Raw genomic sequence first — 54,883 nt, 5'->3', positions numbered from 1 at the left:
CCGCTCACGCCGAGGCAGAGCTCGAAGCGGAGCGCCGGGTCGTCGCGCAGGGTGCGGGCGACCTGGAGCAGGTGCTCGCGGCGGACGTGGAAGGTCAGCTCGCCGCGGTCGACGACGGTCTTCTCGACCGCCTCGGCGGGGCCGGCGCCGCGGCCCGCCTCCGCCTGCTCCTCCAGCGCGCCCTCCAGCTCGTCGGCGACCTCGTCGAACCAGCCGCCGTACGGGCGCGTGCTCCCGCCCGGGAGCGTGACCGGGGCGACCAGGCCCCCGAAGCCGGAGGTGTCGCCGGTGCCCCGGGTGCCGAACATGCCGCGGCGGACGCCGATGACCTCCTCGCGGCCGCCCTCGCCGCGGGGGGCGGGGAGGGAGCCGTCGGCCTTCCCGTTCGCGCCGTTGTGGCCGTTCGCGCCGTTGTGGCCGTTCGCGCCGTTGTGGCCGTTCGCGCCCCCCGACCCGTTGGCGCCGCCGGCGCCGTTGACGCCGCTCACCGCAGCAGCCCCTTCATCTCGATCGTCGGGACCGCCCGCAGCGCCTCTTCCTCGGCCTGCTCCTCCGCCCTGCGGCGGTTCACGCCCAGCTTCTCGTGCTGGATCTTGTCGTGGAGCTTGAGGATCGCGTCCATCAGCATCTCGGGCCGCGGCGGGCAGCCGGGCAGGTAGATGTCGACGGGCACGATGTGGTCGACGCCCTGGACGATCGCGTAGTTGTTGAACATGCCGCCCGACGAGGCGCACACGCCCATGGAGATGACCCACTTCGGGTTCGCCATCTGGTCGTAGACCTGGCGGAGCACCGGGGCCATCTTCTGGCTCACCCGCCCGGCGACGATCATCAGGTCGGCCTGGCGCGGCGAGCCGCGGAAGACCTCCATGCCGAACCGCGCCAGGTCGTACCGGCCCGCGCCCGTCGTCATCATCTCGATGGCGCAGCAGGCCAGCCCGAAGGTGGCCGGGAAGAGCGACGCCTTCCGCACCCACCCGGCGGCGGTCTCCACGGTGGTGAGCAGGAAGCCGCTCGGCAGTTTCTCCTCGATACCCATGTGTTCGCCTCTCAGCTAGTCCCACTCGAGACCGCCGCGCCGCCACACGTAGGCGTAGGCGACGAAGACGGTGGCGATGAAGAGCAGCATCTCGACCAGCCCGAAGATCCCCAGGGCGTCGAAGCTGACGGCCCACGGGTAGAGGAAGACGATCTCGATGTCGAAGACGATGAAGAGCATCGCCGTGAGGTAGTACTTGATCGGGAAGCGCCCGCCCCCGACCGGCTGCGGGGTGGGCTCGATGCCGCATTCGTAGGCCTCGAGCTTGGCCCGGTTGTAGCGCTTCGGGCCGGTGAGTGAGGCCATCACGATGGATCCCACCGCGAAAGCCGCCGCGATGGCACCGAGTACGAGGATCGGCGCGTAAGCGTTCATACGCCCCCGCTCCCTCCGCAGGTCGTCCTTGACTGCATTCGGACCGTTCGGTTCCGGGCTCGTGATCACCTCATGTGAGGCAGTTCACAAACCCCGATTCGGCTGCATCCTATGCCCGTGCGCATGTGATCTGCGACACGCGGTTGTGGGTGGTCTTTGTGATCTACGCCACCTGACGGTCGATCATGGTCGGTGAAGCGGGCACATTCTGCTCACAAGCGGTCCCGCTGCGTCATCACCGCCGGTGAAACGCCTGCTCGGAGGGGCGCTCCACTATCAGCCCACGCCGTCCCAGTGCAAATTTGTGACCCTCCGGATGGCGTGTTAATCGCCCTCACCCTCCCGGGTGGCCCCGGCCGCGCCCCCGCTTGACCGGTGCGCGCGGCGCCGCGGGACGGCCGCGCTCCCCCGCTCCCCTCCTGCCTCGCCGGCCCCCGGGACCCCGCCGTCCGGCGCGCGGCCGGACCGGATTGCCCCCCGGTTCACAAGCGGCCTGAACCGTCGTGGCCCGGAACGGTCCCGCCCCGGGACGGCCGTCCCCCGGAACGGCCGCGCCCGCCCCCTCGCGGCGGCGAGGGGGCGGGCGCGGGTCACGCGGTCCCGCCGCCGAGGAGCCGCTCGGACTCCTCCGGCGTCAGGGGGACGGGCGGCGGCCCCGGGTCGGTGAGCATCGCGAGGAGCCGGCGGCAGGCCGGCGCCTCGTCCGGGAACCGCTCCAGCACCCGGCGCCGGCCGCGCTCGTGCACGCCGACGGCCCAGCCGCCGGACGCCTCCTCCAGGTAGAGGCGGTCCGCCGGCCAGGGCCCGCCGCCCAGGCCCTGGATCTCGTACGCCGCGTCGGGGACCCCCGCGGCCCGGAGCGCCCTCCGCAGCCCCCGCCGGTCCCGGACGTCCGGGGCGCCGGGGGTCCCCGGGCCGCGCCCGGCGGGGCCGTCCGCCCCGGTCAGTTCGCCCGCTCCAGGTTGCCGCTGCGCAGCAGGCTGTTCACGGAGACCCCGGCCGGCAGCGTCGGGCAGAAGGAGCTGGAGGTCACGAACTGCACCCCCTGGCCGGGCTGCTCGAAGGCCGGGGCGGCCGGGCCGGCGCACACGGTGGTGTCCTTCTTCACCCGGTACAGGTGGTAGTTGTACGGGTACCGGGCGTCCTCGGTGTCGAGGTTGGACGGCGGGATCGACCGCTCCCCGTACTTCGCCCCCGCGGGCGCGAGGAAGCTGCCGAACTCGTTGCCGAACCGGTCCAGCAGCCGTCCCGGGTGGAGCGTCAGGGGGGCCGCGATGACGTGGCCGCCCGCGTCGTGCTCGAAGCCGTCGTCCGGCGGGTACCGCCAGTCGCCCCGGCCCAGGTCGCGGGAGGGGTCCCACCACCGGTTGAGGAACTCCACCGGTGTCAGGCCGCCCAGCCGCCGGTACCCGGCGAGGATGCTCCCGAGGACGCCGGTGCGCGGCAGTTCGGCGGGGCCGAGCCGCCAGTCGCCGCACACGAAGGGCGTACGGACGGCGAAGGCGTACGGCGGCGGCACCAGCCCCAGGCACGGGGACCGGTCCGGCTCCGCCCCGTGGGGCCGCACCCGGCCCGCGGGGACGGCGGCGGGGACGGCCGGGACGCGCACGGCGGCCGCCGCGGGCGTCCGCGCGCTCGCGGGGGCGGTGGCGGAGGGGGCGAGGAACAGGGAGCCGGCGAGTCCGGCCGCGGCGGCCAGGCCCGCGGACCGTCGGAGCGAGCGCAACGGGACCTCCAGGGTGACGAGTGTCCGGAGGGCGTCGACCCGGGGCGGGAGGAGAGGGACCCGTCGGGACTGCACGACGCACCGGACTCATCAGACGGGGGCGGGTGGCGGGCGGCAATCGGGGCAGGGCCGGACGGCCGAACACGGCGTCAGGCGCCCGCGGCAGGACGGCGCGGCCGCCGGTCCCCCTCCCCCGTCGGCCCGAACACGCGTGCGAACGGGGGCCGCGGACGGGGCCCGCGGACGGGGCCCGCGGACGGGGCCCGCGGACGCGGCGGGGCCCGGCCCGCGCGGCGGCGGACCGGGCCCCGGGACGGTCGGGGAGGCGTCAGGCGTTCGGCGCCACCTTCGCGAGGCCGTTGATGATGCGGTCCATCGCGTCGCCGCCCTGCGGGTCGGTCAGGTTGGCGAGGAGCTTGAGGACGAAGCGCATCAGCATCGGGTGGGTCAGGCCGCGCTCGGTGGCCAGGCGCATCACCCTCGGGTTGCCGATGAGCTTCACGAAGGCCCGGCCGAGCGTGTAGTACCCGCCGTAGACGTCCTTGAGGACCCGCGGGTACGCCTCCAGCGCGCGCTCGCGGCCGGCGGGGGTGGTCCGGGCGTGGGCCTGCACGACCACGTCGGCGGCGATCCTCCCCGACTCCATGGCGTAGGCGATGCCCTCGCCGTTGAACGGGTTGACCATGCCGCCCGCGTCGCCGACCAGCAGCATGCCGCGGGTGTAGTGCGGCTGCCGGTTGAAGGCCATCGGGAGGGCCGCGCCGCGGATCGGCTCGGTCATGTTCTCCGGGGTGTAGCCCCACTCGGCCGGCATGTTGGCGCACCACGACCTCAGCAGCTCGCGGTAGTCGATCTCGCCGAAGGAGGAGGTGGTGTTGAGCAGGCCGAGGCCGACGTTGCTGGTGCCGTCGCCCATGCCGAAGACCCAGCCGTAGCCCGGCATGAGGGTGTTCTGCCCCTTGCGGCGGTCCCACAGCTCCAGCCACGACTCCAGGTAGTCGTCGTCGTGCCGGGGGCTGGTGAAGTACGTCCGGTACGCGACGCCCATCGGGCGGTCCTCGCGGCGGTGCAGGCCCATCGCGAGGGACAGCCGGGTGGAGTTGCCGTCGGCGGCGACCACCAGCGGGGCGGTGAAGACCGCCGGCCGCTTCTCCTCGCCCAGCTTCACGGTGACGCCGGTGATCCGGCCGGTGCGGTCGTCCAGCACCGGTGCGCCGACGTTGGCCCGCTCGTACAGCCGCGCGCCGGCCTTCTCCGCCTGGCGGACCAGCAGCTCGTCGAAGTCGGCGCGCTTGCGGACCAGGCCGTAGTCGGGGAAGGAGGCCAGGTCGGGCCAGTCCAGCTCCAGGCGCACGCCGCCGCCGATGATCCGCAGGCCCTTGTTGTGGAGCCAGCCGGCCTCCTCGGAGACGTCGATGCCCATGTCCACGAGCTGCTTGACGGCGCGGGGGGTGAGGCCGTCGCCGCAGACCTTCTCCCGGGGGAAGGCCGACTTCTCCAGCAGCAGGACGTCCAGGCCCGCGCGGGCGAGGTGGTACGCGGTCGTCGCGCCGGCGGGCCCGGCGCCGACCACGATGACGTCGGCGGTGCCCTCGACGGGCCCGTGCGGCTCCGCGGCGGCGGCGTCGGCAGCGGTGGTCCGGTCAGCGGCGGTATCGGTCACGGTCGGCACTCCTGGCTGCTCTCGGCTCGTCCGGTCCGGTCCGGGTCCGGACCGGGTCAGTCTATGGGCCGCCCCCGGCCGCGGACCGGGCCGGGCGCCGGTGCGTCCCGGCGGCGCCCGGCGGCAGGGCGGGGCGGGCCGCAGGACGGGGCGGGCGGCGCGTCGGCCGGGCGGGGCGGCGCGGGCCGGGGCGCGGCCGGTCGGGCGGTGGACGGACCCCGACCGGCGAGCCCCGCCGCCGCCGCGGGCCCCGTGGGTTCTGCTGGTCGGACAGCCGACGCGAGGAGGGACCCGACCGATGAGCACCGCCCTGTCGTCCACCACCCCCGGCGGACCGGGGCGCAGGGGCTTCCTCGCCGAGCTGCGCGACGCGGTGAGCCTGCGCGCCTTCCTGCTGATGACGGGCGTGCTGCTGCTCCAGGTCGGCTTCGTCGTCTCCTACATCGGGGCCTTCCACTCCCCCTCGCCGCACCGGGTGCCCGTCGCGGTGGTGGCCCCGCCGCAGGTGTCGCGGCAGGTGGTCGCCCTGCTGAACCGGCTGCCCGGCGAGCCCGCGCGGGCCACCGCCGCGCCCTCCGCGGCCGCGGCCCGGCGGCAGGTCCTGGACCGGACCGTCGACGCCGCCCTGCTGGTGGACGCCGTCGGCACGCGGGACACCCTGCTGGTCGCCTCGGCCGGCGGCCCGGCGGTCTCCGACACCGCCGCCCAGCTGGGGCGGCGGATCGAGGTCGGCCGGAAGCGGGCGATCACCGTCACCGACATCCGCCCGCCCGCCCCCGCGGACGGGCGCGGGCTCTCCTCCTTCTACCTGGTGGTGGGCTGGATGGTCGGCGGCTACCTCGCCTCCTCGATGCTCGCGGTCAGCGCGGGTGCGCGCCCGGCCAACGCCCACCGGGCGCTGGTCCGCCTCGCCGTGCTGGCGCTGTACGCGGTGCTCTCCGGGCTGGCCGGGGCAGTGGTCGTGGACACCGTCTTCCACGCGCTGCCGGGGCACTTCGCCGCCCTGTGGGGGATCGGCGCGCTGGTGGTGTTCGCGGCGGCGGCGAGCTCCATGGCGCTGCAGACGCTCTTCGGGACGGTCGGGATCGGGCTGGCGGTGCTGCTCTTCGTGGTGCTGGGCAACCCGAGCGCGGGCGGGCCGTACCCGTCCGTCCTGCTGCCGCCGTTCTGGCGGGTGATCGGGCCCGCGCTGCCGCCGGGCGCGGGCACCACGGCGGTCCGCAACACCGTCTACTTCTCCGGGAACGCGACCACCGGCCCGCTCTGGGTCCTGGGGGCCTGGGCCGCGGGCGGCCTGCTGGTCGGCCTGCTCGCCTCCGCCCGCCGGCGCGACGGCGGCGGCGTCCCCGGCTGACGGCCGCGGCCGCCGGCCCCGGGACCGGCGGCCCCCGGACGGCCAGGACCGGGCCGGGGAAGCCGGGCGGCAGTCGACGGGCGGCGGACGGCGGACGGGACGGCGGGGGCCGGACGGCGGGGGCGCGCCGCGGACCGCCGGCGTTCCCGAGATTTAACCTGCGGGGCCCTTCTGCCCGGTCGATCTACGCGCGTATCTTGGGCCGGGCGCTCCTCGGCCCCGGGCCGGGACAGCGGCCGGGAACACGAAGGGCGCCGCCAGGCAAGCACTCTGACGCGCCGTCCGTTCCGAAGGAGACCCCTCCGGTGTCGCACACCCCCGACGCACCCTCCTGCCCCGCGAGACCCCGTCCCGCCCGGATGCGCAGGCGGCTGGTCCCGCTCGCGCTCACCGGCTCGCTGGCGATCGCGGCCATGGGAGTCCACTCGGCGTCCGCCGCTCCCTCGGCCGACGCCGTCATAGCCGAGGTGTACGGGGGCGGCGGCAACTCCGGCGCCACGTACACCAACGACTTCGTCGAGCTGGCCAACGCCGGCTCCGCCGCGCTGGACCTCTCCGGGTACAGCGTGCAGTACCTGTCCGGCAGCCCCACCTCCACCTCGAAGTGGCAGGTCACCGCGCTCACCGGCTCGCTCGGCGCGGGCGGGCGCTACCTCGTCTCCGAGGCCGCGGGCGCTGGCGGGACCACCCCGCTGCCGACGCCGGACGCCTCCGGCTCCACCGCCATGTCCGGCACCAGCGGCACCGTGGCGCTGGTCTCCGGCGCGGACCCGCTGACCTGCCTGACGGCCGCCGACTGCGCCGCCGACGGCCGGGTCAAGGACCTGGTCGGCTACGGCACCGCCCTGGTCCGGGAGGGCTCCGGCCCCGCCGCGGGCGCCTCCAACACCGCCTCGGTGGCCCGGAGGACCCTCACGGACACCGACGACAACGCGGCGGACTTCGCGGCCGGGGCGCCGAGCCCCGCGAACTCCGGCGGCACCGGCCCCACGCCGACCCCGACCCCCACGCCCACGCCCACGCCGACGCCCACGCCGACCCCGACGCCCACGCCGACCGAGACCCCCGTGACGGCCCGGATCCACGACGTCCAGGGCACCACCCGGGTCTCGCCGCTGGCCGGGAGGGCCGTCACCGGCGTGACCGGCGTCGTCACCGGCCTGCGCACCTCAGGGTCCAAGGGCTTCTGGATGCAGGACCCCCAGGCCGACGACGACCCGGCGACCAGCGAGGGCGTCTTCGTCTTCACCGGCTCGGCCCCGGCCGTGGCGGTCGGCGACGCCGTCACCGTCTCCGGCACCGTCTCCGAGTACTACCCGGGCGGCGTCGCCTCCGGGAACCAGTCGGTCACCGAGATCTCCAAGCCGTCCGTGACGGTCCTCTCCTCGGGCAACGCGCTGCCCGCGCCCGTGGTGCTGTCGCGGAAGAACGTGCCGGACGCCTTCGCGCCGGACGCGGGCGGCGGCTCGATCGAGGCCCTGCCGCTGCAGCCCGCCGCCTACGCCCTGGACCTGTACGAGTCGCTGGAGGGCATGGACGTCCGGGTCGACGACACCCGCGTCGTCGGCGCCACCGACGCCTACGGCGAGCTGTGGGTGACGGTGAAGGGCAACCAGAACCGGACGAAGCGCGGCGGCGCCTACTACCCCTCGTACGAGGACCCCAACTCGGGCCGCCTGATGGTGCAGTCGCTCGTGCCGGCGGCGCAGCAGGCGTTCCCGAAGGCCGACGTGGGCGACACCCTCTCCGGCACCACCGAGGGCCCGCTGGACTACAACCAGTTCGCCGGCACCTACACCGTCGCGGCCCGCACCCTGGGCACCCTGGTCCCCGGCGGCCTGCAGCGCGAGGTCACCGACCCCGCCCTGGACCGCGAGGTCACCGTCGCCACCTACAACGTGGAGAACCTCGACCCGGGCGACCCGCAGGCGAAGTTCGACGCGCTGGCCGCCGGCCTGGTCACCAACCTCCGCTCCCCCGACATCGTCGGCCTGGAGGAGATCCAGGACGACAACGGCCCGGCCGACGACGGCACCGTGACGGCCGGCCGGACCCTGCAGAAGCTGGTGGACGCCATCACGGCCGCGGGCGGCCCCCACTACGCGTGGCGCTCGATCGACCCGCAGAACGACAGGGACGGCGGCGAGCCGGGCGGCAACATCCGCACCGCGTTCCTCTTCAACCCCGAGCGGGTCGGCTTCACCGACCGCGCCGGGGGCGACGCCGTCACCGCGGTCGGTGTCACCGGCACCGGCGCGGACACCGCCCTCACCGTCTCGCCCGGCCGCATCGCGCCGGCCGACGACGCCTGGCAGAGCAGCCGCAAGCCGCTGGTGGGCGAGTTCACCTTCCGCGGGCAGACGCTCTTCGTCATCGCCAACCACTTCAACAGCAAGGGCGGCGACCAGGGCCTGACCAGCCGCTTCCAGCAGCCCGCCCGCAGCTCCGAGGTGCAGCGGACCAGGCAGGCGACGCTGGAGCACGCCTTCGTGGAGCAGCTGCTCGCCGCCGACCCGCAGGCCCGGATCGTGGCCCTCGGCGACCTGAACGACTACCAGTTCTCGCCCGCGGTGAAGACCCTGACCGGTGACGGGACCGTGCTTACCGACCTGGTGAACACGCTGCCCGAGCGGGAGCGGTACTCCTACGTCTACCAGGGCAACGCGCAGGTGCTGGACCACATCCTGGTCAGCCCGGCGGTGACCCACGCCCGGTACGACGTGGTGCACATCAACTCGGAGTTCGCCGACCAGGCGAGCGACCACGACCCGCAGGTGGTGCGCATCAAGCCGTAGTCCCGGCCGGCTGGTGCAGGCCCGCCCGCCCCCGGCGCCGAGCGCTGCGGGGTCGGGCGGGCTTCGCCTGCACCGGGAGAACGCACGGGCCGCCCCGAAGGTTCGCGGGGCGGCCCGCCCTCTCCTCCGACGTGCCGTCAGCCCTCCTGCGGGGAGGCGGGCTTGGTGCCCCGGTGCAGCGCCACGACGCCGCCGGTGAGGTTGCGCCAGGCGACCCGGCCCCATCCGGCGGCCTGGAGCCGCGCGGCCAGCGCCGGCTGGTCGGGCCAGGCGCGGATCGACTCCGCCAGGTACACGTAGGCGTCGGGGTTGCTGCTCACGGCGGTGGCCACCGGCGGCAGGGCCCGCATCAGGTACTCGGTGTACAGGGTGCGGAAGGGCCCCCAGACGGGGCTGGAGAACTCGCAGATCACCACGCGGCCGCCGGGCCGGGTGACCCGCAGCATCTCGCGCAGCGCGGCGCCGGTGTCCTGCACGTTGCGCAGCGCGAAGGAGATCGTCACCGCGTCGAAGGAGTCGTCGGCGAAGGGCAGCCGGGTCGCGTCGCCCGCGGTGAGCGGCAGCTGCGGGTGCCGGCGCTTGCCCTCCGCCAGCATGCCCAGCGAGAAGTCGCACGGCACCACCTGCGCGCCGGCCGCCGCGAACGGCAGCGAGGAGGTGCCCGTCCCCGCCCCGAGGTCGAGGACCCGGTCGCCGGGGCGGGCGTCGACGGCGCGGGCCACGGCCCGCCGCCACACGCGCGTCTGCCCGAGGGAGAGCACGTCGTTGGTCAGGTCGTACTTGGCCGCCACGTCGTCGAACATCGCGGCGACTTCGTGCGGCTGCTTGTCCAGGGAAGCTCGGGTCACGGGGCCCATTCTTCACCCGGCGGCGAGACCGGGCCGCAGGCGGGGCTCAGCGGCGCGCGCGGCGCCCGCCGCGGCGGCGGCGCCGCGAGGCCCGGGGGACGGCCGGGGCCACGCCCTCCGCGGCGAAGACGGCGGTGGCGCGGACGGCGGACCGGGCCGGCCCGCGGCGCAGGGCCAGGGCGCGCCGGTGGCGGCGGATCCGCAGCAGGCAGACCACCAGCAGGCCGACTCCCACCGGCACGCTGGTCTGGGCCAGGCCTATGCCGGCCGCCTGGGGGTAGCGCTGCCCGCAGACCCGCACGGCGGCGGGGTCGGCCTTGGCGTACTCCAGGCAGACGGGGTCGCCGACCGCGGCCCCGGCGGGCAGCCGGAGGTCGGCGGCGGCGAGGGTGCGGCCGCCGGCGCGGTAGGACACCTGGCTGTAGGTGCCGGTGCCGGACGCGAGGCGGGTGACGGTGCCCCGGACCTTCACGGGGTCGGCGGCGATGCGGTCGGCCTGGTCGAGCTGGCGCAGGCCCAGCACTCCCATGCCGAGCGCCAGGACGGCGCTGAGCACGGCGGTGGCGTACCAGCCTCGGCCGATCCGGGGGAGGGACTCGGATCGCATCGTTCCTGCTTGCTGCCCCGCGGGGCATGGGGGGACGGACTCGGGCGGCGGACCCGCCGCGGGGGAGCGGCGGACTGATCGGGATCGTAGCGGCAGGACCGCCCCCAGGTCACGGCCGAGGATCGCGGACCGGACGGCCACGGGTGCGGGGCGGACGGTTCCGGAGGTGCGTGTGCGCAGCTCAGGGGCGGTGCCGGGGGAAGACGCCGGGGAGTCGGGACGGGGGCGCCGGGCGGGGGCGCGGGACCCCGGACCGGGGACGGCCCCGCCGGTCCCGGGGGGCGCGCCGGTGCGGGAGGCGGTCAGCGCCGCCGGTGGACCAGCCGCCCGGCGAGCACGGTGGCGGTGCAGCGGGCGGCGCCGCCGCTCCGCAGGGCGGCCTCCGCGTCGCCGTCCGCGGGCACCTCGAAGACCGCCAGGTCGGCGCGGACCCCGGGGGCGAGCGGGCCGTGCGCGGCGGCGCGCAGGCCCCCGCCCAGCACGTCGAAGCCCGGCACGGTGAAGCCCGGCACGGCGGCGTCCGGCACGGCGCCGTCCGGCACGGCGGGGCCGGGGCCGGGGCCGGCCGTGTCCGGCGGTGCCGGGGCCGTCCCGGCGGGCGGCGGGAGCACGGCGAGGCCGGAGCGGGCGACGGCGGTGCGCACGGAGGGCCGTCCGAACGGCCCGGACAGGGCGGTGGTGCCGTGGGCCAGCATCCGCTGCAGGCCGCGCCGGGCGCTCGCGCCCCAGCGGGCCTCGTCCGGCGCCAGGGCCGCGAGGGCGGCGCCGGTGAGCGGCGCGGTGCCGAGCAGGTCCGCCTCGCGCGGGTCGGGGTGGTAGGCGTGCTCCAGCAGCAGCCGCCCGTGCGGGTGGGCCAGCCCCGGGGTGAGCACGCCGCGCCAGGCGCGGACCCGGGCGCCCGGGTGGGCGGCGGCGAGCTCCCCGTACGGGCCGACGGCGGCCACCGTGCCGTCCCGCACCGCCACCGCCCCGTCCGGGAGGGGCGGGGCGGCGAGGGGCAGCACCAGGTCGGCGCGGTGCAGGACGATCACGGGCGGGCCGGGCCGGTGCGGGTCAGTTCGCCGAGAGGATGGTCAGCTCGGGGTGCGCGGTGCCGCCCTCGATCGCCGTGGAGGCGATGTGGGAGGCGACGCGGGCGTCCACCGGGTCGTCCGCCGGGTCGTCGTGGACGACCAGGTGCTCGTAGGTGGTGGCGCGCTGGGCGGGGGTGCGGCCGGCGGCGCGGATGAGGTGGATGAGCTCCAGCAGGTTGGAGCGGTGCTTCGCCCCGGCGGAGGAGACGACGTTCTCCTCCAGCATCACCGAGCCGAGGTCGTCGGCGCCGTAGTGCAGGGTGAGCTGGCCGGTCTCCTTGCCGGTGGTCAGCCAGGAGCCCTGGATGTGGGCGACGTTGTCGAGGAAGAGCCGGGCGACCGCGATGATCCGCAGGTACTCGAAGACGGTGGCCTGGGTGCGGCCCCGCAGGTGGTTGTTCTGCGGCTGGTAGGTGTAGGGGATGAAGGCGCGGAAGCCGCCGGTGCGGTCCTGCACGTCGCGGATCATCCGCAGGTGCTCGATCCGCTCGGCGTTGGTCTCGCCGGTGCCCATGAGCATGGTGGTGGTGGACTCCACGCCCAGGCCGTGGGCGGTCTCCATGATCTCCAGCCAGCGCTCGCCGGACTCCTTGAGCGGCGCGATGGCCCTGCGCGGCCGCTCCGGGAGCAGCTCGGCGCCGGCGCCGGCGAAGGAGTCCAGGCCCGCCTCGTGGATGCGGCGGATCGCCTCCTCCACGGAGACCCCGGAGATGCGGGCCATGTGGTCGACCTCGGAGGCGCCGAGGGAGTGGATGACCAGCTGCGGGAACTCGCGCTTGATCGCGGAGAAGGCCCGCTCGTAGTACTCCACGCCGTAGTCGGGGTGGTGGCCGCCCTGGAACATCACCTGCGTGCCGCCCAGCTCGACGGTCTCGGCGCAGCGGCGCAGGATCTCGTCGAGGTCGCGCGACCAGCCCCGGTCGCTCTTCGGCGGGGCGTAGAAGGCGCAGAACCGGCAGGCGGTCACGCACACGTTGGTGTAGTTGATGTTGCGCTCGATGATGTACGTGGCGATGTGCTCGGTGCCCGCGTACCGGCGGCGGCGTGCGGCGTCCGCAGCGGAGCCGAGCGCGTGCAGGGGGGCGTGCCGGTAGAGGTCGAGCGCCTCCTCCGGGGTGATGCGGCCGCCGGCGGCCGCGCGGTCGAGGACGGCCTGGAGGCCGCTCGCGGAGGGTGCGGCGAGGGGCGCTGCGGGCTCGGACACCTGGCGTCCTTTCCTGGGAACAGGTCGTGGTCGTACGGCCGGCGGACCGCCGGACCAGCCTACGCCCCGCACCTGCGGCTCCCCCGCGGCCCCCGGGGCGGGGGCCGGGCCCGTCAGCCCTGCCGGCGCAGGTCCCCGGAGGGGCGGGTGCCCGCCTGGTCCGCGACCTCGACGTGGAGCGTGCCGCCGGGTCCGAGGGTGTAGGTCTGGATCTCGGGCGTGGCGGTGCAGTCGGTGTTGCCGCCGGAGGGCTCCTCCCGGACCGTGATCCGCCGGGGGCCGGCGGAGAGCAGCGTGCCCCGGCCGAGGCAGTAGGCGCCGCGGGTCAGGTGGGAGTCGTTGCGCGACTCGGTGACCACGTCCCCCGGGCCGCCCGCGCGGACGGTCACCCGGAAGGTGCTGGAGAGCGGGACGAGGGCGGTGGTGATGTCGCCCCGCCAGCTGCCGACGAGCGCTGCCGGCACCGCGCCGCCGCCGGGGCCGGCGGAGGCGCCGGGGCCGGCGGAGGCGCCGTACCCGGCGGTGGGGCGGCCCGTCCCGGCGGTGGGGCGGCCCGTCCCGGCGGCGGCGCCGCCCGCCGTGGCGCCGCCCGCCGCGTCGTCACCGCTCCGCGCGGTGCCCCTGCCCGCCGTCGCTCCCCCGGTCGCGGTACCGGCGGCAGCCCCGCCGCCCCCACCGCCGCCCCCGTGCCGGAGGACCAGCAGGACCCCGCCGCCGGCGAGCAGCAGCGCACCCGCCACCGCGGCGGCCCTGGCGCCCGGTCCGGGGCGCCCGCGCCGCGGCGGCGGGGCCGCGGCGGCGGGGCCGGCCCCGGCCGCCCGGACGGTGGCCGGGGCCGGGCCGGGACCGGCGGAGGCGCCCTCCGCCGCGGGCCCCCAGTCCTGCGGGGGCGGCCCGAAGCTCCCGCCCGCCCACGGCGCGCCGGCCGCGCCGCCGGTCCCTCCCCCGGCCCCGGCGCCGGTCCCGGCGCCGGTCCCGTCCGCCCCGGGGCCCGGCGGGACGGCCGCCGCGTCCGCGTCCTGCGGCCCGTCCTCCAGGTCCAGCAGGACCACCGCCCGCCGCCCCACGGCCGCCGAGAGCGCCGCGGGCAGCCAGCCGTCGCGCAGCAGGGGCCCGGCCGCGCCGCCCCCGGTCAGGGTGTCCCGCAGCTCCTCCGGGCCGGGCCGGGCGGCCGGGTCCTTGGCCAGGCAGGCCGCCACCGCCTCCCGCAGCGGCCCGGCGAGGCCGCCCAGGTCCGGCTCCTCGTGCAGCACCCGGTAGAGGAGGACGGCCGCGCTCACCCCGTCGCCGAACGGCGGGGTGCCGGTCGCCGCGTACGCGAGCACCGCGCCGAGGGAGAAGACGTCGCCCGCCGGGCCCGCCTCGCCGCCGGCGGCCTGCTCGGGCGACATGTAGCCGGGCGAGCCGACGACGTAGCCGGTGCGGGTGAGGGAGGTCGCCGCGTCGAGCGCGCGGGCGATCCCGAAGTCGATCAGCCGGGGCCCGTCCAGGGCCAGCAGCACGTTGGACGGCTTGACGTCGCGGTGCACGAGCCCGGCGGCGTGGACCGCGGCCAGCGCCTCGGCGAGGCCCGCGCCCAGCGCGCGCACCGAGCGCTCCGGCAGCGGTCCGGTGTCGCGGACCGCCGCGTCCAGGGCGGGCCCGGCGACGTAGCCGGTGGCCACCCACGGCCGGGGCCCCTCGGTGTCGGCGTCCAGCACCGGGGCGGTCCACGCGGCGTCGAACCGGCGGGCCGCCGCCACCTCGCGGCGGAACCGGGCCCGGAACTCGGCGTCGTCCGCCAGGTCGGAGCGGACCAGCTTGACCGCGACGGTCCGGCCGCCCGCGGTCCGTCCGAGGTAGACCCGGCCCATGCCGCCCGCGCCCAGCCTCCGCAGCAGGCGGTACGTGCCGACCCGCCGCGGGTCGTCCGGCCCCAGCGGTTCCACGGCCCCGCCCCCCTCGCTGTGCTCGCGTGCCCCTGTCGGACCGGACGGTACCCGCCGGCCGCCCCCGTGACCCGTCGGCGCGGCCCCTGTGCCGCAGATGTGACACGGCGGGTCCCGCCGCGGCGGCGGGGGACGGGCGGCGCGGCCCGCCTACGCCTCCAGCAGCCGCACCCGGACGTCCGGCGGGAAGCCGGTGTCGTGGGCGACCCGGCGGGCGAACTCGGCGATGCCGGCGAGCTGGCCCTCGCCGAGGGAGAAGTCGAGCGCGCCGGTGAAGTACCGCTCCAGCACGTCGGCGTCGAACGCCTCCCAGCGGGCGGCCTGCTCGGCCACCTTGGGGGCCTCGGCCATGGAGAGGTCGCGGGAGGCGAGGAAGGCGCGGTGCACCTCGCGGACCGCCTCCGGCTCGCGCTCGGCGAAGTCGCGCCGGACGGCCCAGAGGGCGAAGACGAACGGCAGGCCCGTCCACTCCTTCCACATGGCGCCCAGGTCGTGGACCTCCAGGCCGAGGCGCGGCGCCTCGTCGAGGTGGGCCCGCAGGGCGGCGTCGCCGATGAGCACGGCCGCGTCGGCCTCGCGCATCATCTCCCCGAGGTCCGGGGGGCAGCGGAAGTAGTCGGGGCGCACGCCCTCGCGCTCCTCCAGCAGCAGCTGCGCCAGCCGGACGGAGGTGCGGCTGGTGGAGCCGAGGGCGACCCGGCGGCCGTCCAGCTCGGCGAGCGGGACCTGGCTGACGATCACGCACGACATGACCGGGCCGTCGCTGCCGACCGCGATGTCGGGCAGCACCAGCAGCTCGTCCGCGTGCCGCAGGTACTCCACGCAGGTGATGGGGCCGATGTCGAGCGCGCCGCGCACCAGCAGGTCGCTGAGCTTCTCGGGGGTGTCCTTGGTGAGGTCCAGGTCGAGGAGGCTTCCGGTCCTGGCGAGCCCCCAGTAGATGGGGAGGCAGTTCAGGAACTGGATGTGACCCACCCGGGGCCGCGTGGGTACGGGGTGGCCGCCGACGGCAGTTGTAGTGTCCACCCTCCGCAGGTTATGCCCGCCCCCGGCGGGGGCCGCCGGGAGGGTCGCGGCGGGGGCCGCCGGGGGCCGCCGGGGGCCTGCGACCGGGCCCGCGACCGGGTCCGTGACCGGGCCGCCGGGGGGCCGTGACGGGGTCGCCGGGGGCTGGCGGCCGGGTCCCGCGGGGTGGCGAGCGACACACCCGGCCATGGTCAAGTCGTCCCTGGCGGGGTGGTGGACAGCATGCTACGGTTACCGCCAGTTGCAGTTTGATTTCCCTTGCAGTACTTGAAGCCTGCGGAGCATGTGACCGCGGGCTTTTCGTAGTTTTTCAGCAATGTGCAGAAACTCCGGGTGAACATTCGGAGGCAGGGCGATCAGCGCAGCGGACCGGGTACCACGAGGTGTGGTTCCCTTCACGTCCCTCGCAAGGAGAAACGGTATGGCGACCGGAACCGTCAAGTGGTTCAACGCCGAGAAGGGCTTCGGCTTCATCGCCCAGGAGGGCGGCGGCCCCGACGTCTTCGTCCACTACTCCGCCATCAACGCGAACGGTTTCCGCTCGCTGGAGGAGAACCAGAACGTTTCGTTCGACGTGACCCAGGGCCCGAAGGGCCCGCAGGCGGAGAACGTCACGGTCATCTGACCGTCCTCCGGTCTGATCGCCCAGGTGGCTTGAGCGGCACCGCTTGAGCGGCACCGCTTGAGCAGCACCGCTTGAGCAGCACCACTTGAGCAGCACCACTTGAGCAGCACCACCCAAGGGGGCCCGCGCGTGTCCGCACGCGACGGGCCCCCTGCCCTGTCCGGGACGTTTGCCTCCGTCTCGTTATACGTATAACTTCACCGGGTGCGCTACCTCTCCCTGCTCCGCGGCCCGTACGTCGCCCGGCTGCTGCTCGGAACCCTCCTCGGCCGCCTCCCGGCCGGGATGACCGCCCTGGTCGTCGCCCTCGCCCTGCGCGGGGCCCACGCCCCCTACAGCCGGATCGGCGCCGTCACCGCCGCCTACGCCGTCGCCGCCGCCCTCGGCGGCCCGGTGCTCGGCCGCCTGGTGGACCGGGCCGGCCAGCCCCGGGTCCTGCTCGCCTCCGCCTGCGCCGCCGGCCTCGGCTACGCCCTGCTCGCGGTGGCGCCCGGCGACGCGGCGGCGGCCTTCGCCGGCGCGGCGCTCGCCGGGGCGGCGATGCCGCCGCTGGAGCCGTGCCTGCGGGCCCTGTGGCCGCACATCGTCGAGGAGCGGGAGCTCGACACCGCGTACGCCTTCGACTCCGCCTCCCAGCAGCTGCTCTACGTCGTCGGCCCGCTCGCCGTCGCCGTCGTCGCCGCCGCGGCCTCCCCCACCGCCGCGCTCTGGATCGCCGCCGGACTCGGCCTGGCCGGCGCCCTGGTCGTCGCCACCGCCGCCCCCGCCCGCGCCTGGACCGCCCCGCCCCGCGAGGCCGGCGCCGGGCTCCTCGGCCCGCTGCGCTCCCCCGGCCTGGTGCTGCTGCTCGTCGGCCTCGCCGGGGCCGGCTGGGCGCTCGGCGCCCAGGCGGTGCTGTACGTCGCGTACGCCGAGGAGCACCGCGGCGGCCTGCCCGGCGGCGCGGGCACCCTGCTCGCCGTCGCGGCCTCCGGCGGCCTGGTCGGCGCCCTCGTGTACGGGGCGGCCCCCTGGCGGGCGGCCCCCGCCACCCGCACCTGGGTGCTGGCGTGGGTGATGGCGGCGGGCTTCGCCTCCCTGGTGCCGCTGCCCTCCCCCGCGGTGATGACCGTGCTCTCCTTCCTCACCGGCCTCGGCCTGGCGCCGCTGCTGGCGGCGTCCTTCGGCCTGATCGGCGAACTGGCGCCGCCCGGCACCGCCACCGAGGCCTTCGCCTGGCTGGTCACCGTGGTCTCCACCGGCAACGCCGCCGGGGCCGCCGTCTCCGGCGTGCTGGTCGACGGCTCGCTGCGGGCGGCCGCCGTGTGCGGCGCGGCCGGCATCGGCGCGGGCGCGCTGGTCCTGTCCGCCGCCCGCCGCCGGCTCGTGCCCCCGGCCGTCCCGGCCCGGCCCCCGGCGCCGCACGGCGCGCCCGGGGAGGCCGCGGGCGCCCCCGCGCACTGACCCGGCCGCACCGCCGGACGTCGTGGCGGCCGGGCCCGCGGGTCGCTAGCGTGGGCGCATGACCGCTCTGCCCGACTGGATGCGCCCGCCCCGCGCCGAGGGCTGGCTCGCGGAGGACCTGGACCACCTTCCGGAGGCCCCGCGCCACACGGAGCTGATCGACGGAGCCCTCGTCTTCATGATGGCGCCGCAGCGCCTCTGGCACAGCCGTGTGGTCACAGCCCTGTGCAACGCCCTGGACTCCCGCGCCCCCGAGGGCGTGCAGGTGGACCGTGAGGTGACCGTCCGCCTCGACAGCCGGAACCGGCCGGAACCGGACATCGTGGCGACCACGGGCGCGGTCCGGCCGGAGCAGACCTGGTTCGAACCCGCGGACGTCCTGCTGGTCGTCGAGGTCGTGTCGCCGGAGTCCGCACACCGCGACAGGACCGTCAAGCTGCGCAAGTACGCCGAGGCGGGCATCCCCCACTACTGGCGGGTCGAGGAGGAGGGCACGGCTCCGGTGGTCCACGTCTACGAGCTGGACCCGCCCACCCGGACCTACGTCCCCACGGGCGTCTTCCGGGACCGGCTGGAACCGAAGGTCCCCTTCCCCGTGGCGGTCGACCTGGGCGCGCTCGTCACCTGGCGGTAGCCGTCGAGCCCCGCACCACCAGCGCCGTCGGCAGCGGCTCGGGCTCCGCCGCCGGCCCTCCGGCCAGCAGGGCGGCCAGCGCGGCGACGCCCCGGCGGCCGAGCAGCTCGCCGGGCAGGTCGACGGTGGTGAGCGGCGGGGTGAGGAGCGCGGCGGCGGCGATGTCGTCCATGCCGACGACGGAGACGTCCTCGGGGATGCGCAGCCCCAGCTCGGCCGCGGCCCGGTACAGCCCGGCGGCCACCACGTCGTCGTCGCACACCACGGCGTGCGGGCGGTCGGGCCGGTCCAGCAGGGTGCGGGCGGCGGCGCGGGCCGCCGGCAGGCCGTCGTTGAGGGCGACACCGGCCTCCACGACCTCCAGGCCGCGCGCCGCCTCCTCGAAGCCCGCCTGGCGGGCGCGGAAGGTGTGGGCGGAGAGGGTCGACCGGAGGTGGCCGATGCGGCGGTGGCCGAGGGAGGCCAGGTGCTCCACGGCGGCGCGCATGCCGCCCGCGACGTCCAGCCCGACGGTGAGGCGCCGGGCGGCGCCGCGGGCGTGCGCGGGGTCGGAGTCGAGGAAGACCACGGGGGTGGACTCGGGAAGCTCGCCGAGCTGGCTGTCGTCCGGCGAGCAGACCAGCAGGCCGTCGAACTGGCTGGTGGTGGTGGCGCGGGCCAGCGTGGCACTGCTCCAGCCGGAGCTGACGACGACGGCCAGCCCGTGCGCCCCGGCCTCCTCGTGGGCGCCGGCGAGCACCCGGGCGAAGAACGGGCCGAGGATGTTGGGCACGGCCAGCAGGACCAGGCCGGTGCGGCCGAGCCGCAGCTGGCGGCCCGCGGCGTGCGGGCGGTACCCGAGGGTGCGGGCGGCGTCCCGGACCCGCTCGCGGGTGGCCTCGGAGACGCGGTGGGCGCCGCCCCCGTCGGAGAAGACGAGGGAGACGGTGGCCTGGGAGACGCCCGCGAGGCGTGCCACGTCGCGCCCCGTGGGGCGGCGGTCCCGGGCCGCCGGGGGCGTCGGGGTCGCGGGGGTCACCGGGGTCGCGGGGGTCACCGGGGCTGCCGGGCCGGGCGCGGCGCGGGTCAGGCGGAGGCGGCGCGGTTGGCGTCGTCGACCGCGTCCTCCTCGGCGTTCTGCCGGGCGATCCGCTCGGCGGTGCGCGAGCGCATGCCCGAGACGCGGCCGACGATCTGCTCCGACATGGCGTCGCGCTGCCGGCTGAGCACCACGTAGCTGATCGGCGCCGACACCAGGGCGGCGAGCAGCAGCAGGAAGACGATGCCGGCCTGCCCGGCCACCGGGATGACCCCGAAGTGGGCCAGCAGCACGCAGGCCAGGAAGCAGAGGACGAAGATGCCCGCCCGCAGGGACGTGTAGCGGAGCGTGGCGTGGGACTTGCTCACCGGTGGCCTTCCTCTCGGTACCGCACGGGGCCGGCCGTGCCGGTCCCTCCTCCAGTCAAGCACGCTTGGGGCGGTGCTCCGGTACGGGCCCGGCCCCCGCGCCGCGCCGCGCGGGTCAGCGCAGGTCGAGCCACATGGTGACGTCGTCCCGGTCGTCGCCGTCGGCGACCCGGATGGCGCCGGGGACCCGGCCGACCTCCCGGTAGCCGCTGCGGCCGTAGAACCCCTCCAGGCCGAGGCCGCCGCGCAGGGTGAGCTTCAGCCCGGCCAGCCCCCACTCCCGGGCGACCCGCTCGGCCTCGGCGAGGAGCATCGCGCCGTACCCGCGGCCCTGGAGGCCGGGGTGGACCATGACCCGCTTGAGCAGCCGCCAGTGCTCCATGAGGTCGAACCGCTGGGACTCGAGGAAGAGCAGGGCCGCGAGCCGCCCGGTGGCGTCGTCGCGGGCGGTGAGGAGGCGGTCGGGGCCGTCGGCGACGCCGTCGAGCTGGCGCTCCGCCACGGGCCGCACCCGCTCGGCGGTGACGGGGGCGACGAAGCCGACGGCGCCGCCCGCGTTGCTGACGTCGGTCCACAGCGCGACGACCTCGTCGCGCAGGGCCGGGGTCACCTCGGGGTCGAGGGCGAAGGTGAGGTCCATGGCCACCGAGCCTAGGGCAGGCGGCGCCGGCGCCGGCGCGGTGCCCGGGGCGGGGTCCGCGCCCGCCCCCCGGACGCGCCGGGGCCCCGGCCGCCCTGCGGGCGGGGCCGGGGCCCGGGTCGCTCCTGCTGCCTGACGAAGCGTCAGAGGCGCATGGCCTGCGGCTGCTCGCGGCGCTGCGGGTCCGGACCCTCGTACTCGCGGATCACCTCGTAGCGGGTGTTGCGCTCCACCGGGCGGAAGCCCGCGTCCCGGATCAGCTCCAGCAGGTCGTCGCGGCCCAGCTTGTTGGGCGTGCCGAAGTTGTCCGCGTCGTGGGTGATCTTGTACTCGACGACCGAGCCGTCCATGTCGTCGGCGCCGTGGCTCAGCGCCAGCTGGGCGGTGGTCAGGCCGTGCATCACCCAGAACACCTTGACGTGCGGCACGTTGTCGAAGAGCAGCCGGGAGACCGCGAAGGTCTTCAGCGCCTCGGCGCCGGTCGCCATCTCGGTGCGGGCCTGCAGCCGGTTGCGGATCTTCCCGTCCTTGGAGTCGTGGAAGTCGTGCTGGTACCGCAGCGGGATGAAGACCTGGAAGCCGCCGGTCTCGTCCTGCAGCTCGCGGAGCCGCAGCACGTGGTCCACCCGGTGGCGGGGCTCCTCGATGTGGCCGTAGAGCATGGTCGAGGGGGTCTTCAGGCCCTTGGAGTGCGCCAGGCGGTGGATGCGCGACCAGTCCTCCCAGTGGGTGTCGTGGTCGACGATGTGCTGCCGCACCTCCCAGTCGAAGATCTCGGCGCCGCCGCCGGTCAGCGACTCCAGGCCGGCGTCGATCAGCTCGTCCAGGATCTCGTCGGCGGGCATGCCGCTGATCCGCTCGAACCAGTGGATCTCGGTGGCGGTGAACGCCTTCAGCGCCACGTTCGGCAGCGCCTTCTTCAGCTCCCGCAGGCTGCGCGGGTAGTAGCGCCAGGGCAGCGTGGGGTGCAGGCCGTTGACGATGTGCAGCTCGGTGAGCTGGTCGTTCTCCATGGCCTTGGCCAGGCGCACGGCCTCCTCGATGCGCATGGTGTACGCGTCCTTCTCCCCCGGCTTGCGCTGGAAGGAGCAGTACGCGCAGGAGGCGCTGCAGACGTTGGTCATGTTGAGGTGGCGGTTGACGTTGAAGTGGACGACGTCGCCGTTCTTCTCGGTCCGCACGTGGTGCGCCAGCCCGCCCAGCCAGGCCAGGTCGTCACTCTCGTAGAGCGCGACGCCGTCCTCCCGGGACAGCCGCTCGCCCGCGAGGACCTTCGCCTCCAGCTCGCGCTTGAGTCCTGCGTCCATGCGCGTCTCCGCCTCCTCGTTCCGTGCCCGGTGGCCGTGCTCCCGTGTCCGGTGCAACCACCTGAGCCTACGCCTGCCCGGTGCTCACGCCGCGAGCAGCTCCGCCAGCAGGCGGGGGTCGACGTTCCCGCCGCTGACCACGGCGACCCGGGTGCCGCCGGGCGGCAGGTCGGCGCCGCGGAAGAGGTGGGCGGCGGCGGCGACCGCGCCGGAGGGCTCGGCGACGGTGCGGGCCCGCCGGGCGAGCACGGCGACGGCCTGCCGGATCTCGTCCTCGGTCACCGTCACGATGTCGTCGACGTACGCCCTGACGTGCTCGAAGGGCAGCCGGCCGAGGGAGGTGGTGCGCAGGCCGTCGGCGAGGGTGCGGTAGGTGCGGTCCACGGGCCAGGCCACCAGGGCGCCGGTGCGCAGCGACTCGCGGGCGTCGGCGGCGAGCTCCGGCTCGACGCCGACGACCTTCACGCCGGGCATGGTGTGCTTCACGGCGGCCGCGACGCCGGAGATGAGGCCTCCCCCGCTGACTGGCACCAGGACGGTGTCCACGGCGGCGCCCAGCGCGGCGGCGTCCTCGGCGATCTCCAGGCCGACGGTGCCCTGCCCGGCGATGACGTACGGGTCGTCGTACGGCGGCACGTGGACGTAGCCGTGCTCCGCGACGAGCCTCGGCGGGAGGGTGTCGCGCTCCTCCGGCGGGACGACCAGCACCTCGGCGCCGTACGCGCGGGTGGCGTCGACCTTGACCGCCGGGGAGGTGTCGGGCATGACGACGACGGCCCTGACGCCGAGCCGCCGGGCCGCGTAGGCGACGGCCTGCGCGTGGTTGCCGCTGGACTGGGCGACCACGCCGCGGGCGGCCTCCTCGGGGGTGAGGGCGGCCAGCCGGTTGAAGGCGCCGCGGAGTTTGAAGGCGCCCGTGGGCTGCAGGTTCTCCGGCTTGAGCAGCAGGGTGTGCTGCCCGTCGTCGGCCCAGGGGCAGGGCAGCAGCGGGGTGCGCACCACCGTGCCCGCGATCCGCTGCCGGGCCTGCTCCAGCTCGGCCGGCCCCACCAGTGCTGTGCGCTCCGGTTCCGTGCGCTGCGGTGCCATGCGCCCGCTCCCGTCCGCGCCCCTCCCCGGGGCGCCTCGTCGTGGTGGGCCGCCGCGGCCCCGTCCGCCGTGCCGGCGGCCGCGCCGCCGCCTACCGCTGCTCGGGCTCCTCCGGCGCGGTGGTCACCCGGTTCTCCCACTTGGTGGAGAGCACCACGGTGGTCCGGGTGCGCGCCACCCCGCGGGTGCCGGACAGCCGCTTGACGACCGACTCCAGGCCGTCGACGTCGGAGACGCGGACCTTGAGCATGTAGGAGTCGTCACCGGCGATGAACCAGCAGTCCTCGACCTCGCCGAGGTCCTTGAGCCTGCGCGCCACGTCCTCGTGGTCGGCGGCGTCGCTGAGCTGGAGGCCGATCAGGGCCGTCACGCCGAAGCCGAGCGCGGCGGGGTTCACCGTCGCCCGGTAGCCGGTGATCACACCCGCCTGCTCCAGGCGGTTGATGCGGTCGGTGACGCTGGGGCCGGAGAGGCCCACCAGGCGGCCCAGCTCCGCGTAGGAGGCCCGGCCGTTCTCCCGCAGCGCCTGGATGAGCTGTCGGTCCACCGCGTCCATGCTGTGCTCTCTCACCTACGCGGACCCTCCGCATCGTTGCCGAACCCGCGCTCCGGCATTCGGAATCCAAGGCTCCGAGGCGTCCCCGTCCCCGAAGTCCCACAGAACATACTCCGTTCCGCGCACCCCGCTCACTCCCCCCGCCCGGGGGCGGCACCGACCCGCTCCCCCGGCCCGCCGCTGCCGCCGTCCGCGGCGTGCCCGGCGGCCTCCGCGCGGGCCCCGCCCAGGGCGCCGCGCCAGCGGCGGTAGAGGGTGTGCGGGACCCCGGCGGCGTCCAGGACCCGGCCGGCGACGAAGTCCACCAGCTGCTGCGCGGTGGATCCGCCCGCGTAGAAGGCGGGCGACGCCGGGAGGACCACCGCGCCCGCCTCGTCCAGCGCCACCAGCTGGCGCAGGGTCTGGCCGTTCAGCGGGGTCTCGCGCACCGCGACCACCAGCGGGCGCCGCTCCTTGAGCGTCACCGAGGCGGCCCGCTGCAGCAGGTCCTTGGAGAGGCCGAGCGCGATCCCGGCGACGGAGGCGGTGCTGGCGGGCACCACGAGCATCCCCTTGGCGGGGTACGAGCCGCTGGACGGCCCCGCCGCCAGGTCGCCCGCGGGCCAGTACCGGACCCGGTCCAGACCGGCGGGGGCCTCCGGGGCCGGGGAGTCGCCGAGGCCCTGCGCCAGCCACGCGCCCAGGTCGTCGCGCCAGTGGCCGTCGCGGAAGGAGATCCCGGTCTCGTCCAGGATGGTGAGGCGGGCCGCCCGGCTCACCACCAGGTCGACGTCCTCGCCCGCGGCCAGCAGCGCCCGGACCACCGAGGCCGCGTAGGGCGTGCCGGACGCCCCGGACACGCCGACCACCCACGGCCGCCGCGGCCGCTCCTGCTGCTGCACTGCCGCCGACTCAGCCACACCCGCACTCTACCTTCGGCACCTTCGATCCGAAGGCGGCGGCCCGTCGGCGGGGCGGCACCCGGGGGCGTCGGAGGCCGTGGCCGGGCTAGACCCCCAGACCGCGCAGGACGAGGTCCAGCAGGGCGAAGCAGAAGAGCGCGATGCCGACGAAGCCGTTGACCGTGAAGAAGGCCCGGTTGAGCCGGGAGAGGTCGTCCGGCCGGACGATGGCGTGCTCGTACAGGAAGGCGCAGGCCACGACGGCGAGGCCGAGCCAGAAGGCCGGTCCGGCGTCGGTGAGGACGGCGTACCAGGCGAGCAGGCCCGTCGTGACCACGTGGGAGGCGCGTGCGCCGTTCAGGGCGGCCGCGATGCCGAAGCGGGCCGGGACGGACCTCACCCCGTGGGCGCGGTCGGCGGCGACGTCCTGGCAGGCGAAGATCAGGTCGAAGCCGCCGATCCAGACGCCGACGGCCAGGCCGAGCACCACCGCGTCCCACGACCAGGTGCCGGTGACGGCGATCCAGGCGCCGACCGGGCCCATGGCCTGGGCGAGGCCGAGGATGGCGTGCGGGAAGTCCGTGAACCGCTTGCCGTACGGGTAGACCACCATCGGCACGACCGCGACCGGCGCCAGGGCCAGGCAGAGCGGGTTGAGCAGGGCGGCCGCGCCGAGGAAGACGGCCAGGGCGACGAGGGCGCCGGTCCAGGCCGAGCGGACGGAGACGGCGCCGGTGACCAGCTCGCGGCCCGCGGTGCGGGGGTTGCGGGCGTCGATCTCGCGGTCGATGATCCGGTTGGCGGCCATGGCGAAGGTCCGCAGGCCGACCATGGCGAGGGTGACCAGCAGCAGGTCGAGCCAGCGCACCGTGCCGCCGTCGAGGTGCATCGCGGTGAGCGCGGCGATGTAGGCGAAGGGCAGCGCGAAGACCGAGTGCTCGATCATCACCAGGCGCAGGAACGCCCGGGTGCGGCCGGGGGCGGGCGCGGCCGGGGGCGGGGGCGCGTGCCCGAGGGCGTCGGCGGCGCTGCTCACAGGCCGTACTCCTTCCAGCGCCGGGTCACCAGGTCGGCGGTGTCCGGGTCGGACAGGACCATCTCGGGCCAGCCGCCGTCGCGGGTGTAGCCCTCGGCCGGCAGCTTGCGGGTGGCGTCGATACCGGCCTTGCCGCCCCAGAACTGCTGGTAGGAGGCGTGGTCCAGGTGGTCGACCGGCCCCTCGACCACGACCAGGTCGCGGCTGTAGTCGGTGTTGCCGAAGGCCCGCCAGGCGACCTCGTGGTAGTCGTGCACGTCGCAGTCCGAGTCCACCACGACGATGAGCTTGGTCAGCGACATCATGTGGGCGCCCCAGATGGCGTGCATGACCTTCTGGGCGTGCTTGGGGTACTTCTTGTCGATCGAGACGATCACGCAGTTGTGGAAGCCGCCGGCCTCGGGCAGGTCGTAGTCGACGATGTCCGGGACGATGATCTTCAGCAGGGGCAGGAAGAACCGCTCGGTGAACTTCCCCAGCGGCCCGTCCTCCGTCGGCGGCCGGCCCACCACGATGGACTGGAGGAGCGGGCGGCGGCGCATGGTGACGCAGTCGATCGTCAGCGCCGGGAAGGGCTCCTGCGGCGTGTAGAAGCCGGTGTGGTCGCCGAACGGGCCCTCCGGCAGCATCTCGCCGGGCTCCAGCCAGCCCTCCAGCACCACCTCGGCGTCGGCGGGCACCTGGAGCGGCACCGTCCGGCAGTCCACCATCCGCACCCGCTCGCCCTGCACGAAGCCGGCGAACATGTACTCGTCGATGTCGCCGGGCAGCGGCGCGGTGGCGGCGTACGTCACGGCGGGCGGGCAGCCGAAGGCGATGGCCACCGGCAGGCGCTCGCCGCGCCGGGCGGCCACCTGGTAGTGGTTGCTGCTGTCCTTGTGGATCTGCCAGTGCATGCCGATGGTGCGCCGGTCGTGGCGCTGCAGCCGGTACAGGCCGAGGTTGCGCACCCCGGTCTCGGGGTCCTTGGTGTGGGTCAGGCCCAGGTTGAAGAAGGACCCGCCGTCCTGGGGCCAGGTGAAGAGGGCCGGGAGCTGCTCCAGGTCGACGTCGGCGCCGGTGAGGACGGTCTCCTGCACCGGCGCGTCGCCCGGCTTGACCTTGCGCGGCGGCACGTGCGCCATGGACGCGAGCTTGCCGAAGGCGTCGCGGAAGCCGGTGAAGCCCTGCGGCAGCTCGGGCTTGAGCAGTCCGGCGATCCGCTGCCCGATCTCGTCGGCGGACTTCAGGCCGAGCGCCTTGGCCAGCCGCCGCTCGGTGCCGAAGACGTTCATGGCCAGCGGCATCGACGAGCCCTTGACGTTCTCGAAGAGCAGCGCCGGGCCCTTGGCCTTCTGCACCCGGTCGACGATCTCGCCGACCTCCAGGTAGGGGTCGACCTGCGCCTTGACGCGTTTCAGCTCGCCCTCGCGCTCCAGCGCCCGCAGGAAGGACCGAAGGTCGTCGTATGCCATGCCTGCCAGTATCCGCCACCCACTACCCTGGACCCGCCATGAGGTCCCCCCCGGGCCGTGTCCGAGGCGGGGGGCGTGTCCGTACCGGGGGAGATGCACCGCCGTGCTGAGGTACCTGCCGTTCCTGATCGTGCTCGCCCTGTGGGTCTGGGCCTTCGTCGACTGCCTGATCACGCCCGAGGAGGAGGTCCGCCACCTGCCCAAGGTGGTGTGGATCCTCGTCATCCTCCTCCTCGGCGAGGTGCTGGTCGGCCCGATCGCCTGGCTGGTCGCGGGCCGGGCGCGGGTCGGCGCGGCGCGCCGGCGGGCGCCGTGGCCGTCGGACGCCGACGGCCGCCCGGAGGACGGGCGGCCGCAGCGCCGCGTGCTGGCACCGGACGACGACCCGGAGTTCCTGGCCTCGCTCGGGAAGCACAACGCGGCCCACGAGGACATGCTGAAGCAGTGGGAGTCCGACCTGCGCCGCCGCGAGGAGGAGCTGCGGCGCCGGGCGGACCGCGCCGACGAGGCGGACGGCGGCCGGGGGGCCGAGGACTGACCCCCCGCCGGGCCGCCCCCGCGGGCGGGCCGGGCGGGCGCCGTGCCTGCGGGGCGGGGTGACGGCGCGCCCGCGTGACGGTGCGTCGCACGGCGGCGCGCCGGGCCGCCGCCGTGCGTTGCCGCGGCGCCCCGGGGCCGGGAGAGTGGGGGCATGGGCGAGGCGGCGGATCTGCGGGCGATGCTGGCGGTGGCGGTCGAGGAGGCGCGGGCCGGGCTGGCCGAGGGCGGGATCCCGATCGGGGCCGCCCTGTTCGGCCCGGACGGCGAGGTGCTGGGGCGCGGCCGCAACCGCAGGGTGCAGGACGGCGACCCGTCGCTGCACGCGGAGACCGCGGCGTTCCGGGCGGCGGGCCGCAGGCGCGGGTACGGCCGCACGACGATGGCCACGACGCTGTCCCCGTGCTGGTACTGCAGCGGGCTGGTGCGGCAGTTCGGCATCGGCCGGGTCGTGGTGGGCGAGGCGTCGACCTTCTCCGGCGGCCACGACTGGCTGCGCGGGCACGGCGTGGAGGTCGTGGTGCTGGACGACCCGGAGTGCACCGCCCTGATGGAGCGGTTCGTCCGGGAGCAGCCGGAGCTCTGGTACGAGGACATCGGGGACTGACCCGGGACCGGCCGGCCCCCGGAGGGGCGCACCGGGCCGGAGGGGCGCACCCCACGGGTGCCGGGCGCCGGAGGGGCCCGCGTCACTCGTTCGGAGCCGCGGGGGCGGACCGGCTGCGACGGCCTCCGCACCCCGCCCCGATTCACCCGTACGGAGGACACGGCGGCGGGCGGGGCGGCACCGCGGACGGCGCGCGCGGGGCGGGCGCCGTCCCGGCCGAACTCGGCGTCCACCGGGCCCGGAGGGCGGTTCCGGACAGGCGGAGGCGCACCTGTCGCCCCGTTTGTGCACATTGGCCGCGGTGTGCTCCTGTCCGGCTCGGACATGGAATCCGGCCGGACCTTGTACGGAATCGACCCCCGCGCGGCGAGCGGACCGCTCGTAAGGTCGGAAGGGAAGTGTTCGCAGCCGCCGCAGCCGATCCTGCTGTCGCGGGCCGCCCCCCACGACGCCGTGGGGGAGCCGCCGAACCGGCCGTCGAGCGATTCCGGACAGACATGGAGTGGTGGGAGATGACGGTTCTGCAAGAGGCGACCACCGGGGAGGCGGCCGAACCCGCCGCCGAGGCCCCGGCAGACGCGCGGGGGCGGGTCGCCGAGCTGCGCGACATCAGGAAGCAGGCCGTCGACGGTCCGAGCGAGGCGGCGACCGCGGCCCAGCACGCGAAGGGCAAGCTGACCGCCCGCGAGCGGATCGCCCTGCTGCTGGACGAGGACTCCTTCAACGAGGTGGAGCCGCTGCGCCGCCACCGGGCGGCCGGCTTCGGCCTGGAGGCGAAGAAGCCGTACACCGACGGCGTGGTCACCGGCTGGGGCACCGTCCACGGCCGCACGGTCTTCGTGTACGCCCACGACTTCCGGATCTTCGGCGGCGCGCTGGGCGAGGCCCACGCCCAGAAGATCCACAAGATCATGGACATGGCCATCGCGGCCGGGGCGCCCCTGGTCTCCCTCAACGACGGCGCCGGCGCCCGCATCCAGGAGGGCGTCACCGCGCTCGCCGGCTACGGCGGCATCTTCCAGCGCAACACCCGCGCCTCCGGCGTCATCCCGCAGATCTCGGTGATGCTCGGCCCGTGCGCCGGCGGCGCCGCCTACAGCCCCGCGCTGACCGACTTCGTCTTCATGGTCCGCGAGACCTCGCAGATGTTCATCACCGGCCCCGACGTCGTCAAGGCCGTCACCGGCGAGCAGATCTCCCAGAACGGCCTCGGCGGCGCCGACGTGCACGCCGAGGTCTCCGGCGTCGCCCACTTCGCCTACGACGACGAGCAGACCTGCCTGGAGGAGGTCCGCTACCTCCTCTCGCTGCTCCCGCAGAACAACCGCGAGACCCCGCCGCCGGTGGCGACCGACGACCCGGCCGACCGCCGCTGCGAGTCGCTGCTCGACCTGGTGCCCGCCGACGGCAACCGGCCGTACGACATGCGCAAGGTCATCGAGGAGGTCGTCGACGACGCCACCTTCATGGAGGTCCACGAGCGCTGGGCCACCAACGTGATCTGCGCCCTGGCCCGCCTGGACGGCCAGGTGGTGGGCATCATCGCCAACCAGCCGCAGTCGCTGGCGGGCGTGCTGGACATCGAGGCGTCCGAGAAGGCCGCCCGCTTCGTCCAGATGTGCGACGCCTTCAACATCCCGCTGCTGACCCTCCTCGACGTGCCCGGCTTCCTGCCCGGCGTCGACCAGGAGCACGGCGGCATCATCCGCCACGGCGCCAAGCTGCTCTACGCCTACTGCAACGCCACCGTGCCGCGCATCCAGCTGATCCTGCGCAAGGCCTACGGCGGCGCCTACATCGTCATGGACTCGCGCAGCGTGGGCGCCGACCTGTCCTACGCCTGGCCCACCAACGAGATCGCCGTGATGGGCGCCGAGGGCGCGGCCAACGTCATCTTCCGCCGGGAGATCGCCGCCGCCGAGGACCCGGCGGCCAAGCGGGAGCAGATGGTCAAGCACTACAAGGCCGAGCTGATGCACCCCTACTACGCGGCCGAGCGCGGCCTGGTCGACGACGTCATCGACCCCGCCGACACCCGCAGGGTCCTCATCGCCTCCCTGGCCATGCTCCGCACCAAGCACGCCGACCTGCCGTCCCGCAAGCACGGCAACCCGCCCCAGTGACCGGCACCGTCGAAACGCCCGAAGGAGCACCGCCGATGACCCAGGTCGTCCCAGCGTTCCAGATCGTCAGGGGCAGCCTCACCGACGAGGAGCTGGCCGCCCTCACCGCCGTCCTCCTCGCCCGGGCCGCCGCCGGCGGCGGCGCCCGGCAGCAGGCCGTCCGGCCCGAGCCCGTCGCCCGCTGGCAGCGCCTGGAGCGCCGCCCCTCCTACGACTCGCCGCTCAGCTGGCAGACCGCCGCCTGACACCCGGTACGCACGGATGCGGCCCGGCACCCCCGCGAGGGGTGCCGGGCCGCATCCGTGCGTACGGGCGGGGGTACGGGGTCAGCCGACGCCGGCGTAGGAGTGCTTGCCGGTGACGAAGATGTTGACGCCGTAGTAGTTGAAGAGGAAGCAGGCGAACGCCAGGAGCGCCAGGTACGCGGCCTTGCGGCCCTTCCAGCCGGCGGTGGCGCGGGCGTGGAGGTAGGCGGCGTAGGCGACCCAGGTGATGAAGGACCAGGTCTCCTTGGGGTCCCACTCCCAGTAGCGGCCCCACGCCTTCTCGGCCCAGATGGCGCCCGCGATGATGGTGAACGTCCACAGCGGGAAGATCACCGCGTTGATGCGGTACGCCAGCTTGTCGAGGGTGCCCGCCGCCGGCAGCCGCCGCCACACGGACGGCGCGACGCCCAGCGGGCCGCCGTCCTTCCCGGCCGCGGCCCGCTTCTCGTAGGCGTCCTTGAGCAGGTACAGCGCGGTGGCCACGAAGGCCGCGTAGAACGCGCCGCCGCAGACGATCGCCGCCGAGACGTGGATGGCCAGCCAGTAGGAGTGCAGCGCCGGGACGAGCTGCTCGGAGTCCGTGTACAGGACCGTGACGGCCAGGCCCAGCGTCAGCAGCGCGGAGAGCACCACCGGCAGGCCGAGCCAGCGCACCTTCCTCCCGGCCGCCAGCAGCCCCAGGTAGGCCAGGACGGCGGTCAGGGCCAGGGCGCAGGAGAACTCGTACATGTTCCCCCACGGCCAGCGCGTCACCGACAGGCCGCGGGTGAGCACGCCGCCGAAGTGGACCAGCGCGCCGAGCACGGTGAGGGAGACCGCCATCCGGCCCAGCAGGTCCGCCTGCTCGTCGGTGCCGGCCGCGCCCGGCCCGTCGGCCTCGTCGCCGCCGCGGCCGCTGGTGACCACGGCGGCGCCCTCGCCGGCCAGGGCCGTGCGGGTGAGCGTGGTGGTGCCGCCGCCCGCGGAGGCGACGGTGACGGTGACCTTCCGGGCCCCGGCGGGGCGCGCGGCGGCCGCCGCGGCCTCGGCGAGCGAGCCGCCCTGCTCGGCGGAGCGGCGGGCGACGGCGCCGCGGCTGCCGAAGGTCCACTCGAAGCAGTGGGCGAGCATCGCCAGCAGGTACACGGCCATCGCCGAGTAGATCAGGTAGTTGGAGATGTTGGCCAGGTGTTCGTTGACCGCCGTGGCAAGGACCACTGTCAACCCCTCTCCTCGGTCGTCCCGGATCCGTGGGGCCGCGCCTCCGCGTGCTCACGGGTCCCTGCGTCGTTCCGGTCTTCTGCGCCGTCCCGGTCCCCGGGGCCGTTCCGGTCCTGCGGGCCGCCGGGGTCCTGCGGACCGTCCTCGGCGGCGGGTGCGTCGTCCTGGAGGGCGACGGCGAGCTCGGCCAGCTCCTCGGCGATCCTCGCGGACTCGCTGCGGGCCAGGCCCGCCGTCTCCACGACGGTGGCGCCCCCGGCGGCCGAGGCGCGGACCCACACCCTGCGGCGCTGGATCAGCAGGGAGCCGATCAGGCCGAGCACGGCGAGCACCGCGCTGCCCAGGGCCACGGCGTTGCCGGGGCGGTGGGCGATGGTGAAGCTGGCCCACTGCTGGTAGCCGTCGAAGGTGAGGGTGCCGTAGCCGTCGGGGAGCTTCCAGCCCTGGCCCGGCTTGAGCGCGGCCCTCGCGAGGTCGCCGTCCTGCCGGAGCTGCTTCATGTGGCTGGTGTCGAGCTGGTACACGTTCTGCGGGATGCCCGCGTCGGTGCCCAGGTCGCCCGCCCACGCGGTGAGGATCAGCTTGGGGTCGGCGGCGGCGGGGAAGAGCGAGTTCCAGCCGGTGAGCGGGTCCGCCTTGACGGGGGCGGTGGGCGAGAAGATGCCGGAGAAGCCCAGCTGCACCTTCCGCCCCGGCTTCCCGTCCCTGGTGCCGTAGTCGCCGACCTTGATCGCACCCGTGGAGGTCAGGTTGTTGTCCTGCGGCAGGAAGGGGGTGGGGCCGTGGAAGACGACGTCTCCCCTGCCGTTGCGCACGGTGACGACGGGCGAGTAGCCGTGGCCGATGAGGTAGACCTTGCTGCCCGCCACCTCCAGCGGCTCGTTCACCTTGATGGCGCCCTTGTGCAGCCGGCTGCTGTCGGTGCCGGTCCAGTACCGGATGCGGGCGGTGAAGTCCCGCGGGGTGCCGAGCTGGTCGCCCCGGGTCTGGTACGTGGCGCTGAAGCCGTCGAGCTTGAAGCCGAAGGGCTCCAGCTGGTCGGCGCCGTAGAAGGGCGCGCCCTGGAAGTCGTCGTACTGGGTCATGGTGTTGGAGAAGCCCTGCCCCTCCAGCACCAGCTTGCCGCCCTGACCGCCGCCCACGCTGCCCCACGCCATGGCGACGAGCAGGCCGAAGAGCGAGATGTGGAAGAGCAGGTTGCCGACCTCGCGCAGGTAGCCCTTCTCCGCGGCGACCGCGCCGCCGGAGGCGTGGACGCGGAAGCGGCGGCCGCGCAGCAGCCGCTCCGCGGCCGCGGTGACCTGCTGCGGGTCCGCCGCGGTGCGCCAGGTCGCGTACACCGGCATGCGGGAGAGGGTGCGGGGCGCCGCCGGGGGGCGGCTGCGCAGCACGCCGGCGAACTGCCACGTCCGCGGGACGATGCAGCCGGCCAGCGAGACGAAGAGCAGGATGTAGACGGCGGAGAACCACACCGAGCTGTACACGTCGAAGAGCTGCAGCCGCTCGTACAGCGGGGCGAGGCCGGGGTGGTCGGCCTTCCACTGGGCGACCCGCAGGGCGTTGGCGCTGGTCTGCGGGATCAGCGAGCCGGGGACGGCGGCCAGGGAGAGCAGGAAGAGCAGGATCAGCGCCACCCGCATGGAGGTCAGCTGCCGCCACGTCCAGCGCAGCCAGCCGAGGACCCCGAAGGCGGGCGCGGCGTCGTCGGGCCGCTCCTCGACGGGTGCGGTGGAGAGGCGCTCGGCGGCCGCCTCGTCGTCGAGCGGCCGGCGCGGGTCGGGGCTGCCGGTGTCCGTGGTGCTCCCGGTGTCCGTGTTGCTCACAGGCTGCTCACAGTCAGATTCCGATCGAGAAGTCCTGGGTGGCGGACTGCAGCTGGGAGACCAGGGAGTCCCAGGCCCCGGTCACGAGCAGCAGCCCGACGGCGACGAGCATGCCGCCGCCGATGCGCAGCACCCACTGGTAGTGGCGCTTGATCCAGCCGAACGCGCCGAGCGCACGGCGGAAGGCGAGCGCCGCCACGACGAACGGTACGCCCAGTCCGAGGCAGTAGACCGCCATCAGGAGGGCCGCCCGCCCGGCACTGGCCTGGTACATGGACAGGGTGTTCAGCGAGGCGAGGGTCGGGCCGATGCAGGGGGTCCAGCCGACGCCGAAGACGACGCCGAGCAGCGGGGCCCCGGCCAGGCCGACCGCGGGGCGGCGGTGCGAGCGGACCTCGCGCAGGGTGAAGCCCGGGAGCAGGCCCATGAAGGCCAGGCCCATGAGGATCGTCACGACGCCCATCACCACCGAGATGGTGCGGCGGTACGTGAGGAGGGTCTGGCCGAAGAAGCCGAAGAGCGCGCCGGTGGAGACGAAGACGGCGGTGAAGCCGAGGACGAAGAGCAGCGAGCCGAGCAGCATCCGGCCGCGGCGGCGCCCCTCGGCGTCGGCGAGGTCGGCGGCGGAGAAGCCGGTGACGTAGGAGAGGTAGCCGGGGACCAGCGGCAGCACGCAGGGGGAGAAGAACGACACCAGGCCCGCCAGCAGGGCGACCGGGACGGCGAGCAGCAGGGCGCCCCGCAGCACGGTCTCGTTGGTGCCGTCCGCCGCGGCGAGGAGGGTGCCGGCGGGGAGGGCCCCGGCGGCGAGGGGGCCGGTCACGGCTTCTCCGCGACGACCGGCTTCAGCATGGCCTCGACGTCCTCCCGGGCGAGCGGCTTGAGGGCGCGGGCGGCGATCCGCCCGTCGCGGTCGACCACGAGGGTGGAGGGGATGGCCTGGGGGTTCAGGGTGCCCTTGGGGAAGCGCAGGACCTGGGTGCCGTCCGGGTCGTAGAGGCTGGGGTAGGTGACGCCGAAGTTCCTCTCGAAGACCCGGGCGTTGTCGGCACTGGTGTCCCGGGTGTTGATCCCGAGGAACTGCACGCCCTTGTCCTTGTACGCGGCCCAGGTCTGCTGCAGGCCCGCTGCCTCGGCCCGGCAGGGCGAGCACCACGAGCCCCAGACGTTGACGACGACGACCTTGCCCCGGTAGTCGGAGAGGGCGGCGTGCCCGCCGTCCACGGTCTCGCCCGAGATGTCCGGTGCGGCCTTGCGGTGGCCCGCGGCGACGGTGTCGATGCCGCCCTTGCCGCTGACGAAGCCGGCGCCGGCCGTGTCTCCGGCCCCGGAGCCCGAGGCGGAGCATCCGGCGGCGGCGAGCACGGCGGCGCCGGCGAGGGCCGCCAGTCGTGCGCGGGTGCGGCGGGAGGCGGGTCGGACAGGACTCATGTGAAAAGTTTCGCATGGCTCCCGGAGGACCTTCACCGGGGTCGGGTGTCCCGCGTCACACCGGCGGCGGGGGCGGCGGGGCCCCGGTTCAGCCCTGCTTGGGCCCCTCGGCGAACTCGGCGACCAGCGTCTCCTCGAAGGCCTTGAGGTCGCCCGGCTTGCGGCTGGTGACGAGGACGTTCGGGCCGCTCCGGCAGACCTTGACCTCCTCGTCGACCCAGTGGCCGCCCGCGTTGGCGATGTCGGTGTGCAGGCTGGGCCAGGAGGTGAGCGTGCGGCCGCCGAGCACCCCGGCCTCGATGAGCGTCCAGGGGGCGTGGCAGATGGCGGCGACGGGCTTGCCCGCGTCGAAGAACGCCCTGGCGAAGGCGACCGCGTCCCGGTCCAGGCGCAGCGCGTCGGGGTTGGCGACGCCGCCGGGCAGCACCAGGGCGTCGTAGTGGCCCGCGGAGACCTCGCCGGCCACGTCGTGGACCTCGAAGGTGTCGGCCTTGTCCAGGTGGTTGAAGGCCTGGACCCGTCCCGGCCTGGTCGAGACCAGCCGGGGCCGGCCGCCGGCCGCCTCCACCGCCTGCCACGGGCCGGTCAGCTCGACCTGCTCGATGCCCTCGGTGGCGACGAGGAATGCGACGGTCCTGCCCTCCAGGGTGGTGGACACAGCGGACCACCCTCCTTCCGTTCGGGTGCGCGTGCGGGGCCTGCGCCCCTGGGGGGTTCTGTCCCCCTTCGCGCCCCTTCCCGGGGCCTCCGGACGGAAACCAGGGGCCCCCGCCCGCCGGTCGCGGCGGGCGGGGGCCCCTGGGGGCCGGCCCGGGCCGGCCGGGCCGCTCAGGCCCCGAAGCTGCGGCCCACCGGCCGGCTGCCGCCGCCCTTGCCGGTGAGGTGCGCGGGCAGCAGGTCGCGGGCGGGCTCGCTGTACCCGACGGAGACGATCCGGTCGCCCTCGTACGTGAAGCTGGTCAGCGAGGCCAGCGAGCACTGCCGCCGCCGCGGGTCGTGCCACAGCCGCCGGTGCTCGGCGAAGCAGCGGGTGACCCAGATCGGCAGCTGGTGGCTGACGCAGACCGCCTCCCGGCCGCGGGCGGCGTCCCGGGCGGCGCCCAGCGCGCCCATCATCCGCACGACCTGCTCGATGTACGGCTCGCCCCACGACGGGCGGAAGGGGTTGGTGAGGTGCCTCCAGTGCGAGGGCTTGCGGAGCGAGCCGTCTCCGACGCCGAAGGTCTTGCCCTGGAAGACGTTCTCCGCCTCGATGAGCCGCTCGTCCACCGCGGTCGCCAGGCCGTGCGCGGCCGCGATGGGCGCGGCGGTCTCCTGGGCCCGCTCCAGCGGGGAGGCCACCACGTGGGCGATGTCACGGCCCGCGAGGTGGTCGGCGACCCGCTCGGCCATCTCCTTGCCGAGCCCGGACAGGTGGTAGTCGGGCAGCCGGCCGTACAGCACGCCCTCCGGGTTGTGCACCTCGCCGTGGCGCATGAGGTGGACGACTGTGACGTCTTTGCTGCTCACCTGAACTGCTCCTTCAGGGGGTACGGGTCGGCGGACCGAGACTACGCGGGCCGGGCCTCGGCCGCGGCGCGGGCCGCCGCCGGGAGCGCGTCGGCGATCCGCGCGACGGCGCGGTCGTCGTGCGAGGCGGAGAGGAACCAGGACTCGAAGGCGGACGGCGGCAGGTACACGCCCTGGGAGAGCATGCTGTGGAAGAAGGCGGTGAAGCGGAAGGCCTCCTGCTCCTTCGCCCGCTCGTAGTCGGTCACCTCGCGGTCGGTGAAGAAGACCGAGAACATGCTGCCCGCGTGCTGCACCCGGTGGGCGACGCCCTCCTTGGCCAGCGCCTCGGAGACCAGGCCGGAGACCTCGGCGGCGACGCGGTCGACCGTGGCGTACACCTCGTCGGTGCAGTGGCGCAGCTGGGCGAGGCCCGCGGCGGTGGCCACCGGGTTCCCGGAGAGGGTGCCCGCCTGGTAGACGGGGCCGGCCGGGGCCAGGTGGGCCATGACGTCGGCGCGGCCGCCGAAGGCCGCGGCGGGGAAGCCGCCGCCCATGACCTTGCCGAAGGTGAGCAGGTCCGGCGCCCAGCCCTCGTGGGCGGCCTCCAGGCCGTACCAGCCGGCGCGGGAGACGCGGAAGCCGGTCATGACCTCGTCGGAGACCAGCAGGGCGCCGTTCTCGCGGCAGACCTCGGACAGGCCGCGGTTGAAGCCGGGCAGCGGCGGGACCACGCCCATGTTGCCGGGGGACGCCTCGGTGATCACGCAGGCGATCTCGCCGGGGTGGGCGGCGAAGGCGGCGCGCACCGCGTCGAGGTCGTTGTAGGGCAGCACGATGGTGTCGCCGGCCTGCGCGCCGGTCACGCCGGGGCTGTCCGGAAGACCGAAAGTCGCCACACCTGAACCGGCGGCGGCCAGCAGCGCGTCCACATGACCGTGGTAGCAGCCCGCGAACTTGACGACCTTGGACCGCCTGGTGAAACCGCGCGCGAGGCGGATCGCCGACATGGTCGCCTCGGTGCCGGAGGACACCAGGCGCACCTGCTCGACCGGCGCGATCCGGTCGACGATCTCCTCGGCGAGCTCGACCTCGCCCTGGCCGGGGGTGCCGAAGGAGGTGCCCCGGGCGACGGCGGCCCGGACGGCCTCCAGGACGGCGGGGTGGGAATGGCCGAGAATCATCGGTCCCCACGAGCACACCAGGTCGACGTACTCGCGGCCGTCGGCGTCGGTGAGGTACGGACCGGTACCGGACACCATGAACCGGGGCGTACCGCCCACGGCTCGGAAGGCGCGCACGGGCGAGTTGACCCCGCCGGGGGTCACGACCGACGCGCGCTCGAACAACGTCTGGGACACTGGGGCTTCGTACGGATAGCTCACACAGGACATGGTCTCAAATCGTGTCCGTCCCATCGGCATGTCCCGCCCGATCATCTGGAACGATGATCGGGGTGCATCATGCAGTACCGCTCAGCGGGCGGGCGGCAGCGCCAGGTCTGTCGGTTTCGGCGAACTCCGGTGAGGATGGTCCGAGTGTCCGAGCGTGACGACTCCGAGAGGACGGCCGGGCCCTCCCGGAGGGCTGCGGATTCAGCGGGGAGAGAGAGGGGAGGCGGTGGCCGGGTGGGGGTGACCTACAAGTACTTCGGGGCGCCGGACCGCGCCACCGCAGCCCGCGTGCCCACCGCCCTCGGCCGCGACGGACTCGGCCTCGACGCCGGCGAGCTCGGCACCCTGGGTCGCCTCGGCGACCTCATCGGCGCGGAGGAGCGCATCGAGGCGGAGGAGCGCGCCTTCGAGCGCGAGGACGCCGTGGGGCGCCACCTCTCCACCAAGATCAAGCCGGAGACGATGAGCGCGATGGTGCTCACCGGCATCAAGGGCGTGCCGCTCCAGCAGGTGCCGCCCCTGGAGCTGGTCGTCCTGCACCCCGACTACGCCGTCGTCCAGCTGCCCTCCAGCGTCGTCGAGCCCCTGCGCAAGGCGGACGAGACCGAGCTGGGCGCCGCCGCCTTCATCTGGTCCACCGTCCCCGACCGCCGCGGGCCGCGCGACGCCTTCGTGATCTACAAGATGCTCCACGAGTGGCAGGACTTCGCCAACCGCCTCCACGACGCCGGCCACCAGCTCTTCTGCCTCGTCTGGCCCTGACCGGGGAGGACCCGCCGGGGAGCACCCGCCGGGGCGGTCGCGGTGTGCGGCGAAGACGCACGACCACCCCGCGACGGGTATCCCGCTGTACCTCCTCGTGGACCCCCGGAAGGGCACGGTGGCCGTGCTGTCCGACCCCGGCACGGGACCGGAGGGCGCCCGTCACCGCGGACGTCACGACTGCGTGTTCGGGGACATCGTCCAGGTGGGGCGACGGACGGCCGGCACCCGGGAACTGCCGCCGTACGCCTGATCAGGGCGGCCGTCACCCCTTGGGGCGAGCACCGGTCGCGGGGCCGGCGGGGCGGGGGACATGCTGGCGGTCGGGCCCGCGGCGGAACGCCCGGGCGACCCCACGCCCCGCAGGAGCAGCCCGATGAGCACGACCGGAGAGCGCGGCACCGAGGAGCGCGGCACGCGGGAGCCCGGTGCCGGCGGGCGGGACGCCGCCCGGCACGGCGCCGGGAGCGGGGGGCGTGCGGCGACGGAGCGCACCACGGCCCGGACCGAGGGCATCGCGCGGCGGCGGCTGGCGGGCGGCGCGGCGGTCCTCGCCGCCGCCGGTGCGGTCGCCGCGGCGGCGACCGCGTGCAGCAGCTCGGACGGGAGCGGCGGGAGCACGGCGTCGGCCGCGGCCCAGGTGTCCCGGCTCGCGGCGTCGGCCGCCGCCGAGGTGTCGCAGGGCGCGGCGTCCGCCGCGGCCCGCGCCTCCGAGGCGGCCGGGGCCATCGCCTCCGAGGCGCAGGGGCAGGCGTCGGCCGTCCAGTCGGCCGCGGCGTCGTTCGCCTCCGCGCACCCCTCGGTCCTGGAGTCGGCGTCGGCGGCGGCCGCCTCGATCCGGGCGCGGGCGTCGGCCTTCGAGGCGTCGGTGGCCGCCCAGGTCCAGGCGGGGAAGGCCTCGGCGTCGGCCGCGCTGGGCAAGGTGGGCGGCAGCGGCAACGCGGTCGGCGACGTGCGGGTCACCGGGGTGCCGCTCGGCACCTCCGGGGGCCGCCCCGGGGCGAAGGTCACCATCACCAACAGCAGCGGGGCCACCGCCTCCTACGCCGTGCAGGTCGACTTCGTCGACGCCTCCGGGAAGACCGTCGAGTCCGCGGTGGTGGGGGCGAAGGACCTGGCGGCGGGGGCCGTCGCCACCAAGCTGGCCTTCGCGGCGGAGGCCGCAGGCGGGCCGGTGAGACCGAAGGTGGCCAAGGCCCAGCGGTACTGACACCCGGGGGCGCCGCGGTTCGGCGCCGCGTCCCGTGCCGCCGGGCCCGGCGGCACGGGACGCGGCCGCGCCGGGCCCGGCCGGCACGGCCCGGGGCCCCGGGGCGCCCCGGTAGGGTCCCGGCCATGACCGTCGCGCGCTCCGTCCTGCTCTTCCTGCTGGCCGCCGTCCTGGAGATCGGGGGCGCGTGGCTGGTGTGGCAGGGCATCCGCGAGCACCGCGGGTGGGCGTGGGCCGGCGCGGGCGTCGTCGCGCTGGGCGCGTACGGGTTCGTCGCCACCCTCCAGCCGGACGCCCACTTCGGACGGATCCTGGCCGCGTACGGCGGGGTGTTCGTCGCCGGGTCGCTGGCCTGGGGGGCGGCCGTGGACGGCTACCGGCCCGACCGGTGGGACGTGGCGGGCGCCCTCGTCTGCCTGGCCGGCGTCGGGCTGATCATGTACGCACCGCGCGGGCGCTGACCGGCGGGCCGGGCGGGCCGGGCGGACGCCGCCCGCGGGCGCCCGGGAGAACTCTGGGATTTCTCTGGGAACGGCCCACCGGCGCCGCGGGCCGCGCCGCCCCGGGTTAGGGTGCGGCCGGATCCACGGGCGGCGGAGGGCGGTGGGCGGCAGGTGGCGGACGCGACGGCGGCGGCACGGGTGCTGGTGGTGGACGACGACGCGGCGATCCGGCGGTCGCTGGAGCGCGGGCTGCGGCTGAACGGCTTCGCGGTGGCGCTCGCGCCCGGCGGCGTGGCGGCCCTGGCCGAACTGGCGCGCGGCGGCCAGGACGCGGTGGTGCTCGACGTCTCGATGCCCGACCTCGCCGGCACCGAGGTCTGCCGGCGGCTGCGGGCGGCGGGGAGCGAGCTCCCGGTGCTGATGCTCTCGGCGCTGGACGAGGTGGACGACCGGGTGGCCGGCCTGGAGGCGGGCGCGGACGACTACCTGGTGAAGCCGTTCGCCCTGCAGGAGCTGGTGCTGCGCCTGCGGGCACTGCTGCGGCGCCGCGGGCAGGCCCCCTCGGGGGTGCTGCGGGTGGGCGGCCTGGCCCTGGACCCGGCCACCCGGGAGGTGAGCTGCGACGGCGTGCCCGTCGCCCTGACCCGGCGGGAGTTCGAGCTGCTGGAGGTGCTGGCCCGCAACGCCGGGCTGGTCCTCAGCCGCGACACGCTGCTGGACCGGGTGTGGGGGTACGACTTCCAGGTCACCACGAACACGGTCGACACCTTCGTCAGCTACCTCCGGCGCAAACTGGAGGCCGGCGGGCGGCCGCGGCTGGTCCACACCGTGCGCGGGGTCGGCTTCGTCCTGCGCCCCGACGGGCCGGACGCGGGCGGGCCGGACGCGGACCGGGCGGGGGCGGACCGGTGAGGCTCTCACTCGCCGCCCGGGTCGCCGTCGCGGTCGGCGTCACGGTGCCCCTGCTGGTCCTGGCCTCCGGCGGCCTGCTGCTCCGCCTGGTCGACCGGGACCTGGACCGGCAGCGGGACGGCGACCTGCGCGCCCGGGCCGCGGCCGCCGCCCCGCTGGCCAGGGGCCTGCTCGCCGCGCAGCTCGGCGGACGGCCGCGGGCGGAGCGCACCCGGCAGCGCCTGCTGTTCTCCGCCGCCCTGGACGTCGGCGTCGAGGTCGCCGACCGCTCGGGGGCGGTGGTCGCCGAGGGCGGCCCGACCCCGCCGGCCGGGACGCCGCTGCCCGGGGTGGCCGGGACCCCGGCCACGGTGCGCGCGGACGGGGAGAGCTGGCGGGCGCTGGCCCTGCCGGTGGGCGGTGCCGCCGGGGGCACGCTGCGGCTCTTCTCCCCGGACTCCGCCCGGCAGGCACGGATCCGCGCGGTCCGGTCCCGTGTCGTCCTGGCGGCCCTGGTCGCCGCGCCCCTCGCCGCCGGGGCGGGGCTGCTCGTCGCCCGGCGGGCGGTGCGGCCGCTGCGGCTGCTGCAGCAGCGCACCAGCGGACTGGACCCGCGGACCAGCACCGCCCGCCCGCCGCACGCGCCGACCCGGGTGGCGGAGGTCGACGACCTCGCCCGCACCCTGCACACCGTGCTGGCCCGGTACGACGAGCAGGCCGGGCGGACAGCCGAGGCGCTGGCCACCGCCCGCTCCTTCTCCGCGGCGGCCTCCCACGAGCTGCGCACCCCGCTGATGAGCATGCAGACCAACCTGGAGGTCCTCAGCGCCCACCCGCACCTGGACCCCGCCGACCGGGAGGAGATCCTCGGCGACCTGCGCACGGAGCACGCCCGGCTGCTGGGGCTGCTGCTCACCCTGCGCGGACTGGCCCAGGGCGACCTGGTCGAGGCCGACGCCTTCGGGCCGGTGGACCTGGCCCTGCTGGTCCGCAGCTGCGTCCGGGACACCGCGCGCCGCCGCCCGGAGGCGGACCTGGCCGTGGAGGCGGCCGAGGACCTGCGGGCCTGGGGCTGGGAGCCGGGCCTGCGGATGGCCGTGGACAACCTGCTCACCAACGCCCTGGTCCACGGCCGCGGGCCGGACGCGGCGGGGCGGGTGGAGGTCCGGCTGCGGCGGAGCGGGCAGGCGGGCCCGCCGTCGGCCGTCCTCACGGTGGACGACCGCGGGCCGGGCGTCCCGCCGGCCGAGCGGGAGCGGGTCTTCGAACGGTTCCACCGCCGCCCCGGCAGCCCCGGTTCGGGCCTCGGCCTGACACTGATCGCCCAGCAGGTCCACCTGCACCGCGGCACGGTGCGGGTGCTGGACGCGCCGGGAGGCGGGAGCAGGTTCGAGGTGCGGCTGCCGCTGCTGCCCTCCCCCGACGACACCCGCACCCTGGAGCTCCCGCTGCGCCGCGACTGGCTGGCCGGCACCACGGCGGGCCTCCCGGCCTGAGCCCGCTCCGCCGTCCCGGTCCGGCAGGGTCCGGCGGGTCCGGGGCTCCCAGAGAATCCCCAGGGAGCCTCCCTACGCTCGGCGGCACGCCGTCCGGCCCCGGCAGGGGCACCGGACGGGAACCGTGTCGTACCAGCGGAAAGGACGTCCCATGAACCGCAGGACCGCACTCACCGGAGGACTGGCCGGGCTCGCGCTCGCCGGGTCCCTGCTGACCACGGCCGCCGTCCCGGCCTCCGCGGCCACCGGCTCCGCCTCCCCCGCACCCGCCGCGTCCGCCGGCGCGAAGGCCGTGAAGGGCGACGGCGCGAGGATGCTCTGCGCCCGCGCGCACAGGATCGAGCGCCGCATCGACCGGGCCCTGACCCGCCTGCAGGCCGGTCCAGGGGTCCGCGGCTCGATCGCCCGCCTCCAGCAGCGGGTCGACAACGCCCAGGCCGCCGGGCACACGGCGGTCCACGACTACCTCAGCCACCGTCTCGACCACCGGAAGTCCATGGTGGGCACCCTCACCCAGCGGCGCGCCGACCTGCAGAAGGTCGAGGCCTGGTGCCGGACCCGCGGTGACGCGGACGGCACGTCGTGACCGGGGCGCCGCGCCGCGCCGCGCTGCTGCTGGCCGCGGCCCTCGCCCTGGCGGCGCCCGCCGTCACCGGATGCACCGACCGGTCGGCCGCGTCCGCGCCGGCCGCGCCCGCGCCGGCAGCGCCGTCGGCGGCGGCCGGGTCCGGGGCCGGGGCGGGCGACGCGGCCGACGCCGACCTGCAGCGGATGCAGGGGCTGGTCTCCGGCGCCGAGCAGGCGGCCGACGCCGCCGACGCCGACGCGACCGCCGACGGGTAGGGCGTCCGCCGCGCCGCGCGGCCGGGGAGCCGCACACCGCAGAGAGCCGGACGGCACGGAGCCGCCGGCACCCGCCCTAGGAGGGAGACGGGTGCCGGCGGCTCCGGCGCGCAGCGGGTCAGCCGGCGTTGACGCAGGTGTTGCCGAAGGCCGGGTTGACGGCGGCGATGAGCAGGTTGACGGTGTTGCCGCACAGGTTCACCGGCACGCTGACCGGCACCTGGATGGCGTTGCCGGAGATGACGCCGGGCGAGCCGATCGCGGCACCCTCGGCCCCGGAGCTCGCCATGGCGGAACCCGCACCCGCGGCGATCAGGCCGGCGGCGGCGAGGGAAACGGCGGCCACCTTCTTGGGCGCGTTCATTGATGTCTCCTTTGTGTACATACCTGTCGAACCGTGAGCACTGAGCGTGCCTCCTGATCAACGACGCTCCGGGCCGCAGGGCATGAGCGATGTCGCATATTCACCCGCATGCAGCAAAGTCCCGGCCCGCACCCCCCATCCGGGTGATCGCCGCACCCGAGGCCGTTCCCGGGCGGCAGGTCGGTCGTTCTCCAGCACGAGGTCCTCGATCCAGCCCCTCGGGAGAGAAGAAACCATGCGCCACATCGTCGGGACGGCACCCGGAAACGCCGTCAGCACGCCGGCAGCAGCGCTGGAACCGGCCCTCCGGGACGTCCGGCGCACTGCCTGACGCAGCCTCGGGCCGCTCCCGGGAGCGGGTCTCCATCCCAGCGGACCGCCTCGACATGCGGGGCATCACGGCGTGTGCCAAAACTTCTCGGGGAACTGTGTGTAATCGTCTGAACACTCCGGCTTGCACCGTGGCGGAAATGCCCGGGGTGGGCCGCCCGAGTGATCGCCGCACATTGCGCGCATCCCTGGGGCCAGCATTGTCGTTTCGCACATCGCCCGCCGGTTCCACGGCCGGGCGGAAACACGGAGGAATTCCCACCATGCGCTCTTTCAAGAAGGCTGCCGTCATCACCGTCGCGGCGTCCGGCCTGCTCGCCGCCGGTGCCGGTGCGGCCTCGGCCAGCAGCGGCGCGGAGGGTGCCGCGGTCGGCTCCCCCGGCGTCGTCTCCGGCAACGTCATCCAGGTCCCGGTCAGCGTCCCGGTCAACCTGTGCGGCAACACCATCACGGTCATCGGCCTGCTGAACCCCGCGTTCGGCAACACCTGCGTCAACGCCGGCTGACCCAGTTCCACACCGCCGTCCGCGGCCACCGCAGGCGGCACCCATCCGAATCCAGGAGATTCACCATGCGCAACATCAAGAAGGCCACCCTCGTCTCTGCCGCCTCCCTCGGCATGATCGTCGCCGGTGCCGCCTCCGCCTCCGCCCTGGGCGCCGGCGCCCAGGGTGCGGCGGTCGGCTCCCCCGGTGTGGCCTCCGGCAACGTCGTGCAGCTGCCGATCCACATCCCGGTCAACGTCTGCGGCAACTCGATCAACGTCGTGGGCATCCTGAACCCGGCCTTCGGCAACACCTGCATCAACGCCTCGGGCGGCTTCGGCCACGAGCGCGGCCACGAGTACGGCGGCGAGCGCGGCCACGGGTACGGCGGCGAGCGCGGCCACGAGCACGGCGGCTGGGACAAGGGCCACGGCGAGCACAAGGGCGAGCACGGCAAGGGCCACGGCAAGGACTGCTGATCCGCGTCGCACCGTACGGCGCTGCCCCTCGGAGCCCGAGAGCCCGAGGGGCAGCGCCGCGCCGCAGACCGGCCCCAGGAGAGCCCGCCCCCAGGAGAGGACGACAGCCATGAAGACCCCGTCCCGCGCGGCAGGCCGCGCACTCGCCGCCGTCGGAGCGGCCGTGCTCGGCACCCTCGCCGCGCACACGCCCGCCATGGCCGCCGAGGCCCGTGCCCCGCAGCCGGCCCAGGCCCCCGACGCCACGCTGCAGCCGGTGGACACCAGGGCGGCGCTCGGCACGCTCGGCACCACCGCGGGCAGCGCCCTGCGCCCGGTGACGGAGCTGCGGCTGGACCCCTGGGCCAACTCCTCCGCCGACCCGCTGACCAACGCCGTCTCGGTGGAGCCGAAGACCCCCAACGGGCAGACCCGCCCCCTCAGCACCCTGCCGCTGACCGCGCCGCTCAGCGGCGGCGGCGGGCTCAAGGACCTGCCGGTCCTGGGCCAGGTCCTGGGCGGGGCGGTGCGGGGCTGAGGGCAGGCCCCCGCCCGTGACGCGCCGAGGGCGGCTCCCCGTGGGGGAGCCGCCCTCGGCGCGTGCGCGGCGTGCGCGCCGCGGTCAGAGCCGCTCCCGCAGGGTGCGGGCGGCCTCCACGGCCCAGTAGGTGAGGATCTGCTCGGCGCCGGCCCGGTGGATGGAGGTCAGCGTCTCCATGACCACCCGGTCGCGGTCGATCCAGCCGTTGGCGGCCGCGGCCTCGACCATCGCGTACTCGCCGGAGACCTGGTACGCGGCGACCGGCACCGGGGAGGCGTCGGCGACCTGCCGCAGCACGTCCAGGTACGCCATGGCGGGCTTGACCATGACGAGGTCGGCGCCCTCGGCGAGGTCGAGCTCCAGCTCGCGCAGCGCCTCGCGGGCGTTGGCCGGGTCCTGCTGGTAGCCCTTGCGGTCGCCCCGGAGCGAGGAGCCGACGGCCTCCCGGAAAGGGCCGAAGAAGCCGGAGGCGTACTTGGCGGTGTAGGCGAGGACGGCGACGTCCTGGTGGCCCGCGCCGTCCAGGGCCTCGCGGACCACGCCGACCTGGCCGTCCATCATGCCGGAGGGGCCGACCATGTGGACGCCCGCCTCGGCCTGGACCACGGCCATCTCGGCGTAGCGCTCCAGGGTCGCGTCGTTGTCGACGGTGCCGTCGGCGGCGAGCACGCCGCAGTGCCCGTGGTCGGTGAACTCGTCCAGGCACAGGTCGGACATGACCACCAGCCGGTCGCCGACCTCGGCCACCACGTCGCGGATGGCCTGCTGGAGGATGCCGTCGGGGTTGGTCCCCTCCGAGCCGCAGGCGTCCTGCACCGCGGGCACCCCGAAGAGCATGATCCCGCCGAGGCCGGCCTCGGCCGCCTCCACCGCCGCCTTGCGCAGCGTGTCGCGGGTGTGCTGGACGACGCCGGGCATGGAGGTGATCGGCACCGGCTCGGCGATCCCCTCCCGCACGAAGGCCGGGAGGATCAGCTGGGCCGGGTGCAGCCGGGTCTCGGCGACCAGGCGGCGCACCGCCGGGGTGGTGCGCAGCCGCCGGGGGCGGTGGAGGGGGAAGCCGGTCATGACGGTGCGGTGCCTTTCAGCGTGGCTCCCGGCGGCGCCCCGCCGGCCGGGTGCTGCCGGCGGCGGGGTGTCCCGGACGGGACGGGTCGGGCGGTTCCGGGCGGGTCAGCGGGCCTTCCTGCGGGAGCCGGGACGGCGCTCGCTCGGCCGGTACACCTGCTCGCCGGCCTCCAGGGCGGCGTCGCGGCGGGCCGCGCCGAAGTCGGCGAGGGCCTCGGCGAGCGCGGCCGCGGAGGGCGCCGGGGAGAGCACGTCGACCCGCAGGCCGTGCTCCTCGGCGGTCTTGGCGGTGGCCGGGCCGATGCAGGCGATGACGGTGACGTTGTGCGGCTTGCCGGCGATGCCGACGAGGTTCCGCACGGTGGAGGACGAGGTGAAGAGCACGGCGTCGAAGCCGCCGCCCTTGATCGCCTCACGGGTCGCGGCCGGCGGCGGCGAGGCGCGCACGGTGCGGTAGGCCGTGACGTCGTCCACCTCCCAGCCGAGGTCGATGAGCCCGGCCACCAGGGTCTCGGTGGCGATGTCGGCGCGGGGCAGCAGCACCCGGTCGATCGGGTCGAAGACCGGGTCGTACGGCGGCCAGTCCTCCAGCAGCCCGGCCGCGGACTGCTCACCGGAGGGCATGAGGTCGGGCTTGACGCCGAAGTCGACCAGCGCCTGGCCGGTGGTCTCGCCCACGGCGGCGACCTTGATGCCGGCGAAGGCGCGGGCGTCGAGGCCGTACTCCTCGAACTTCTCGCGGACCGCGCGCACCGCGTTGACCGAGGTGAAGGCGATCCACTCGTAGCGGCCGGTGACCAGGCCCTTGATCGCCCGCTCCATCTGCTGCGGGGTGCGCGGCGGCTCCACGGCGATGGTGGGCACCTCGTGGGGCACCGCGCCGTAGGAGCGGAGCTGGTCGGAGAGGGAGGCGGCCTGCTCCTTGGTGCGGGGCACCAGGACGTTCCAGCCGAAGAGCGGCTTGGTCTCGAACCACGACAGGGAGTCGCGCATGCCGACCTGCTCGCCGACCACCGCTATGACGGGGGTCTGCGGGTCGACCGGTGCGGACACCGGGGAGGGCAGCACCTTGGCGCTCTTGAGCTCGGCCGCGATGGTGGCCAGCGTCGCGGTGAAGGTCCGCTGCCGGGTGGTGGTGCCGCCGAGGGTGGCCGAGAGGGGCGAGTCGGGCTTGCGGCCGTGGGCCGTCAGGGCGGCGGCGGTGGCGGGGAGCTGGCCCAGGGTGGTGCGGACGACCAGGGTGGCGTCGCAGGTGCAGAGGTCGGCCCAGCCCTGCGGCTCCAGGGTGGCGGCGTCGACGAACCGGACGTCGGCGCCGCGGCGGCCGCGCAGCGGCACGCCGGCGTAGGCGGGGACGCCCACGGACTGGGCGACGCCGGGCACGACCTCGAAGGGGATGCGGTCCTTGGCGCAGGCCAGCATCTCCTCGGCGGCACGGCCGTCCAGGCCGGGGTCGCCGTCGACGGTGCGCACGACGTGCCGGCCGGCCTTGACCGCGGTGGCGACCAGCTTGGCCAGGGCGGCGGCGCCCCAGTCGGCGGTCTCCGCGGCGTCGCCGGCGGTTCCGCCGGCGCCGTCGGCGCCGTCGGCGTCGCCGGGCGTGTGGACCTCGACGCCCTCGGGGCAGTGGGTGCGGACGGCCGCGGCGGTGAGCGGGTCGGCGACGAGCACGTCGGCCGACGCCAGCACCTCGACCGCGCGGAGCGTCAGCAGTCCGGGGTCGCCGGGTCCGGCGCCCAGGAAGGTCACCTGTCCGCCCTTGCGGTGGCCGTGTGCGTCGGTGGTGGCGGTGGGGCTCACAGGACTCGCTCCCCCATCAGACCGGCCGCGCCCCCGGCGAGCATCCGGGCGGCGAGGTCGCGGCCGAGGGCCTGCGCCTGCTGCTCGGAGGTCCCGTCGAGAACGATCGGACCGGTGGTGGACATCTGCAGCAGGGCGGCGCCGTCGGGGGTGCCGACCACGCCCTCCAGCCGCAGTTCGGTGGCGGGCCCCTCGGGCCCGAGCACGGTGGCCAGCGCGCCCACGGGGGCGGAGCAGCCGGCTTCGAGGGCGGCGAGCAGGGCTCGCTCGGCGGTGACGGCGGCCCGGGTGGGGCGGTGGTCGAGCACGGCGAGCGCTGCGGCGAGCGCGGTGTCGCCGGCGGCGCACTCGACGGCCAGCGCGCCCTGGCCGGGGGCCGGGAGCATGAGGTCGGTCCCGAGCAGCTGGGTCGCCTCGGCGAGGCGGCCGAGGCGGCTCAGCCCGGCGGCGGCCAGCACCACGGCGTCGAGCTCGCCCGCACGGACGTAGCCGATGCGGGTGTCGACGTTGCCGCGGATCGGCACGGTCTCGAGGTCCAGGCCGCGGGCGGCGGCGTACGCGTTGAGCTGGGCCATGCGGCGGGGCGAGCCGGTGCCGACGCGGGCCGGGCGGCCCTCGCCGCGGGCGCCGCACTTCTCGGCGAGCTCGTCGAGGGTGAGGGCGTCGCGGACCACCAGGGCGTCGCGGACGTCCTCCCGTTCGGGGACGGCGGCCAGCAGCAGCCCGTCGGGGGCGGCGGTGGGCAGGTCCTTGAGGGAGTGCACGGCCAGGTCGATGCGCCCGTCCAGCAGCGCGTCGCGCAGGGCGGAGACGAAGACGCCGGTACCGCCTATCTGCGCGAGGTGCTCGCGGGAGGTGTCGCCGTAGGTGGTGATCTCCACCAGTTCGACGGGGCGGCCGGTGGCCCGGGAGACCTGCTCCGCGACCATGCCCGACTGGGCCATGGCCAGGGCGCTGCGGCGGGTGCCGAGCCGCAGGGTCCGCTGCTTCAACTCGCCTGCGATGGCGCTGAGTTGACCATTCATGACATGATCGTCCCGGTCGCGCTGGTTGCCTGGGTGGTGGTTCATCGGGCGCCGCCCTTCGCGGCCGGGGCCGCCTCCTGCCGGGGCGCGCCGGACACGGCCTCGACGGCCGCCGGGTCGAGGTCGAACAGCTCCCGCAGGGCCTCCGCGTAGGAGGCGCCGCCGGGCTCCCCGGCCAGCTGCTTCACCCGCACGGTGGGCGCGTGCAGCAGCTTGTCGACGACCCGGCGCACGGTCTGGGCGATCTCGGCGCGGGCCTTGGGGTCGAGGCCGGGCAGCCGGCCGTCGAGCCGGTCCAGCTCGCTGAGGACGACGTCGGAGGCCATGGTGCGCAGGGCGACCACGGTGGGCGTGATCCGGGCGGCCCGCTGGGCCGCGCCGAACGCCTCGACCTCCTGGGCCACGATGCCGCGGACGGCGTCCACGTCGACCGCGCCCGGCTGGTCGGCGGCGGCGCCGGCGAGGCTCTCGATGTCGACGAGGCGGGCGCCCTCGACCGCGTGCACCGCGGCGTCGACGTCGCGGGGCATCGCCAGGTCGAGCAGGGCCAGCGGCGGCGCGCCGGCCTCGCGGTCGCGGACGGCGTCCCGCACCTGGTCGGCGTCGATGACCAGCCCGGCGGCGCCGGTGCAGGAGACGACGAGGTCGGCCTCCGCCATGGCGGCGGCGACCTTGTCGAAGGCGACCGTGCGGGCGCCCAGGCCGGCGGCGAGGCGCTCGGCCCGGTCGGCCGTGCGATTGGCGATGACGAGGTCGGCCACCCCGGCGCGGTCCAGGGTCGCGGCGGCCAGCGAGCTCATCGAGCCCGCGCCGACGACCAGCGCACGCTTGCCGGCGACGGGGCCGGACACGGCGGCGACCTGCTCCAGGCCGAAGGTGACCAGCGACTGCCCGGCCCGGTCGATGCCGGTCTCGCTGTGGGCGCGCTTGCCGACCCGCAGGGCCTGCTGGAAGAGCTCGTTGAGGCCGCGGGCGGCGGTGTGCTCCTCCTGGGCGAGGGAGAGCGCGTCGCGGATCTGGCCGAGGATCTGGCCCTCGCCGACCACCATGGAGTCCAGGCCGCAGGCCACCGAGAAGAGGTGGTGCACGGCGCGGTCCTCGTAGTGGACGTAGAGGTGCGCGGTCAGCTCGTCCAGGTCGACGCCGCTGTGCAGGGCCAGCAGGGTGGAGAGCTCGGCGACCCCGGCGTGGAACTTGTCCACGTCGGCGTAGAGCTCGACCCGGTTGCAGGTGGCCAGCAGGGCGGCCTCGGCGACGGTGGCGGAGGCGGCGGAGGCGTGCAGCAGCCGCTCGCGGGAGTCCCCGGTGAGCGCGGTGCGCTCCAGGACGCCGACGGGCGCGGTGCGGTGGCTGAGGCCGACGACGAGGAGGCTCATGCCGGCATCACGGCGGGGAGGTCCCCGTCGGTCCCGGACGCGGCGGCGCGGCGCAGCTTGGCGGCGGTCCTGGCCGGGCGGTCCGCCGCGGCGGGGACGACCGGCTCGGAGGACGGCCCGGAGGACGCGGCGGCCTTGGCGGCGGCGGGCGCGGCGAGGGCCTGCTCGGCCTCCTCGCCCGCCTTGCGCTGCTCGTGGAAGGCCAGGATCTGCAGCTCGATGGAGAGGTCGACCTTGCGCACGTCCACGCCGTCGGGCACGGAGAGCACGGTGGGCGCGAAGTTCAGGATGGAGGTCACCCCGGCCGCGACCAGCCGGTCGCAGACCTGCTGGGCGGCACCGGGCGGCGTGGTGATGACGCCGATCGACACCTGCTCGTCCTCCACGATGTCCTCGAGTTCGTCCATGTGCCGGACGGGCAGCCCGGCGGCGCTGGTTCCCACCACGGCGGGGTCGGCGTCCAGCAGCGCCGCCACGCGGAAGCCCCGGGAGGCGAAGCCGCCGTAGTTGGCCAGGGCGTGGCCGAGGTTGCCGATGCCGACGATCACCACGGGCCAGTCCTGGGTCAGGCCCAGCTCGCGGGAGATCTGGTAGACGAGGTACTCCACGTCGTAGCCGACGCCCCGGGTCCCGTAGGAGCCGAGGTAGGAGAAGTCCTTGCGGAGCTTCGCGGAGTTCACCCCGGCGGCGGAGGCGAGCTCCTCCGAGGAGACCGTGGGCACCGAGCGCTCGGAGAGGGCGGTCAGCGCGCGCAGGTACAGCGGCAGGCGCGCGACCGTGGCCTCCGGAATGCCCCGGCCACGGTTGGCCGGGCGGCCGCGGTCGGCGGTGTGGGTGGGTCGGCCAGTTGCCACGGTGCTCCTGAGGGTGAAGCTGGGCTTTGGCAGCCAGGCTATGCGTTTGTGAACGTGTGCACAAAGATTGTGTCCGATTTGTCCCCGAACAGTGACGCGCATCACGCGCCACCCCCGCGGGCGTCCGGAACCGGCGCGGCCGCCGGTGCGTTCGCCCGCGTCCGGGCGCACCGCGCCGGGGGGACGCGGGGCGCGGCCAGGCTGGGCCACGCCAGGGCGGCGGCCTCCCGCAGCGCCCGGGTCCACTCGGCGGGCCGCAGCGGGCGGGCCGGGTGCCGCGCCGCGCAGTGCCGCAGCAGGTCGGCGGTGGTCAGGGCGTCCCCCAGCGCGGTGTGCGCCGCGAACGGCGGCAGGCCCGCCGCCTCCGCGCAGGCCCGCAGGCCGAAGCCGCCCGCGGCGGGCAGGTGGTCGCGGGCCAGCCGCATGGTGCACAGGGAGGGGACGGGCGGCAGGTCGACGCCGATCCGGGCGAACTCGCGCTCCAGGAAGGCGCGGTCGCAGGCCACGTGGTGGCCGACCAGCAGGCGGCCGGAGAGCAGCTCCAGCAGCTGCGGGGCGACCTCCCGGAAGCGCGGCGCGCCCGCCACCTCGTCCTGGGTGATCCGGTGGACGTGGGTGGGGCCCACCGGGCCCTCCGGGTCGATCAGGGTGGTGTACTCGGCCACCGGGTGCAGGAAGCGGTCCAGGGCGACCACCGCGACCTCCACCACCCGGTGCCGCCACGGGCTGCGGCCGGTGGCCTCGACGTCCACCACCGCGTAGCCGCGGGCGTGGGCCGCCGCCGGACGGGGCACGGCGGGCGCCACCGGGAGTCGGCGGGGAAGCACGGGACGGTCCCTCTCTGTCCAACCCCCGTACGACTCAAAACCCCTCGATGGTAAGCCGACGAACTGTCCGTGCGACAAGTCGGCGGAGCCGGTGTGCACGGTCGGTCAACGGGTCAGCGCGCTGCGCAGCCGCTGCTCGTCGACGCGCCAGAAGTCGTGCTGCCTCCCGTCGACCAGCGTCACCGGGATCTGCTCCCAGTACAGGCGGTGGAGCTCCGCGTCGCGGGTGATGTCCTTCTCCTCGAACGAGGCGCCGAGGTCGCCGGTCACCCGGAGGATCACCTCCCGCGCCTCGTCGCAGAGGTGGCACCCCGGCTTCGCGATCAGGGTGACGGTGCGGGCGGACGGGTCGGGCCGCCCGGGGCGGCGGAGCAGAGGACTCATCCGGCCATTCTGCTCCCGGCACGGACCGCGGCGACAGCGGCCGGACACCCCCGGGACCCGCCCAGGGGGCGGAGGGGGCGGGGCGGGACGGGCGGAGGGGCCGCGGGACGGAGGGGGCGGCGCGGGCGGGCACGGCGGTGTGGCGTTCCCCACGGACGCGGGCCGCCGCGGCCCCGGCACCTCCTCCGTCACCGCACCGACGCGCGGCGTTGACGGGCGCCGGACCTCCGCGTCACCGGGTCGACCCGCCGCTCTGGCTATGCTCGCCTCATGGCTGTGCTGCGAAGGCTCACCCGGAGGAAGCGGTCCGTGACCGAGCGGACCGTGCTGGCCGGCGAGGCCGCCGCCCACGCCGCCCAGACCGACCCGGCGGCCCGGGCCGACCAGGCCGCCCGGAGCGGGAGCGCGGAGGCGGAGGCGGGCGTCCAGGCACGCCGCCGCGGACTGCACCTGCGCGACCGCGGCGGCCGGGCGGAGCGCCCCGCCGCGCGGACGCCGGGCGACGCGCCCCCCGCCACCGGCGACCCGCGCGCCGCCGCCTTCTTCGACTGCGACAACACCCTCCTGCAGGGCGCCGCCGTCTTCTACCTCGGCCTGGGCCTCTACAAGCGGCAGTTCTTCACCCACCGCGACGTGGCCCGGTTCGTCTGGCAGCAGGCGTGGTTCCGGCTGCACGGCACCGAGGACCCGGCCCACATGGCCGACGCGCAGGACACCGCGCTGGGCATCGTGGAGGGCAAGCGGGTCGAGGACCTCGAGGTGATCTGCGAGGAGATCTTCGAGGAGGTCATGGCCGACAAGGTGTGGCCCGGCACCCGCGCCCTCGTGCAGATGCACCTGGAGGCGGGCCAGCGGGCCTGGCTGGTGACGGCCGCCCCGGTCGAGGCGGCGCGGATCATCGCCCGCCGCCTCGGGATGACCGGCGCCCTGGGCACCGTCGCGGAGACGGTGGACGGCGTGTACACCGGGCGGCTCGTGGGCGAGCCGCTGCACGGGCCCGCGAAGGCCGCGGCGGTGCGGGCGCTCGCCCGCCGCGAGGGGCTCGAACTGGAGCGCTGCGCCGCGTACAGCGACTCCTCCAACGACATCCCGATGCTGTCGCTGGTCGGCTACCCCTACGTCATCAACCCGGACAACGCGCTGCGCCGGCACGCCCGCGCCGAGGGCTGGCGGGTCCGGGACTTCCGCACCGGGCGCAAGGCGGCCCGGGTGGGCATCCCGGCCGCGGCCGGCCTGGGCGCCGCCGCGGGCGGCACCGCCGCGGCGCTGGCGCTGTACCGCAGGCGCCGCTGACCCGTCGGCCCGCCGGGGGCGGCCGCCCGACCGGGCGGCAGACCCGTCGAGCGGCCGTCCCGCGGGGACGGCCCGGCCCCCGGCGTGTGCGGCGCCCTGCCACGCCCTCGCCCGCCGCGCCCTCGCCCTCCGCGCCCCTCCCCGGCGCACCGGTCCGCCCGGACGCCCCGGGCCTGTTCCGACACCTCCGGTCCGTTCCGGCACCTCCGGACAGCACGGCCCCGCCCGATCCCGGGCGGGGCCGTCCGCGTGCTGACCGGATCCGATCGCTCCGGGGCCCCCGGAAATGGGGGATTACGGCCCTGCGTCACGGGGAACGACGCGCCGCTGCGGAGAAATACGGTCACGGAAGGCCACGGAAGCGTCACCCACGGACAGTCACGGGCCGCCCCAGGCGGTCACTTTCAGCTCATCGCGGGTAACAGAAGAGGCTCAAGCGACCACTTTGGCGACACCGAGTAGCGACAGTTTCACGAAGCGTTATTCTCGTCTGACGCACGCCGGAACCCATGCGTCCCACGGTGGGTGGGCGGTCCCGCACTGCACGTATACAGTTCTGCCTCTGGGAGTCCCGTGTACCCACACGTCCGGAACGACGCGCCCGCTCCCTACGACACCTGCGGAGCCTCCGGCCTGGACCTGCTGCGCACCCTGGTCCGCGACCAGCTGCTCCCGGCCGCCCCCGTCCTCGCCCCGGCCGGCACCGCGCTCCGCAGCGGCACCGCCTCCGGCACCCGCTCCCGGACCGCCCCGGGACCGCGCACCACCGGCCACCGCGCCCGCCCCGGCACCACCGAGGACGGGCACAACCCGGTGATGGAACTGGTCGAGCGGGCCCAGGCCGGCGAGAGCGAGGCCTTCGGCCGCCTGTACGA

At 75.7% G+C, this 54,883-nt stretch carries 57 protein-coding genes (2 of these 57 only partly in view); 21 read left to right on the top strand and 36 right to left on the bottom strand.

All coding sequences use genetic code 11. The features are described from left to right. The 6 genes from ACFY07_RS14220 to ACFY07_RS14195 all read right to left on the bottom strand — a co-directional run. A protein-coding gene (locus ACFY07_RS14220; protein ID WP_390868897.1) for an NADH-quinone oxidoreductase subunit C crosses the window boundary here: on the bottom strand, nt 1-488 show its 5' portion. The gene continues 340 nt to the left of window position 1, outside the view; 488 of the gene's 828 nt are visible here — the first part of the coding sequence; the start codon lies at nt 486-488; its stop codon lies beyond the left edge, outside the window. Beyond that, complete coding sequence (locus tag ACFY07_RS14215; protein ID WP_230746275.1) at nt 485-1,039, bottom strand: NADH-quinone oxidoreductase subunit B family protein; 555 nt, start codon at nt 1,037-1,039, stop codon at nt 485-487. The genes ACFY07_RS14220 and ACFY07_RS14215 overlap by 4 nt, the downstream gene beginning before the upstream one ends. Nucleotides 1,040-1,054: 15 nt before the next feature. Beyond that, a complete protein-coding gene (locus ACFY07_RS14210) occupies nt 1,055-1,414 on the bottom strand; it encodes an NADH-quinone oxidoreductase subunit A (RefSeq protein ID WP_230746273.1) in 360 nt (119 codons plus the stop codon). A gap of 590 nt (nt 1,415-2,004) precedes the next feature. Next, nucleotides 2,005-2,160, bottom strand: a complete 156-nt coding sequence (locus tag ACFY07_RS14205; RefSeq protein ID WP_390868896.1) for a hypothetical protein — start codon at nt 2,158-2,160, stop codon at nt 2,005-2,007. 197 nt (nt 2,161-2,357) lie between these two features. After that, on the bottom strand, nt 2,358-3,140 hold the full coding sequence (locus ACFY07_RS14200; RefSeq protein ID WP_230746269.1) for a TNT domain-containing protein: 783 nt from the start codon (nt 3,138-3,140) through the stop codon (nt 2,358-2,360). Nucleotides 3,141-3,468: 328 nt separating this feature from the next. Next, entirely contained in the window at nt 3,469-4,716 is a 1,248-nt protein-coding gene (locus ACFY07_RS14195; RefSeq protein ID WP_230746346.1) for a geranylgeranyl reductase family protein, read from the bottom strand. Between the two features lie 385 nt (nt 4,717-5,101). Here ACFY07_RS14195 and ACFY07_RS14190 point away from each other — a divergent pair, with 385 nt between their 5' ends. Further along, nucleotides 5,102-6,157 (top strand): DUF3533 domain-containing protein, encoded by a 1,056-nt coding sequence (locus tag ACFY07_RS14190; RefSeq protein ID WP_390868895.1) that lies wholly within the window; start codon nt 5,102-5,104, stop codon nt 6,155-6,157. A gap of 359 nt (nt 6,158-6,516) precedes the next feature. After that, the gene (locus ACFY07_RS14185; protein ID WP_390868929.1) at nt 6,517-8,952 is read left to right on the top strand and encodes an endonuclease/exonuclease/phosphatase family protein; all 2,436 of its coding nucleotides are present in this window, start codon (nt 6,517-6,519) and stop codon (nt 8,950-8,952) included. 137 nt (nt 8,953-9,089) lie between these two features. Here the strand turns inward: ACFY07_RS14185 and ACFY07_RS14180 are convergent, their stop codons facing one another. From ACFY07_RS14180 to ACFY07_RS14155, 6 genes are all read right to left on the bottom strand, one after another. After that, complete coding sequence (locus tag ACFY07_RS14180) at nt 9,090-9,800, bottom strand: demethylmenaquinone methyltransferase (protein ID WP_230746262.1); 711 nt, start codon at nt 9,798-9,800, stop codon at nt 9,090-9,092. A 46-nt stretch (nt 9,801-9,846) separates the two neighbouring features. Then, nucleotides 9,847-10,407 (bottom strand): hypothetical protein, encoded by a 561-nt coding sequence (locus ACFY07_RS14175; RefSeq protein WP_390868894.1) that lies wholly within the window; start codon nt 10,405-10,407, stop codon nt 9,847-9,849. A 302-nt stretch (nt 10,408-10,709) separates the two neighbouring features. Continuing rightward, nucleotides 10,710-11,438, bottom strand: a complete 729-nt coding sequence (locus ACFY07_RS14170) for a hypothetical protein (RefSeq protein WP_390868893.1) — start codon at nt 11,436-11,438, stop codon at nt 10,710-10,712. Between the two features lie 22 nt (nt 11,439-11,460). Continuing rightward, nucleotides 11,461-12,684 (bottom strand): cyclic dehypoxanthinyl futalosine synthase, encoded by a 1,224-nt coding sequence (gene mqnC, locus ACFY07_RS14165; RefSeq protein WP_390868892.1) that lies wholly within the window; start codon nt 12,682-12,684, stop codon nt 11,461-11,463. 113 nt (nt 12,685-12,797) lie between these two features. Next, a complete protein-coding gene (locus tag ACFY07_RS14160; RefSeq protein WP_390868891.1) occupies nt 12,798-14,612 on the bottom strand; it encodes a protein kinase in 1,815 nt (604 codons plus the stop codon). 150 nt (nt 14,613-14,762) lie between these two features. Further along, nucleotides 14,763-15,638 carry a menaquinone biosynthetic enzyme MqnA/MqnD family protein gene (locus ACFY07_RS14155; protein WP_390868890.1) on the bottom strand — a complete coding sequence of 292 codons (876 nt, stop codon included), beginning with the start codon at nt 15,636-15,638 and terminating at the stop codon, nt 14,763-14,765. A gap of 421 nt (nt 15,639-16,059) precedes the next feature. On the opposite strand from ACFY07_RS14155, the gene ACFY07_RS14150 reads away from it, so the two are divergent. From ACFY07_RS14150 to ACFY07_RS14140, 3 genes are all read left to right on the top strand, one after another. Continuing rightward, nucleotides 16,060-16,263 (top strand): cold-shock protein, encoded by a 204-nt coding sequence (locus tag ACFY07_RS14150; RefSeq protein ID WP_230746251.1) that lies wholly within the window; start codon nt 16,060-16,062, stop codon nt 16,261-16,263. A 204-nt stretch (nt 16,264-16,467) separates the two neighbouring features. Next, entirely contained in the window at nt 16,468-17,706 is a 1,239-nt protein-coding gene (locus tag ACFY07_RS14145) for an MFS transporter (RefSeq protein ID WP_390868889.1), read from the top strand. A 58-nt stretch (nt 17,707-17,764) separates the two neighbouring features. Beyond that, the gene (locus ACFY07_RS14140; protein ID WP_390868888.1) at nt 17,765-18,340 is read left to right on the top strand and encodes a Uma2 family endonuclease; all 576 of its coding nucleotides are present in this window, start codon (nt 17,765-17,767) and stop codon (nt 18,338-18,340) included. On the opposite strand, the gene ACFY07_RS14135 is transcribed toward ACFY07_RS14140, so the two are convergent. From ACFY07_RS14135 to ACFY07_RS14095, 9 genes are all read right to left on the bottom strand, one after another. Then, nucleotides 18,327-19,298 carry a LacI family DNA-binding transcriptional regulator gene (locus ACFY07_RS14135; protein WP_390868887.1) on the bottom strand — a complete coding sequence of 324 codons (972 nt, stop codon included), beginning with the start codon at nt 19,296-19,298 and terminating at the stop codon, nt 18,327-18,329. The two genes, ACFY07_RS14140 and ACFY07_RS14135, sit on opposite strands and share 14 nt — an antisense overlap. A 107-nt stretch (nt 19,299-19,405) precedes the next feature. Further along, the gene (locus ACFY07_RS14130) at nt 19,406-19,726 is read right to left on the bottom strand and encodes a DUF4229 domain-containing protein (RefSeq protein WP_230746245.1); all 321 of its coding nucleotides are present in this window, start codon (nt 19,724-19,726) and stop codon (nt 19,406-19,408) included. A 115-nt stretch (nt 19,727-19,841) separates the two neighbouring features. Then, nucleotides 19,842-20,366 (bottom strand): GNAT family N-acetyltransferase, encoded by a 525-nt coding sequence (locus ACFY07_RS14125; RefSeq protein WP_390868886.1) that lies wholly within the window; start codon nt 20,364-20,366, stop codon nt 19,842-19,844. A gap of 143 nt (nt 20,367-20,509) precedes the next feature. Further along, nucleotides 20,510-21,673: an aminofutalosine synthase MqnE gene (gene mqnE / locus ACFY07_RS14120; protein ID WP_230746226.1), complete on the bottom strand. Its 1,164-nt coding sequence runs from the start codon at nt 21,671-21,673 to the stop codon at nt 20,510-20,512. 84 nt (nt 21,674-21,757) lie between these two features. After that, entirely contained in the window at nt 21,758-22,762 is a 1,005-nt protein-coding gene (locus ACFY07_RS14115) for a threonine/serine dehydratase (protein ID WP_390868885.1), read from the bottom strand. Between the two features lie 91 nt (nt 22,763-22,853). Continuing rightward, entirely contained in the window at nt 22,854-23,318 is a 465-nt protein-coding gene (locus tag ACFY07_RS14110) for an Lrp/AsnC family transcriptional regulator (RefSeq protein ID WP_230746342.1), read from the bottom strand. Nucleotides 23,319-23,449: 131 nt separating this feature from the next. Continuing rightward, nucleotides 23,450-24,217: a UbiX family flavin prenyltransferase gene (locus ACFY07_RS14105; protein WP_390868884.1), complete on the bottom strand. Its 768-nt coding sequence runs from the start codon at nt 24,215-24,217 to the stop codon at nt 23,450-23,452. A gap of 88 nt (nt 24,218-24,305) precedes the next feature. Then, nucleotides 24,306-25,235, bottom strand: a complete 930-nt coding sequence (mqnP, locus tag ACFY07_RS14100) for a menaquinone biosynthesis prenyltransferase MqnP (protein ID WP_390868883.1) — start codon at nt 25,233-25,235, stop codon at nt 24,306-24,308. Continuing rightward, entirely contained in the window at nt 25,232-26,689 is a 1,458-nt protein-coding gene (locus ACFY07_RS14095) for a menaquinone biosynthesis decarboxylase (protein WP_390868882.1), read from the bottom strand. Before ACFY07_RS14095 ends, mqnP begins: the two co-directional genes overlap by 4 nt. Before the next feature lie 103 nt (nt 26,690-26,792). Here ACFY07_RS14095 and ACFY07_RS14090 point away from each other — a divergent pair, with 103 nt between their 5' ends. The 4 genes from ACFY07_RS14090 to ACFY07_RS14075 all read left to right on the top strand — a co-directional run bounded on the left by ACFY07_RS14090 (nt 26,793) and on the right by ACFY07_RS14075 (nt 30,201). Beyond that, nucleotides 26,793-27,227: a PLD nuclease N-terminal domain-containing protein gene (locus tag ACFY07_RS14090; RefSeq protein ID WP_390868881.1), complete on the top strand. Its 435-nt coding sequence runs from the start codon at nt 26,793-26,795 to the stop codon at nt 27,225-27,227. A gap of 153 nt (nt 27,228-27,380) precedes the next feature. After that, the gene (locus tag ACFY07_RS14085) at nt 27,381-27,833 is read left to right on the top strand and encodes a nucleoside deaminase (protein ID WP_390868880.1); all 453 of its coding nucleotides are present in this window, start codon (nt 27,381-27,383) and stop codon (nt 27,831-27,833) included. A 512-nt stretch (nt 27,834-28,345) separates the two neighbouring features. Further along, nucleotides 28,346-29,956, top strand: coding sequence for an acyl-CoA carboxylase subunit beta (locus ACFY07_RS14080; RefSeq protein ID WP_230746212.1), 1,611 nt, complete (start codon nt 28,346-28,348; stop codon nt 29,954-29,956). Between the two features lie 35 nt (nt 29,957-29,991). Beyond that, nucleotides 29,992-30,201, top strand: coding sequence for an acyl-CoA carboxylase epsilon subunit (locus tag ACFY07_RS14075; protein ID WP_230746210.1), 210 nt, complete (start codon nt 29,992-29,994; stop codon nt 30,199-30,201). An 81-nt stretch (nt 30,202-30,282) separates the two neighbouring features. Here ACFY07_RS14075 and ccsB read toward each other — a convergent pair whose 3' ends face one another. From ccsB to hemL, 7 genes are all read right to left on the bottom strand, one after another. Continuing rightward, nucleotides 30,283-31,419: a c-type cytochrome biogenesis protein CcsB gene (gene ccsB / locus ACFY07_RS14070; protein ID WP_390868928.1), complete on the bottom strand. Its 1,137-nt coding sequence runs from the start codon at nt 31,417-31,419 to the stop codon at nt 30,283-30,285. A gap of 2 nt (nt 31,420-31,421) precedes the next feature. Beyond that, nucleotides 31,422-33,245, bottom strand: coding sequence for a cytochrome c biogenesis protein ResB (locus tag ACFY07_RS14065; RefSeq protein WP_390868879.1), 1,824 nt, complete (start codon nt 33,243-33,245; stop codon nt 31,422-31,424). A 13-nt stretch (nt 33,246-33,258) separates the two neighbouring features. Beyond that, nucleotides 33,259-34,068 carry a cytochrome c biogenesis protein CcdA gene (locus ACFY07_RS14060; RefSeq protein WP_308188987.1) on the bottom strand — a complete coding sequence of 270 codons (810 nt, stop codon included), beginning with the start codon at nt 34,066-34,068 and terminating at the stop codon, nt 33,259-33,261. Then, on the bottom strand, nt 34,065-34,676 hold the full coding sequence (locus ACFY07_RS14055; protein ID WP_390868878.1) for a TlpA family protein disulfide reductase: 612 nt from the start codon (nt 34,674-34,676) through the stop codon (nt 34,065-34,067). The genes ACFY07_RS14060 and ACFY07_RS14055 overlap by 4 nt, the downstream gene beginning before the upstream one ends. A gap of 88 nt (nt 34,677-34,764) precedes the next feature. Further along, nucleotides 34,765-35,334, bottom strand: a complete 570-nt coding sequence (locus ACFY07_RS14050; RefSeq protein ID WP_230746204.1) for a type 1 glutamine amidotransferase domain-containing protein — start codon at nt 35,332-35,334, stop codon at nt 34,765-34,767. Nucleotides 35,335-35,504: 170 nt separating this feature from the next. Further along, complete coding sequence (locus ACFY07_RS14045; RefSeq protein ID WP_390868927.1) at nt 35,505-36,152, bottom strand: histidine phosphatase family protein; 648 nt, start codon at nt 36,150-36,152, stop codon at nt 35,505-35,507. Nucleotides 36,153-36,226: 74 nt separating this feature from the next. Continuing rightward, nucleotides 36,227-37,558 (bottom strand): glutamate-1-semialdehyde 2,1-aminomutase, encoded by a 1,332-nt coding sequence (gene hemL, locus ACFY07_RS14040; protein WP_230746196.1) that lies wholly within the window; start codon nt 37,556-37,558, stop codon nt 36,227-36,229. Between the two features lie 135 nt (nt 37,559-37,693). Here hemL and ACFY07_RS14035 point away from each other — a divergent pair, with 135 nt between their 5' ends. The 7 genes from ACFY07_RS14035 (at nt 37,694) to ACFY07_RS14005 (ending at nt 43,203) form a co-directional block, all read left to right on the top strand. Continuing rightward, nucleotides 37,694-38,320, top strand: coding sequence for a hypothetical protein (locus ACFY07_RS14035; protein WP_390868877.1), 627 nt, complete (start codon nt 37,694-37,696; stop codon nt 38,318-38,320). Nucleotides 38,321-38,696: 376 nt separating this feature from the next. Next, nucleotides 38,697-39,530: a hypothetical protein gene (locus tag ACFY07_RS14030; protein ID WP_390868876.1), complete on the top strand. Its 834-nt coding sequence runs from the start codon at nt 38,697-38,699 to the stop codon at nt 39,528-39,530. A 125-nt stretch (nt 39,531-39,655) separates the two neighbouring features. Further along, a complete protein-coding gene (locus ACFY07_RS14025) occupies nt 39,656-39,991 on the top strand; it encodes a YnfA family protein (RefSeq protein WP_390868874.1) in 336 nt (111 codons plus the stop codon). Nucleotides 39,992-40,144: 153 nt separating this feature from the next. Beyond that, nucleotides 40,145-40,885 (top strand): response regulator transcription factor, encoded by a 741-nt coding sequence (locus ACFY07_RS14020; protein ID WP_390868873.1) that lies wholly within the window; start codon nt 40,145-40,147, stop codon nt 40,883-40,885. After that, the gene (locus ACFY07_RS14015; protein WP_390868872.1) at nt 40,882-42,360 is read left to right on the top strand and encodes a sensor histidine kinase; all 1,479 of its coding nucleotides are present in this window, start codon (nt 40,882-40,884) and stop codon (nt 42,358-42,360) included. The genes ACFY07_RS14020 and ACFY07_RS14015 overlap by 4 nt, the downstream gene beginning before the upstream one ends. A gap of 151 nt (nt 42,361-42,511) precedes the next feature. Further along, entirely contained in the window at nt 42,512-42,946 is a 435-nt protein-coding gene (locus ACFY07_RS14010; RefSeq protein WP_390868871.1) for a hypothetical protein, read from the top strand. After that, nucleotides 42,943-43,203 carry a hypothetical protein gene (locus ACFY07_RS14005; protein WP_390868870.1) on the top strand — a complete coding sequence of 87 codons (261 nt, stop codon included), beginning with the start codon at nt 42,943-42,945 and terminating at the stop codon, nt 43,201-43,203. The genes ACFY07_RS14010 and ACFY07_RS14005 overlap by 4 nt, the downstream gene beginning before the upstream one ends. A gap of 118 nt (nt 43,204-43,321) precedes the next feature. Here the strand turns inward: ACFY07_RS14005 and ACFY07_RS14000 are convergent, their stop codons facing one another. Then, nucleotides 43,322-43,567, bottom strand: a complete 246-nt coding sequence (locus tag ACFY07_RS14000) for a chaplin (RefSeq protein WP_230746176.1) — start codon at nt 43,565-43,567, stop codon at nt 43,322-43,324. Between the two features lie 593 nt (nt 43,568-44,160). Here ACFY07_RS14000 and ACFY07_RS13995 point away from each other — a divergent pair. The 3 genes from ACFY07_RS13995 (at nt 44,161) to ACFY07_RS13985 (ending at nt 45,378) form a co-directional block, all read left to right on the top strand. Next, the gene (locus ACFY07_RS13995; RefSeq protein ID WP_230746174.1) at nt 44,161-44,403 is read left to right on the top strand and encodes a chaplin; all 243 of its coding nucleotides are present in this window, start codon (nt 44,161-44,163) and stop codon (nt 44,401-44,403) included. Between the two features lie 65 nt (nt 44,404-44,468). After that, on the top strand, nt 44,469-44,861 hold the full coding sequence (locus ACFY07_RS13990; RefSeq protein WP_390868869.1) for a chaplin: 393 nt from the start codon (nt 44,469-44,471) through the stop codon (nt 44,859-44,861). Between the two features lie 109 nt (nt 44,862-44,970). Beyond that, nucleotides 44,971-45,378 (top strand): hypothetical protein, encoded by a 408-nt coding sequence (locus tag ACFY07_RS13985; protein WP_230746169.1) that lies wholly within the window; start codon nt 44,971-44,973, stop codon nt 45,376-45,378. An 84-nt stretch (nt 45,379-45,462) separates the two neighbouring features. Here ACFY07_RS13985 and hemB read toward each other — a convergent pair whose 3' ends face one another. The 7 genes from hemB to ACFY07_RS13950 form a co-directional block, all read right to left on the bottom strand. Beyond that, nucleotides 45,463-46,449, bottom strand: a complete 987-nt coding sequence (hemB, locus tag ACFY07_RS13980) for a porphobilinogen synthase (RefSeq protein ID WP_390868868.1) — start codon at nt 46,447-46,449, stop codon at nt 45,463-45,465. A gap of 105 nt (nt 46,450-46,554) precedes the next feature. Further along, the gene (locus ACFY07_RS13975) at nt 46,555-48,249 is read right to left on the bottom strand and encodes a uroporphyrinogen-III synthase (protein WP_390868867.1); all 1,695 of its coding nucleotides are present in this window, start codon (nt 48,247-48,249) and stop codon (nt 46,555-46,557) included. Continuing rightward, nucleotides 48,246-49,274, bottom strand: a complete 1,029-nt coding sequence (gene hemC / locus ACFY07_RS13970; RefSeq protein WP_390868866.1) for a hydroxymethylbilane synthase — start codon at nt 49,272-49,274, stop codon at nt 48,246-48,248. Before hemC ends, ACFY07_RS13975 begins: the two co-directional genes overlap by 4 nt. A 41-nt stretch (nt 49,275-49,315) precedes the next feature. Beyond that, a complete protein-coding gene (locus ACFY07_RS13965; RefSeq protein ID WP_230746161.1) occupies nt 49,316-50,650 on the bottom strand; it encodes a glutamyl-tRNA reductase in 1,335 nt (444 codons plus the stop codon). After that, complete coding sequence (locus ACFY07_RS13960) at nt 50,647-51,504, bottom strand: redox-sensing transcriptional repressor Rex (protein WP_230746159.1); 858 nt, start codon at nt 51,502-51,504, stop codon at nt 50,647-50,649. Before ACFY07_RS13960 ends, ACFY07_RS13965 begins: the two co-directional genes overlap by 4 nt. A gap of 101 nt (nt 51,505-51,605) precedes the next feature. Beyond that, nucleotides 51,606-52,331, bottom strand: a complete 726-nt coding sequence (locus ACFY07_RS13955; protein WP_390868865.1) for an exonuclease domain-containing protein — start codon at nt 52,329-52,331, stop codon at nt 51,606-51,608. Nucleotides 52,332-52,436: 105 nt separating this feature from the next. Beyond that, nucleotides 52,437-52,715, bottom strand: coding sequence for a glutaredoxin family protein (locus tag ACFY07_RS13950; RefSeq protein ID WP_230746155.1), 279 nt, complete (start codon nt 52,713-52,715; stop codon nt 52,437-52,439). Between the two features lie 270 nt (nt 52,716-52,985). On the opposite strand from ACFY07_RS13950, the gene ACFY07_RS13945 reads away from it, so the two are divergent. Next, complete coding sequence (locus tag ACFY07_RS13945) at nt 52,986-54,008, top strand: HAD family hydrolase (protein ID WP_390868864.1); 1,023 nt, start codon at nt 52,986-52,988, stop codon at nt 54,006-54,008. 573 nt (nt 54,009-54,581) lie between these two features. After that, nucleotides 54,582-54,883: the 5' end (the start) of an ECF subfamily RNA polymerase sigma factor, BldN family gene (locus ACFY07_RS13940; protein WP_390868863.1), read on the top strand. The gene runs 475 nt beyond the window's last position; only the first 302 of its 777 coding nucleotides appear in the window; its start codon is at nt 54,582-54,584; the stop codon falls past the right edge of the window.

This window comes from Streptomyces sp. NPDC001380 (genome assembly GCF_042895785.1).
Taxonomy (GTDB): Bacteria; Actinomycetota; Actinomycetes; order Streptomycetales; family Streptomycetaceae; genus Peterkaempfera.
This window is presented reverse-complemented; position numbering and strand designations above follow the sequence as displayed.

Excerpts from the sequence above, each read along its gene's own strand:
- ACFY07_RS13965 (WP_230746161.1), bottom strand. The coding sequence starts at position 50,650 with ATGAGCCTCCTCGTCGTCGGCCTCAGCCACCGCACCGCGCCCGTCGGC.
- ACFY07_RS14210 (WP_230746273.1), bottom strand. The coding sequence starts at position 1,414 with ATGAACGCTTACGCGCCGATCCTCGTACTCGGTGCCATCGCGGCGGCT.
- hemB (WP_390868868.1), bottom strand. The coding sequence starts at position 46,449 with ATGACCGGCTTCCCCCTCCACCGCCCCCGGCGGCTGCGCACCACCCCG.
- ACFY07_RS14000 (WP_230746176.1), bottom strand. The coding sequence starts at position 43,567 with ATGAACGCGCCCAAGAAGGTGGCCGCCGTTTCCCTCGCCGCCGCCGGC.
- ACFY07_RS14140 (WP_390868888.1), top strand. The coding sequence starts at position 17,765 with ATGACCGCTCTGCCCGACTGGATGCGCCCGCCCCGCGCCGAGGGCTGG.
- ACFY07_RS14190 (WP_390868895.1), top strand. The coding sequence starts at position 5,102 with ATGAGCACCGCCCTGTCGTCCACCACCCCCGGCGGACCGGGGCGCAGG.
- ACFY07_RS14175 (WP_390868894.1), bottom strand. The coding sequence starts at position 10,407 with ATGCGATCCGAGTCCCTCCCCCGGATCGGCCGAGGCTGGTACGCCACC.
- hemC (WP_390868866.1), bottom strand. The coding sequence starts at position 49,274 with ATGAATGGTCAACTCAGCGCCATCGCAGGCGAGTTGAAGCAGCGGACC.
- ACFY07_RS13945 (WP_390868864.1), top strand. The coding sequence starts at position 52,986 with ATGGCTGTGCTGCGAAGGCTCACCCGGAGGAAGCGGTCCGTGACCGAG.
- ACFY07_RS14045 (WP_390868927.1), bottom strand. The coding sequence starts at position 36,152 with ATGCGCCACGGCGAGGTGCACAACCCGGAGGGCGTGCTGTACGGCCGG.
- ACFY07_RS14185 (WP_390868929.1), top strand. The coding sequence starts at position 6,517 with ATGCGCAGGCGGCTGGTCCCGCTCGCGCTCACCGGCTCGCTGGCGATC.
- ACFY07_RS14055 (WP_390868878.1), bottom strand. The coding sequence starts at position 34,676 with ATGAGTCCTGTCCGACCCGCCTCCCGCCGCACCCGCGCACGACTGGCG.
- ACFY07_RS14095 (WP_390868882.1), bottom strand. The coding sequence starts at position 26,689 with ATGGCATACGACGACCTTCGGTCCTTCCTGCGGGCGCTGGAGCGCGAG.
- ACFY07_RS14125 (WP_390868886.1), bottom strand. The coding sequence starts at position 20,366 with ATGGACCTCACCTTCGCCCTCGACCCCGAGGTGACCCCGGCCCTGCGC.
- ACFY07_RS14110 (WP_230746342.1), bottom strand. The coding sequence starts at position 23,318 with ATGGACGCGGTGGACCGACAGCTCATCCAGGCGCTGCGGGAGAACGGC.
- ACFY07_RS14075 (WP_230746210.1), top strand. The coding sequence starts at position 29,992 with ATGACCCAGGTCGTCCCAGCGTTCCAGATCGTCAGGGGCAGCCTCACC.
- ACFY07_RS14035 (WP_390868877.1), top strand. The coding sequence starts at position 37,694 with ATGGTCCGAGTGTCCGAGCGTGACGACTCCGAGAGGACGGCCGGGCCC.
- ACFY07_RS14215 (WP_230746275.1), bottom strand. The coding sequence starts at position 1,039 with ATGGGTATCGAGGAGAAACTGCCGAGCGGCTTCCTGCTCACCACCGTG.
- ACFY07_RS14025 (WP_390868874.1), top strand. The coding sequence starts at position 39,656 with ATGACCGTCGCGCGCTCCGTCCTGCTCTTCCTGCTGGCCGCCGTCCTG.
- ACFY07_RS14115 (WP_390868885.1), bottom strand. The coding sequence starts at position 22,762 with ATGGCACCGCAGCGCACGGAACCGGAGCGCACAGCACTGGTGGGGCCG.
- ACFY07_RS13995 (WP_230746174.1), top strand. The coding sequence starts at position 44,161 with ATGCGCTCTTTCAAGAAGGCTGCCGTCATCACCGTCGCGGCGTCCGGC.
- ACFY07_RS14030 (WP_390868876.1), top strand. The coding sequence starts at position 38,697 with ATGAGCACGACCGGAGAGCGCGGCACCGAGGAGCGCGGCACGCGGGAG.
- ACFY07_RS13985 (WP_230746169.1), top strand. The coding sequence starts at position 44,971 with ATGAAGACCCCGTCCCGCGCGGCAGGCCGCGCACTCGCCGCCGTCGGA.
- ACFY07_RS13990 (WP_390868869.1), top strand. The coding sequence starts at position 44,469 with ATGCGCAACATCAAGAAGGCCACCCTCGTCTCTGCCGCCTCCCTCGGC.
- hemL (WP_230746196.1), bottom strand. The coding sequence starts at position 37,558 with ATGTCCTGTGTGAGCTATCCGTACGAAGCCCCAGTGTCCCAGACGTTG.
- mqnE (WP_230746226.1), bottom strand. The coding sequence starts at position 21,673 with ATGGACGCAGGACTCAAGCGCGAGCTGGAGGCGAAGGTCCTCGCGGGC.
- ACFY07_RS14085 (WP_390868880.1), top strand. The coding sequence starts at position 27,381 with ATGGGCGAGGCGGCGGATCTGCGGGCGATGCTGGCGGTGGCGGTCGAG.
- ACFY07_RS13950 (WP_230746155.1), bottom strand. The coding sequence starts at position 52,715 with ATGAGTCCTCTGCTCCGCCGCCCCGGGCGGCCCGACCCGTCCGCCCGC.
- ACFY07_RS14150 (WP_230746251.1), top strand. The coding sequence starts at position 16,060 with ATGGCGACCGGAACCGTCAAGTGGTTCAACGCCGAGAAGGGCTTCGGC.
- ACFY07_RS14010 (WP_390868871.1), top strand. The coding sequence starts at position 42,512 with ATGAACCGCAGGACCGCACTCACCGGAGGACTGGCCGGGCTCGCGCTC.
- ACFY07_RS14080 (WP_230746212.1), top strand. The coding sequence starts at position 28,346 with ATGACGGTTCTGCAAGAGGCGACCACCGGGGAGGCGGCCGAACCCGCC.